Consider the following 57,671-nt stretch of genomic DNA (forward strand, 5'->3'; position numbering starts at 1 on the left):
TGAAGATTTCTACTTCGGAGAAATCACAAACTCGACTGAAACGCTACCAGCGTTAGGGATAGAAGTGAAAAGCCCACAGAAAAATGGAATGAAATGGAATTTTTCGAGGACTTGCAGCGGATAGCCCGACCCCATTATAACAAAAGAGGCAACTACCTATAATGATAATTGCCTCTTTTTTCATAATGGGAAACGCCCAAATGATACATTAATCGAAACGTATTGCTTTGACTGGTGAAATTTTTGTTATTATATAGGAAGGAATTAGCAATACCAAGAAACAAATAGTGACTGTGAGTAAATTCAGCAACAATATATATCCCCAATTTAGGTAGACTGGGGCTTGATTGACGTAGTAATTTTCGGGATTCAATTGGATTATCCCGAATTGTTGTTGAATTAACAATAATGAGATTCCGATAAGATTACCCCAAAACAATCCTCTTACGATAAGATAAAAAGCATTGTATAGAAATATTTTTCGAACTGACCAATTATTAGCTCCTAATGCTTTTAGTATTCCTATCATTTGGGTTCGCTCGAGTATTAATACTAGTAGTGCAACGACCATATTAATCGTAGCGACAAGTATCATGACTACTAATATGACGATGATATTAAAATCAAATAGTTGAAGCCACTCGAATATATAGCTGTATTTTTCAATTATGGTTTTAGTATCGAGTGTTGACGACGTTTGTTCATAGACTTGCTCCCCTATTGACTTGATATCATTAAAATCATTTACAAAAACTTCAAAAGCACCTACTTGATCTGGCGCCCATTTATTGATACGCTGCATGTGGCGAATATCACCTATTACATATGTAGCATCGAATTCTTGAAAACCAGAATTGAAAATCCCAGTTATTTTAAATCTTCGGATGTTAGGTAATTGATTTTGGTTTTCTTTTATAAAGAATGTATTGAAAGAATCTCCCACTTTTAGATTCAATCTATTGGCAAGGAATTGCGATATCAATACTTCTTGATTGATGTTTTTTGAGAAATCAGGCAACTTTCCAGAAACCAGATACTCCTTTATATTATCCCATCTATAATCACTGCCTACTCCCTTGAAGATGATTCCCTCAAAAGCTGATTCGGTTCTGATAATTCCGGCTTTACTGGCGATGGCTTGAATATGACTCACTCCAGGAACAGCCGTGAATTTTGGATAAAAATCCTGTTTTTTAGAAATTGGAACTAATGTAACTTCGGATTGATTGTTATCGTAATTCGAAATAATGATATGTCCATTGAAAGCTGAAACCTTTTCTCGGATTTTTTGTTGCAACCCGATTCCCGTTGCTACCGAAACAATCATCATAATCATACCAATGGCAATTGCTGAAATTGCAATTTTTATAATTGGCGCAGATATGCTACTTTTATAATCTTTAGCAGTTATGAGTCGTTTGGCTATGAAATATTCTAAATTCAATTTGATTCGATTTCTAATTTGGATTTGCTTCACCAGTTTGCGTCGCTTGTGCCAAAAATACAGCTAAAACACGAATTACACTAATTGGCATTAATTTTATTTGAACCTATATATGACACCATTTTTCAAATTATCACTTTGCTTTATATTTTTAATAATCATTTCGACATCCTGTTCGGCTAGAAAAAAAGATTTAAAAGGAACTGTAAAATCGGATTTAGAAAACAGTAAAAACAAATCATCTAAAGAAATAAAAACTGGAGCCGACAATTATGAAAACTATCTCCCATTATTAAAGAACAAGAAAATTGGAATTGTAACCAACCAGACCGGAATCCTCTCCAATAAAACTCATTTGGTAGATTTCATATTAGAAAAAAATATTGCAATCCAAAAAATATTTGCACCTGAGCATGGTTTTCGCGGAACTGCAGATGCTGGCGAACATATAGTTGACGGTAAAGATTCTAAAACTGAGCTACCGATTATTTCTCTTTATGGCGATAATAAAAAACCGAAATCAGAACAACTAGCCGATATAGATATTATGATTTTTGATTTGCAAGACGTAGGCGCACGATTTTACACTTATATTTCTTCGTTACATTATATTATGGAAGCTTGTGCTGAAAATAATATTCCGCTTTTAGTTCTTGACAGACCGAATCCTAACGGAAGTATTGTAGATGGACCCATTTTAGAAAAAGCATTCACCAGTTTTGTGGGTATGCACCCCATTCCTTTGCTTCACGGAATGACAATTGGCGAGTATGCAAAAATGGTAAATGGCGAAAAATGGCTAAAGAGTGGTGTGCAATGCAAGCTGACCGTAATTCCATGTATTAATTACAACCGAAAAATGAATTATAGTCTACCTGTAAAACCTTCGCCAAATCTTCCAAATGATCAAGCCGTAAATCTTTATGCGAGTTTATGTCTTTTTGAAGGCACAAATGTGAGTGTGGGTCGTGGCACTGAAAAACAGTTTCAAATTTATGGCTCTCCTTATTTACCGAAAAGTGGTTTTAGTTTTATTCCTAAACCAAATTTTGGTGCTCAAAATCCAATTTACAATGGTATAGAATGTTACGGAGAAGATTTATCAACACATCCAAAAGTAAATCGATTGGAATTAAAATGGTTAATTAAAGCTTATCAAACCACGACAGACAAATCGAAATTTTTCAATCCCTTTTTTACAAAACTTGCAGGAACTAAAAAACTGCAACAACAAATAGAAAATGGAACTCCGGAAGAGGAAATCAGAGAAAGCTGGAAGAAAGGGTTAATTGAGTTTAAAAAAATGAGAACGAAATATTTGATTTATTAATCCTCACCCCTCCCGAAGCCTCGGGACTCTCCAAAGGAGAGGAAACGATACGGAAAATTTTTAAAGAGGCATTTTTTTCTTCATTTCCTCTACAATATTAAAAGCGGCTGGACATATTGCTACGTTTTTCAACGTTAGATCTGTAATTTGCTGGAACTTTTTCCTATCCGTATGCGGAAATTCTCTGCATGCTTTTGGGCGAACATCATAAATCATGCATGCATTTTCATTGTCCAGAAAAGTACACGGAACACTTTGCAACACATAATCCCTGTCTTCATCGATTCTCAAATGCTGTTCAATAAACTGCTGTGGCTTTTGTCTAAGATATTTTGAAACACGCTCAATATCCGCATCTGTAAATAATGGCCCAGTAGTTTTACAACAATTGGCACACTTCAAACAATCCGTTTTCTTAAATTCGGCGTCATGCAAATCCTGCATCACGTAATCCAAATTCTTAGGCGTCTTCTTTTTCAGCTTATCGAAATACTTTTTATTTTCGATATGCTTATCTTTGGCTTCTTTAGGAAGATTGTTTAAAATATGTTTCAAGTTTAAAATTTAAAGTTGGAACCACAAAAGTAACAAACTTGAATCCTGAAACCTTAAACTTTAAACAAAAAAGATGAAAGACCTTTTTGGCAAAGCCATACTTGATTTTCAAACTAATAATTCCCCAGAAGATTTAATCACGGAAACCTCCATTTCTGAAGACGACGAAATGAGTGTTGCCTATTTATTTCGTTCTTATAATGAAATGCCTAAATTGGAACAAAAAGCCTTACAACTTGCTAAGGGGAAGATTTTAGATGTTGGATGTGGTGCTGGAAGTCATAGTTTGTTTTTACAAAACGAAAGAAATTTTGATGTCCGTTCGATTGATATTTCTAAAAATGCAGTTGAAGCCTGCCAACTACGAGGTTTGAAAAATGTTCAAGTTCAAAATATTCTTGAAATGGACACTGACAATCCTAGAAATAAATTTGACACTATTTTATTATTAATGAATGGGACCGGTATTTTTGGAACACTAAAAGAGACGACTACATTTTTAGAGAAACTAAGAAGCTTACTTAATCCAAACGGACAAATTCTTATTGATTCTTCGGATATTATTTATATGTTTGATAATGATGAAGATGGCGGAAAATGGATTCCCAGCAAAGGGTATTATGGCGAATTGACTTTTACAATACGCTATAAAAATGAAAAAGAAGAAGAATTTCCTTGGCTTTACCTAGATTATAATACCTTACAGAATGCGGCTTTCGCCAATGGATTACAATGCGAATTAGTTCTTGAAGGGGAGCATTATGACTATTTAGCTAAACTTTCGATTTAAAAAAATAAATTACAATATGAAAAATTCATCATTAGAAAAATTACGTTATCCTATCGGAAAATTTATCGCCCCAGAAATCTATTCCAGCGATTATCTAACTAATAAAATAGCAGAAATCGCAAATTTCCCAGAGCGATTAAGAAAAGAAGTAATTCATTTAACCGATGAACAACTTGAAACACCATATCGTCAGGATGGATGGACAATTCGTCAAGTCATTCACCATTGCGCCGATAGTCACATGAATTGCTTCATTAGAATCAAGTGGACACTGACTGAAGACAAACCCGTAATAAAATTTTATCACGAAGATCGTTGGGCAGAATTGCATGATAATTTAACAATGCCTATTCAGCCTACTCTTTCCTTTCTGGAAGGCTTACATTTTCGTTTGGCATATCTAATGAATAGTCTTTCTGAAGCTGATTTAGAAAAATCCTTTATACATCCGGAGCATAACGCTGCATTTCAATTGAAGGAAATAATAGGAACTTATGCTTGGCATGGAAACCACCACTTAGCACATATTACGGAATTAAAAAAACAAAAAGGTTGGTAGTTTTAGGAGCTATGTTCGCTAGGTAATCGGATTGCAAAAAGTAAGTATTCCGAAAACTAGTTATAGATGATATTTAATTTAAAACCCCAAACTACAATTTGTAGTTTGGGGTTTTAAATTTTTAAGGAATATTCAAATATTTATGCGTTTGTAAAGAAACACGCCATTTCGGATTGTTCATCACATAATCTACAATCAACGGAGTCATTTCTTCTTTTTTACTCCATTCTGGTTGCAGGAATAAAATAGCATTATTATTCACTTTTTCAGCTTGCTCTTCAGCAAAAATAAAATCATGTTTATTATAAATGATTACTTTCAACTCATGTGCATTATCATAAACTGTCTGAGTAGGTAATTTATTTTTCTTTGGCGACAAACAAATCCAATCCCAAATTCCCGTTAATGGATATGCCCCTGAAGTTTCTATATGGACTTTTCTATTATTATCTTTTAGCTTTTGCGTAAGCAAAGACATATCCCACATTAGAGGTTCACCACCAGTAACTACAACCGTTTCTGAATACTTACTTGCATTTGTAACAATTAAGTCTACACCAGTAGGAGGATGCAATTCGGCATTCCAGCTTTCTTTAACATCACACCAATGACAACCCACATCGCACCCGCCAATTCTAATAAAGTATGCGGCTGTTCCTGTATGAAATCCTTCCCCTTGAATAGTATAAAATTCTTCCATCAACGGAAGCATCGCGCCTTTATTAACTTCTAATTGTATTTCTTTTGATAACATTATTTAATTTTAAAGTGCAAAGATAGTTAATTAGAAAATGAGTTAATTTGATATTTATAAAATGCTTTCTAAAAATCACCTCTAAAAGTATCTAGCTAGATCACTTCACCTAATTCAGAGCGAAAACTCCACTAATCTTAAGTAATTAACAGTCACGATTACGCACAAAAAAACCGATAACTTTAAAAAGTTATCGGTTTCAATTATTTAAAAAACAATTATTTTAACGTTTTCAATGATTCAGTTGCATAATTATTTGTAGGATCTAATGCAAGAGTTTTATTAAAATATTCTTTTGCTTTTACTTTATCCGTATTAGCGAAACTAGCTGCCATGTTATTATAACATTCAATCAATTTAGTTTTTACTGCTGGTTTAGCTAATTCTTCAGCACCTTTTTCAGTAACAACTGCGATATAAGCTTCATAATACTTAACCATCATGTCATCTTTTTCAAGCAATCTATTAGTTCTAGCTCTAAAGATATAAGCATCTTGAGTAGATGGTGAAGCTTCAATAACATTTCCAAAAGCTACATCCGCTTTTTGAAGTGCAATAGGATCTGGCTTAACAACATCCTTTTTAGTATTGTCATAATACAATGAGTTACCTAAATAGAAATTATCAAGCAAGTAATTTCTAGATTCTTTATTCGTAGTTGCTATTTCATAAATCGCAGCTGCTTCTTTGAATAATTTTTGTTCGTATAATTTTTTACCAATATCAGCAAGATTATTAGTGATGGAAATTTCCATTTCAACCGCTTTCTTAACATCTGAAACACCATTATTAAAAAGAGTAGGGTCAACAGTTTTACCATCAGCACTTATTGCTTTTTTAATTTTAGAAAAACCTAAATATTGATAATCTAAAGCAAGTACTTTATTAGCAGGATTTGCAATAAAACTTTCTAAAGATTGAATTGCAACATCAACATTCCCATTTTCATATGCAGCAAAACCTAAATAACGTAAAATTCTAGGATTTACTTTATCTAATTCTTTCATTTTATTAGCTTCAACTTCTAACGCTTTATAGTCACCCGCTAAGATTAAAAAGTCAGCATGACGCATACGAGAAGCTAACGAATAATCCGTTAAAGTCATGTATTTTTCATAATAACCTAACGCTTTTTGCAAGTACTCTTTACCTTTAGACGGCTCATTTCTTCCCCACAAATAATACGTTTCTGCCAATTCACGGTAAACAGGTCCGTAACTTGCATTTGTAGCAATTACGTTATCATATGCTTTTACTGCTTCAGTATAAGCTTTTGCCCCTTTAAGTAAAACACCTAATTGCATTTTAGCTCTAATTAAAGTAGGATCCGCTTGATAAGCATCACGATAAGCAACATATGCCTCATTTTGATTCTTATCTCCGTAAAAAGCATTCCCAAGTTCAAGTAAAACTTGTGCATCTTGAGGATTGTTAATTTTTGCTCTTGTCAAAATAGACAATGCACTTTTATAATCAGGCTTATTAGCCGCCATATATGCTTTACCAATGTAGATATATTCTTCTACATCTTTCTTTTTCATGTCTTTCGCAGCCAATGCAAAATTTGCTTGAGCAGCAGCTACATTTCCATTATCTAAGTCTAATTGACCTAACCCAATATAATTAAGTTTCGCTCCATCAGAACCAGTTAATCCTTTTTGAAAATAAATTTTAGCACTATCTGCTATGTTTTGAGTAAGATATACATTCCCTAAAAGGAAAGCAGCTCTCCCGTTAGATGGTTTAGAATTCACGATTGATTTTAAAATCGATTTTGCACTATCAAACTGTTCTGCGTCAATTGCTTTTTTGGCCGGATTCAAATCTTGCGCTTGACTTACGGTTACCGAAGCCAATAAAGCAACACTAAAAATTTTAAATTTATTCATCTTTATTGTAGTTAATTTATTTTTTATCATTTTCAATTTTATTCCTTATTGTAATATTCCTGCCAGGAATACGAACAGGAAGCAAACCAGATTTTAAAATTACTCTTTGTCCAATATCTCCGGCTACAAATGAAGCAAAGCCCATTCCTAAACCTGAATATCCTTGACAATTGATTATATACAAATCGCGTGCCAAAGGGTATTTCCCTTCTGCTATATTATTTTGGGAAGGAGAAAATGAATTATCAGTATTAAGTCCTTTAACACTTAACGTATTTACGTTATCAACATATTTTTGCATCGCAGGCATTGGTTGAGAAAGCCAATTAACTCCTACAATCCCAATCATCCCATCATTTTCAGAAACATATTTAATAACTTCATCATTGGTTTTAAATGAAAAAACACCTTTTTCTGGAATAGCATTTAAACCTGCTAGAGAATTTATATATCGAACTGTACTTGAGTTTGGATTATCAAACACTAACCCTTTAATGGACGGGACAGATTTCCCTTGCATATAATCAATTACATCTTTTAACGCTATAATAGTATCCTTATTGTTCTTATTTGAAATCAACGCAATTGCATCTGTAGCAAATATTGTTACTTTAGGGATGATTTTTCTTTGATCAAAAATCTTCAATTCTTCTGTTGTCAAATTTCTAGCCAAAATAGCTATTGCCGCTCTCTCCTTAAACAATGAATTAACAGTTTCAGATTCAGATTTTGAAATAAGTTTTATTTTAGCATCATATTTACTTTCAAATACAGCAACTTGATCCTCAATAATAGGCGTCAAAGTTTCATCCACAAAAATTGAAACAGAACCTTTCAGTATGGTTTCATTATCCTTTGAACTTTTAGACTGGTTACAAGCTAAGAAGACTACAATTACTGCAAGAAAAACAAAATACGAAATTTTAGCATAATTTTTCATAATCTAGTTTTTGTTATCATTAATAATTCGGAAGAATCTAATAGAAGCATATACAATAAGTAATACGCCAAACGCAATCCTATAATTAGGTTGAATTGCTAAAGGAAAATTCTTCATAAAGATAATAAATAAACCTAAAATAAGGTAAACTAGAAAAAACAAAATTCCTAAAACAAGAAGAAATCGCTCTTTAAGCGATTTCTTCTTAATATTATTTACTATGTTATTTAACATTATTCAGCAGATTGAATAGTAATTGGAAGAGAATAAAGTACCCTTACTTTTTTACCATTTTGCTCTCCTGGATTCCATTTAGGGCATTTGTTCAAAACACGTATTGCTTCTTTTCCTGTACCGTAACCAATATCTCTGATTACTTTGATATCAGTTAATGAACCATCTTTTTCTACAACAAAAGTAACATAAACTTTACCTTTTAAACCTTCTTCTTCAGGAGTTTGGTAATTATTACCAACATACTTATAGAATTTCTCCATACCTCCTGGAAAATCAGGTTTTACTTCGATACCTGCAGTGTTGTAAATTTGGTTATCTTCTTCAACTACAGCACTAGGTCCGTTTCCAACTGGTTCTACAGATAATTCAGCATCTGGATCCCCTTTAATAGTTTCTGCACCTAATTTTTTGTCTTTAATTTCAACAATTTTTGGTGGTTCTTCTGTAACCTCATCTGCTTTAGCCACAACTGGCTTAACAAATTTCACTTGGTCCACTTTTGGTGGAGGTGGTGGAGGTGGTGGAAGATCTTTTTTTACTTCTTCTTTCTTAGGCGGCAACTTTACAGTTGTAATCTTAGTATCTAAAGTATCAGAATCATCTGAAGAATTAGGAATAAGACTCATTATAAGTGGCGCACTAACAGCAAGAGCGAAAACAATTGCGCCAAGCACAAGAGCTTTAACCGTAGTCTTCGTATTTGTTTTTCTAAGCTCATAAGCACCATAGGCCTTATTGCGACCTTCGAATACAATATCAAGCCATTGGTTTGTGAATATATCTAATTTCATTTTTCTTAGTTATTAGGTTATTGAGTAATAAGATAAATCTTATTTACCTTCTAACAATTTTTGTTCCTCAGGAGTAAAATCATTTACGATTGCATATGTTGGAACATCAACAATTGCCATTTCGTCTAGAATATCTACTAAATTACGGTAATTTGATTTTTTACTTGGCTTGATAATTACAATCATTCCTTTATCTTTCTTACCGGTATATTCTAATACTGATTTTTTTCTCTTCAATAATTCTTTACGAATACCTTCTTTACCATAAGAGATTTCCTTAGGACCAGCAATAGGAGTAGCCAATAAACCCATGTAATATGTCATTTTGTTATTAGCACCTAATAACACAGTCATTGTACGGTTTTCGTCAACTTTAATTGGTTTATCCTTAGTTTTATCGTCTTCTTTATCTGGCAAACCCAAAGGCATCGATTGCGGTTTAGACAACGTAGTAGTAAGCATAAAAAATGTAATCAATAAGAATGCCAAATCCACCATAGCAGTTAAATCTACTTTTGAATTTGCCTTTTTACTTCTTACTTTTCCACCTTTTTTGCCTCCACCGTCGCCGGTATTTAATTCAGCCATTTTAGTGTATTTTTTTTAGTTATTTATCTTTTGCTCTCAAACCAGTAACTAGATTGAAGCTATTGATTTTTTGGTCTTGTAAAATATCCATTACCTTTTTAATAGACGGATATTCTTCCTTTGCATCACCTTTTATAGCAAATTGCAATTCTTTATCATCGACCTCAATATTTGCAATACGAGCATTGTAAATCCACTCTTTCAATTGATTATCAAGTGAATCTTTAGGAACTCCCGGCTGAACACCTTCTTTACTTCGCTCTGCAGTTTTCATAGAGATAAGTTGCTTTAAGTTTGAAATCGGCACTCCAATTCCTTCCATTAAAGCAAATTTTGATGATTCATCCTCTGTAAATGCAACACCATATTTTTGTCCCATTAATTCTAAAGTTCTTTTACGAACTTCTCTTCCTTTTAGGTCAAAAAACACTTTCCCTTTTCCAACAGTAATCGTTGCTAAATCCGAATCCGGCAACTTAGACTGAACTGTTGAAGCTGGCGTATCTACCGGCAATGCTTCTGGAATCTTAGCTGTAGCGGTCAAAATAAAGAACGTAAGCAAAAGAAAAGCCACATCACACATAGCAGTCATGTCAATAGACGCTGCTTTTTTGGACATTTTTATAGCCATTAATATATTTTTTAATATTTATAAGAAAATAGCTCTTTTACAAGATTACTATTTTCTTATAAACTAAATTATTAATTATTTTTGTGTACTTCTGTAGTGTCTGTAAGTATTTACAATTGTATTACCTGCCTCATCAATAGAATAAGTCAAAGTATCAATTTTAGAAGTAAAAAAGTTGTAAGCAACGATTGCTAATGCAGAAGTAGAGATACCTGTTGCAGTGTTAATCAAGGCTTCAGAGATACCATTTGCAAGTGCAGCTTGATCTGGAGTTCCAGCAGAAGCCAAAGCACCAAACGCTTTAATCATCCCTGTTACTGTTCCTAACAAACCTGCAAGAGTTCCTAATGAAACTAATGTAGAAAGAATAGTCATATGTTTTTCTAACATTGGCATTTCTAATGAAGTCGCTTCTTCAATTTCTTTGTGAATTGTTTCAGCAGCAGCTTCGCTATCTAATCCTTCTTTTTTAACATCTTGGTATTTCAATAAAGCAGATTTAATTGCATTTGCAACTGATCCTTTTTGTTTGTCACATAAAGCGATAGCACCGTCAATATCACCTGTAGTAATATTTCCTTGAACACTTTTCATGAATTGATCAAGATTTCCTTTACCAGCTGCTTTTGAAATAACTGCAAAACGCTCGAATGAAAACACAATAACCATTAATAAACAACCTAATAAAATAGGTACAATAGGACCTCCTTTATAAACCATTGCCAAGTAATTTCCTGGTAGTGGGTGACCTGTATTAATTCCACCCTCGAAATTAGCACCATTACCCATTATAAAATTCCATACTATCCATCCAACAAAAACACATGCTACAATAATGATTCCTGAAATCATTCCTCCACCTTTTGAACCGTTTTCTTTTTTAACGTTTGCCATTTTTTTTAATTTTAATAGTTTTAAATAATTTATTCTTTAGTTATAATAAACTTGTAGTGGAGCAAATTTATATTTTTAGTTTAAATAAAAAAACTTTTTTTAATTTTATTCTAATTAATTTTATTCCGAAAAATAATTTGTTAATTTAAAATTTGCATTTATATCAGAATTCACAAGTAAATCAGTTGTTTTACAAAAAAAAACATATTGTTTTATGACATATTAAGATAATTTTTCAATAACCAGATTGAAATAGCTAAAAATATTTTTTTTTATTATTAACAATAAAAAAGCAGGAAAACTGCAGTTAACGCTTTATTTATACAAATTACAATAATTAATACCTTGCAAATCATTTAAATTAGACCCCCATTATGAGCAGAAAAGAAGATTTCACACAACACATTACAAACGGTTATATTTCGAAAGGAGAAAGCATTATTTTAGGTGGAGCAATATTAGACGGCGAGGCTTTGGCGGATGCACATGTAAAAATACCATTAAAAACAATGAACCGACATGGCTTAATTGCCGGTGCTACCGGAACAGGAAAAACTAAAACTATCCAGGTCCTTTCAGAACAGTTGTCCTCTTTTGGAATTCCAGTATTAATGATGGATATAAAAGGGGATTTTAGTGGTATTGCAAAAGAAGGGGAGGAAAAACCTTTTATTACCGAACGTCATGCTAAAATCAACATCCCATACAGTGTATCCAGCTTTCCGGTTGAATTACTGACTTTGTCTGAACAAAATGGAGTACGCCTTCGTGCAACAGTATCAGAATTTGGTCCTGTACTATTCTCAAGAATATTAGGATTAAACGATACTCAAGCTGGCGTTATTGCTGTTATATTCAAATACTGTGATGACAATAAAATGCCTTTATTAGATCTTAAAGACATCAAAAAAGTAATCAATTATATAACCGAAGAAGGAAAAGACGAGATTACGGCAGATTATGGTAAAATTTCAACTTCAACCACTGGAATTATTCTTAGAAAAATAATTGAATTAGAGCAACAAGGTGCTGACTTATTTTTTGGAGAAATGTCTTTTGATATTGAGGATTTGATGCGAATTGATGAAAATGGTAAAGGATATGTCAACATCCTTCGTTTGACTGATATTCAAGATAAGCCAAAATTATTTTCGACATTCATGCTTAGTTTATTGGCTGAAATATACCAACAAATGCCTGAAAAAGGAGATGCCGATCAACCTGAATTAGTAATTTTTATTGATGAAGCCCATTTAATATTTAATGAAGCAAGCAAAGCATTATTAGAACAAATAGAAACTATCATAAAATTAATCCGTTCAAAAGGAATTGGGATTTACTTTATTACTCAAAATCCTATGGATATTCCAAGTGGCGTTTTGGCACAATTAGGTTTAAAAATACAACATGCTTTAAGGGCTTTTACTGCCAATGATCGACAGGCAATAAAACAAACAGCCGATAATTATCCAACATCAGAATATTACAAAACCGATGAAGTGCTGACTAGCCTTGGAATTGGAGAAGCTTTGGTTACTGCACTCAACGAAAAAGGAATTCCTACTCCGCTTGCTGCGACCATGATGCGTGCACCGATGAGCAGAATGGATATTTTAACAGAAAGTGAAATTCAAGAAATCAACACTAAATCAAAACTGGTAAAGAAATACAGTGAACTTATTGATCGTGAAAGTGCTTACGAAATGCTCAATAAAAAAATTGTTATTGTCGAACAGGAAGTTGCAGCACAAGAACAAGAAAAAACAATTAAAAAAGAAGAAAATAGTGGACCAAGCACGGCGAGTGTTGTTGGAAAATCCGTTTTAAAAGTATTGACTAGTGCAACTTTTATAAGAGGCGCTTTTGGTATTTTAACAAAAATGTTCAAAAAATAAGTTCTACAGCACCCTTTTAGAATCAAACTTCTTGAAGAGTATTTCAAAAATCAATTCAAAAAATGAAAAAATATTTTATTCAAAAAACACCATTTGTTGTTCCAACAACAGATGGTAAATTAATTGAAGAGCATCACGGAATCGCAACCACAAACAATCCTGATATTTCAATTGCACACATGATTGCACCGCCCAAGTGGAGCGAACCTTTTCAAACACCCGAATTTGAAGAATACACCTATATTATAAAAGGAAAAAAGCAATTTATCATTGAAGATGAAATTGTAATTCTTGAAACTGGTCAATCTATAAAAATTGAGAAAAACACTCGGGTACAATATTCTAATCCTTTTAATGAACCGTGTGAATATATTGCCATTTGCAAACCTGCTTTCGATTTCACAAAAGTACACCGTGAGGAATAAATAGTCTCGGAAGCCTCACCTGATTTTATTTCTAAGGAGTTTTATGCACTTCGTTTAAAGCGGAAATCCCATCTCGTTAAAAAAATGAGATGGGATTTCAGCTATTAACTAGAAGCGAACTGACCTTAAATAACTCCAAAAAAACTATTGCAATAATTCCAATATTTTGTTCTCTACAGTTTGGCTATTCCAAATATTTTCAATGTTTTCCATTTTTAAAATTTCCTCCATAATGGCATTTTGATAATCCCCAATTGCCAAAGCTTCGGCATAAGGACGATCACTAAACGTTACTCTACTATAAAGCGGAATCCATTTATCAGGATGTTTATCCGAGAAGGATTTTTCGATTTTCTTTTGTAATAAGAATTTTTCATCAGCTGTTTTAGAACTCATCTCCATAAAATTACGATAGGAAAGTTCTGCAATTGCATCTGCATTTGGTTTACGTGATTTTTGATATTCCGAAAAAATAGTTTTCCAATCATCACCATACTTTTCAATCATTTCATATAGCACTGAAATATCTTCAAAACCCGCATTCATTCCCTGCCCATAAAATGGCACAATTGCATGACAGGCATCACCAATTAAGGCAATTTTATCTTCATAAGTCCAAGGAAAGCATTTCATGGTTACCAACGTACTTGTTGGGTTATTGAAGAAATCTTCTGTCAATTTTGGAATTACATCAATCGTATCTGGTAAATTCTTTTCAAAAAAAGCTTCGACCTCTTTTTGATCTTTTAATGCTGCAAAAGAATTTTCTCCTTCAAAAGGCATAAACAAGGTACACGTAAAACTACCGTCTAAATTAGGCAATGCAATCAACATGTATTCGCCGCGTGGCCAAATATGAAAAGAATTCTTGTCTAATTTATGTGTGGCATCATTATTTGCAGGAATATTTAATTCTTTATATCCAATAGGCAGAAATTCTTGTGAATAATCAAACATGCTTTGACGTTGCATGCGGTGACGAATTCTAGAAAAAGCACCATCGGCACCAAAGACCATATCGTATTTTTTTTCTTGCCAAGCTCCTCTTTCAGTTTCTCCAATATGCAGGGTCGCATCATCTAAAGTTACATCCCAAATTTTATGATCAAAAAAGAATTGAGCACCTGCAGTTTCGGCCAAGTCAATCATTTTTCTATTTAAAGTTCCTCTCGAAATCGAATAAATAGATTCCCCTTCTTGTCCGTAATTTTGAAAATTAAGCTTATCCACAAGATGAATGGCACGTTTATCCATAGGAATTGCAATCTCACGTACCGCATCACCCACTCCTACTCCATCTAGCGCTTTCCAACCCCGGTTAGACATGGCTAAATTGATGGAACGTCCTGAAAACTGAATTTGTCTAATATCTGGACTTCTATCATAAACATGAACTATATGTCCTGCTTTGCGAAGGTAAATAGCTAATAAAGATCCTACTAATCCAGAACCTACAACCGCTATTTTTTTGGGAGTTTGCATTAATTTTTTATAAAAAGTTAGGCAAAATTACTGATTTTATTAGACTAAGGACTTTAAAACTATTAATTTTTATAGGGAACAAAGACCAATTTTGTTGAAGTTCTAACAATCTCATCCTTATTAAGTTTCATTTTTCTAAATTTTCCCGCATTGTAAAGTTCCGCTTGATCGCTGTAATGTGAACTCAATGGATTCCCTGATTGTCCTGTTGGCAGAATACTCCAACTGTTTTCTACATCCGAAAAATCAATAATTCTTCTCGTTGAAGGCCCTCCTTTTACAACATAATTTGCTTCATCTGTATAATCAAAAAACTGATTGTTGATTACCTCATTGGACCCTGGAACTTCAAAAGGCCCCACATTGAAAATTCTTCGTAATGCAGCCACTTTACCCAATGGATGCTGATGTTCTAAAACATGTACTTTATTCCAAGTCCAAGCTGGCACTGAATTCCCTAATTGTTTTTCTAATGAAACAATAGCTTCCTTAAACGATTGTGAAAGGATTTGAGATCTAGTTTCTTTTACACTTTTGCTAGTAATATTATCCCACCAAAGTGAATTTTCATTAGCCATTTGTTTAGCTACAATTTGCTTCATAATATGTGTTCCAAGAAATTGTTTGAAATTAGTTTCACCGAGTTCGTCTTCAAAGGTATTTTTCAAATAAAGATAAATCCATTTGTTGTAAATTGTTGGAGCGACGTCATTAAGATTATTAGATCCTTGCCAAGATTTTAAAATAGTAATGGCTTCTTTTTCATTTTTAGAAAGGGCATTATAATTGACACTCGAAAATAAATTTGACAGAACTTGTGGAGCTGCTAATGAAGTGTTATCGAAAATCATTTTACTAACAGACTCCTTATCCCAATTTGATTTTGGATTTAATAACTGGGTGATTCTTTTGGCTCTGTCTTCTGGGAGGTAATACCCCGGATATAAAAAACCGTCTATTGGTTCCGGTTGATTATTCGCAGAATACACATAATTCCAATCTGGATTCTCCGCCGAAGGATTTTTGGAGAAATCCAAATATTCGATAATATCATCTTTACCGCTGGCTCCATCCAAAATAAAATTAGTATTCACCCCCTCATTGTGTTTGTATAATTTTCCTGTCGCCCACCAAGCCACATTTCCTTTGGCATCGCCATACATTACATTCAATCCCGGCGCAGCAATTAAAGCTACTCCTTTGTGAAAATCTTCTTTACTTTTGGCATGCGAAAGTCTATAAACAGCATCTAGAATTTGTATGGGCTGCTGTGTATAAATCCAAGACATCGCAACGGGTTTCTTTTTATTTAAACCATCAATAAGATCATTCATAATAGGACCGTGACGCGTCACTTTTACATTTAAAACTACATCTGCGGTATCTTTTACTTTTATAGTTTTTTTTCTAATTTCATATGCACTGAAACCGTTTGGCGTTTTGTAAACATTCGCATCATTTGGATTATTTTCTTCTTGGTACAAATCAATATCATCATTTTCAAACATCGTCAAACCATACGCATATTCACGATTGTGACCTAACAAAGGATAGGGTGTTCCCGCCAAATAACAACCGTACAATTCAAAATCAGGCGTTACCAAATGTGCTTCGTACCAAGTTCCGGGTTGTGAAAAACCGATGTGAGGATCATTGGCAAAAATAACTTTACCGTTCTTAGTTTTCTTTGGTGCTATAACCCAACTATTACTTCCTACAAATGGAGGAATTGGCGACTGATCTAAAAGCGAAGCTATCGATTTTGCAATAGTGTTATATTCCTGTGGTTTTTCTTTGGCGTTTTTTATTCGAGTGGTATTAAAAGAGCCGTCAATTCCAAAATCCTTGAGATACTCCATTCCATATTTATTTCGTATATCTGTCAATAACGGATCTGATTTTTGAGCCATTGCAAAACTAAAAGACATATATCCAAAAATATTATAGACATCTTTTATCGTAAATTTCTCTTTCTTCACTCCAACTAAACTAAACTCTATTGGTGTTTTTCCTTCATCAATATATTGATTAATTCCATCCAAATATGCCATCGTCAATTGGTAACTTGGGCTATTTTTATCAAAAGTTGCAATCGCTTTTGCTGAAGCTTCTTCTATTCCCAGTCCTGCAAAAAATTTATCGTTTTTCAATGCGACCGAACCAAAAATTTCAGACAAGCGCCCAGGAGCAATGCGTCGCATCAATTCCATTTGCCATAACCGGTCCTGTGCATGCACATAACCCAAAGCTTCCATAGCATCCTTTGAATTATTGGCATAAATATGAGGCACTCCAAATTCATCAAAATATACCGTTGTTTCTTTCTGAATATTTTTCAGTTGCAATTCGCCTTCATATTTTGGTTTTAGATAAAACCCATAAACAATTAAAGCTATTGTTATAATCGCTACTAACGTAAGTAAAACCAGAAATATCTTTTTTATTTTTTTCATTTTTGGATAAATTGATAAACAAATATATAGGATTTGAAAGTTATTTTAAAGTATTTATTTTCTATAGCTTTTTGATTTTAAAATATTGAATACAATTATTTTGTTTAATTTATTTTAAATTTAATTAAACAAAAAGTATATTTGTTCTAAATTAAAAAAGACATGAAGCATATTACTAGAGACGATATTTCCCAAATGGAGAAAATCGAAAGATTAAATTTGATCAATTCTTGCACCGGATATAAATCCGCTAATTTACTTGCTACAAAATCCATTGATGGAAAATCTAATGTAGCCATTTTTAGCAGCATCACTCATTTAGGAAGTAATCCTGCCTTGATTGGATTTATAATGAGACCTACAACCGTTCCAAGAGACACGTACAAAAACATACGGGAAACAGGTTACTTTACCGTGAATCACATTACGGTGGATATGATTGAGGATGCGCATCACACCTCGGCAAACTATGAATTGGGAATTTCTGAATTTAACAAAACCAATCTTGAAGAAGAATATAAAAATAATATTGAAATCCCTTTCGTAAAAGGAAGTCCGGTTCAATTGTATTGCAAGTATGTAAATGAATATTTTATCAAGGAAAATGACACCATTCACATTATTGCTTCTATCGAAAATTTATTTTTTGAAGAAGAATTAGAACACAAAGATGGTTGGTTACAAATTGACAAAGGAAACGTTGTGGCATTAAATGGACTCGACGGGTATTGTTTACCCAAATTAGTGGATCGTTTTCAATATGCCCGAAAAGAAATCCCAACTACTTCATTTTTCAAAAAATAGAAAATGAAAAAACTGCGATTAATCCTTGGCGATCAGTTAAATTCACAGCATTCCTGGTTTCAGGAATGTGACAATAACACGATTTATGTCTTGGCAGAAATACGTCAGGAAACTGATTATGTAAAACATCACATCCAAAAAGTGGTAGCATTTTTTCTGTCGATGAGGAATTTTTATACAGCTATAAAAGCAGATGGACATCAAGCGGTATATTTTCAAATTACCGATGCCGAGAATCCACAGGATTTAGAAAAAATTATTGGCGTTTGTATCGAAAAGTATAAAATAGAAAAATTTGAATACCAGTTACCCGACGAATACCGACTGGATCAACAACTAAAAATGATTTGTTCCAATCTAAAAATCAAATCAGAAGCTTTTGACTCCGAACATTTTTACACCACGCGTCACGAACTCACCGTTTTTTTTGAAGGAAAGAAGTTATTGTTGATGGAAAATTTCTATCGCAACATGCGTAAAAAACATCATATCTTAATGAATGGGGCAACTCCTTTGGGAAACCAATGGAATTTTGATGCTGATAATCGTAAAAAATACAAAGGCGAAGTTCCAGTTCCGCCAGAAAAAAATTTTCATCTGAACGTTTCTGAAGTTATAACTCAAATAAAAGAAGCTGGTATAATCACTTTTGGAAACATTGACACGAATAATTTCAGTTGGCCTATTTCTCGTGAGCAATCTCTGGAGGTTTTAGATTATTTCTGTAGAAATCTGTTGAAACATTTTGGTGATTATGAAGATGCAATACATACCCAAGAAAAATTCCTTTTCCATTCTCGTTTGTCTTTTGCCATGAATAGTAAAATGCTTTCGCCAAAAGAGGTCATCGAGACCGTTATTTCTTTTTATCATGCAAATGAGGCCGAAATAACACTCTCGCAAGTAGAAGGATTTGTGCGTCAAATTCTGGGTTGGCGAGAATACATTCGGGGAATTTATTGGAAAGAAATGCCCAATTACGCCCAAATGAATGTTTTGAAAAACTACAACAAGTTACCAGATTTTTTCTGGACAGGTAAAACCAAAATGAATTGCATGAGTTACGCTATCAATCAAAGTTTAGATGAAGCCTATGCACATCATATTCAACGCCTCATGGTGATAGGGAATTTTACGCTACTGACACAAATTCATCCAGATGAAGTAGACCAATGGTATCTGGGCGTTTACATAGATGCTATTGAATGGGTCGAAATGCCAAATACCCGCGGTATGTCACAATATGCAGATGGGGGAATTATTGCTACAAAACCCTATGTCTCTTCCGGAAGTTACATCAATAAAATGAGTAATAATTGTGTCAAATGTCATTACAATGTCAAAGAGAAATTTGGAGATAAAGCATGTCCATTTAATACGTTATACTGGAATTTTCTGGATGAAAAAAAAGAGTATTTCAAAGGAAACCAACGCATGGGAATGATGTTGAATTTATTAAATAAAATAAATCCCGAAGAATTGTATAAAATCAAAATTAAGGCCAATGCTATTATTGGAGATATGGATTCCTATTAAACTTAAAGACTGCAACAAATAAAAAGAGTGTTTAAATTCGATTAGAACTTAAACACTCTTTTATATAAAAATTTATGTATTATTTTTTACTTCCGTCAATAATCGCACCAGTCCCAGCACCTACTCCTGCTCCTGCCAAACCACCAATTATTGCTCCCTGACCTTTTTTCTTACTGATGATTGCTCCTGTAACCGCTCCAACCCCAGCTCCAATAACTGCTCCTTTTGCAGCTCCACTCCAACCTTTCTTTTTCGTGGTCGTGGTAGTTGTGGTAGCTGCTGCCTGATGATTGACAACAACAACTTCTTTTTGGGTTTCTATCTTGGCATCTTTAACTTTAGTCATTTCAATTTGCATGGAATCTATGACTTTTTGTTTCTCAAATTCAACATTCATGGAATCTACAGTAACTTGTTTCATGGAATCCACAGTAGCCAGTTTCGCTTTTTGAAGCTCCATTTTTCCTTGATTTTGACAAGAAACAATAACTAATGACAGTACTGTAATGTATATTTTTTTCATGATTTTAAATTTTTCATAATTTCTAATCCTACAAAGGAACGTTCAAACTATCAAATAAAACTTATAGAATTTAAACTATTTCTTATATAATTACGGTACTATTACCCTAAAATTCCGGCTTTCAAGATTTGACCAAAGTCATACATATCCTCAAAAGAAGTATATAATGGAACTGGAGCCAAACGAATAACATTAGGTTCCCGCCAATCCGTTATAACACCATTTTCCATAAGATAGTCAAACAAACTGCGTCCTTCTCCATGAAGTAATACTGACAATTGTGACGCTCTTTCGGATGGATTTGATGGTGTAATGATTTCGAAGCTACTATCCACCTCCTTGTCTATCTCATGTAGAATAAACTCTAAATAGGAAGTAATTTTATCTCTTTTTTGGATTAAAGCGTCCATTCCTATTTCATCAAACATTTCAACTGATGCCAAATAGGGTGCTAAAGAAAGCACTGGTAAATTACTGATTTGCCAACCATCGGCACTATGAATGGGATCGAAAGTTTGTTCCATCTTGAAACGACGTTCTTTATTGTGCCCCCACCAACCGGCGAATCTTGGCAACTCCGAATTATTGTGGTGCTTTTCATGAATAAAACATCCTGAAGCATTTCCAGGACCTGAATTCATGTATTTATAACTGCACCAAGCGGCAAAATCCACATCCCAATCGTGCAATTCCAGTTTTATATTTCCTGCAGCATGAGCTAAATCCCAACCTACATAAGCTCCTGCTCTATGACCTGCGGCAGTTATCGTTTTCATGTCAAAAACTTGCCCCGTGTAATAATTGACACCGCCAATTAAAACCAAAGCCAATTCCTCACCTACTTCTTCAATTTTGGACAAAACGTCTTCTAAGCGAATATTGTGCTCGCCTTCGCGACGCTTGATTTCAACAATAGCATCTTCTGGTTTGTTCCCGTGAAAATGCACTTGACTTTGAAACATATATTGATCTGAAGGAAACGCTTTTTCCTCACAAATGATTTTATATCTGGTTGTTGTGGGTCGGTAAAAAGAAACCATCAACAAATGAAGATTAACCGTCAACGTATTCATTACAGTTACTTCACTTGGCAAGGCACCAACAATTTTACTCAACGGATTCGCAAATCGCTCTTGGTAATCCCACCACGGTTTTTGTGCATAAAAATGACCTTCAACGGCAAGGTTTCCCCAGTCATTCATAACCTCATCTACGTATGCTTTGGTGCGTTTAGGTTGTAATCCCAGTGAATTTCCTGTAAAATAAATTACTTTTTTTCCGTTTACCTGCGGAAAAATAAATTCATCTTGGTATTTATTTAACTGATCTTGTAAATCGAGTTGTTTTGCAAATTCAAGGGTATTTTCAAAAGTCATTGTTTGTGTTTTGTTTGGTAAAAGTAGTAAAAAAAGACCGATAGATAAAAGCCTTTTAAAAGGATAGACCTAAAGATAATAGTTAAAAAATAAACTTTGGAGAAGGAAAAAATAATTCATCTATAGCATACTGAATTAAAAACAAACTCGTTATTTGATTATATTTGATTGAATATAAAATCTTAGCTATGCTTAAAAACAATTTGAATGTTATTATTATTTCGCTGGCAGTTGTGATTTCAGCTTATTTATTTTCGAATGCTTTTCAGAATCGAAATAAGAACAATGATACTATAAGCGTGACTGGTCTAGGGAAGAAAGATTTCGTTTCGGATTTAATAGTGTGGAGCGGTTCTTTCTCTAAAAAAAGCACCACTTTGAAAGAAGCTTATGCATCATTGGATACCGATAGAGAAAAAATAAAAAGCTATTTATCAAGTAAAGGAATTGCTCCGACTGAAATGGTATTTTCCGCGGTGAATTTTAATAAAGATTTCCAAACTGTTTTTAATGAAAATGGAACTACAAAACAACAAATTTTTACCGGATTCACATTGACTCAAAGTGTGAGTATACAATCTAAGGAAGTTAATAAAATTGAAGAAATATCAAGACAATCCAGCGAATTAATTAATTCGGGAGTAGAATTTTACTCTAATCCTCCTGAATATTATTACACCAAATTAGCGGAGTTGAAAATAAAAATGATTGCCGAAGCTACAAAAGACGCGAGTATCAGAGCTAAAAGTATTGCCGAAAATGCAGATGCAAACCTTGGGAATCTAAAAAAATCAGATATGGGTGTTTTCCAAATAACGGGTCAAAACTCATCGGAAGATTTTTCTTATGGCGGTTCATTTAATACGCAGTCCAAAAACAAAACGGCTAATATTACAGTAAAACTGGTTTATCAAGTGAATTAGGAATACAAATCATGAATCATCCCTAATTATTTTGTGTGAGGGATGGAAGCGGCATCCTTTATTTTCTTTCTTTAAGAAAATAAAGATACAGCGTACAGCCCGACCCGCTTTTTCAGCGGGACACACACCAAAAAAAAATCTCGCCATTGCTGACGAGATTTTATTATTTAGAATCTGAAATAAATTCAGATTATATGATCAACATGGCATCACCATAAGAATAGAATTTGTATCCTTCTTTGATTGCTTCTGCATAGGCTCTTTTCATTAAATCATGTCCGCAAAATGCTGAAACCATCATTAATAAAGTAGATTTTGGTGTGTGAAAATTTGTAATCATACACGTAGCAATACTGAAATCGTGAGGAGGAAATACAAATTTATTTGTCCAACCATCAAAAGGATTTAGCGTACTTTGTGATGAAACAGAACTTTCGACGGCACGCATAGAAGTAGTTCCTACTGCACAAATACGTTTCTTTTTCACTTTGGCATCGTTAACAATATCACAGGCTTCTTGAGTGATTTTTAATTCCTCAGAATCCATTTTGTGTTTTGATAAATCTTCAACCTCAACTGGATTGAAAGTTCCCAAACCTACGTGAAGCGTAACTTCGGCAAATTTTATCCCTTTAATTTCCAGTTTTTTCAACAAATGTTTCGAGAAGTGCAATCCTGCAGTTGGTGCCGCAACAGCTCCTTCTTCTTTAGCATAAATAGTTTGGTAACGTTCCGCATCTTCTGGAGTTACGTCTCTTGAAATGTATTTTGGGATTGGAGTTTCTCCAAGTTCCGTTAATTTATTTCTGAATTCTTCATAAGAACCATCGTAAAGGAAACGCAATGTTCTACCACGAGAAGTGGTATTGTCGATAACTTCGGCAACTAATGAGTCGTCATCTCCAAAGTATAATTTATTTCCAATTCTGATTTTACGCGCTGGATCAACTAAAACATCCCAAAGTCTTTGCTCAGAGTTTAATTCTCTAAGTAAAAAAACTTCGATTCTTGCTCCTGTTTTTTCCTTGTTTCCATACAAACGCGCTGGAAAAACTTTAGTATTATTCAGAATTAAAACATCTCCGTCATCAAAATAATCGATAACATCTTTGAACATTTTATGTTCTATAGTTTGCTTCTTACGATCAATAACCATTAGACGTGATTCGTCCCTGTTTTCAGCTGGATATTCGGCAAGAAGTTCTTTTGGTAAATCGAATTGAAAATGTGATAATTTCATTTAAAAAATTTATGAGTTATGACTTATAAATTAGGCCCATCAACATCGCTCAGGACAGCAAAATTCTAAATCGTTTGCAAATATACGATTGTGAGATAGGCGTTGTCAAGTGTTTTGCCTTTTATTTTCAAAAGCAGCTGATTCACTAGTGTTTACAACTCTTATTTTTCTGAAATTTCGAAGCCTAAAGTTTTTAAATCATTCCAAAAATCAGGATACGATTTTGAAACTACTTCTGCATTTTCGATGATTATTGGTACTTTTAAAGCTAATGGCGCAAATGCCATCGCCATTCTGTGATCGTTATAAGTAGCAATTGGCACATTCTGATTAATTGCGTTTGAAGCAACAAGTGTCAAGCTGTCATTGGTAACTGATATATTAGCACCGAGTTTTGTCATCTCAATTCGCAGTGCTTCCAGCCTGTCAGTTTCTTTAATTTTCAAAGTATGAAGTCCGGTAAGATGACAACCAATTCCTAGTCCAAGGCAAGTAACTACAATGGTTTGTGCAATATCAGGTGTATTGTTAAGCTCAAAAGTTACCGTTTGAGGAATAAAATCCACTTGTTTTGTAAGCGTCATTTTATTTTCTTCAAAATGCGTGTCAACTCCCATTTGCTTATAGATTTCAACCAAAGCGGAATCTCCTTGCAAACTAGTTTCTTTATAACTCGTCAATGAAATAGCTGCGTTATCTGCTAAAGCAGCCAAACTGAAAAAGTAAGAAGCTGAACTCCAATCGGATTCTACGGTCATTACTTTCGATTCCACTTCTTTTTTTGGATAAACAGTAATCACATTTCCTTCAAAACTAGTTTTGATGTCCAAATCATTCAACAAAGCCAAGGTCATTTTAATATATGGAACTGACGTGATTTCACCAACTAAAGTGATTTCAATTCCATTTTCTAGTTTTGGCGCCACTAGTGACAATGCAGATATGTATTGACTGCTTACATTTGCCGGAATGTTAACCTTAGAAGCGGTGATTTTTTGTCCTTTGATTCGAATAGGTGGATAACCTACTTCATTTTCATAAGAAATTTGTGCACCCAATTGTTGCAATGCTTCCACCAAAACTTTTATTGGACGCTCAGTCATTCGCTGAGAACCAGTCAACACTACTTCACGACCTTCGTTTACAGCAAAATAAGCTGTTAGAAAACGCATCGCTGTTCCCGCATGATGAATATCTACTATTTCCTCGTTTCCTTTCAATGCTTTTTGCATTACTTCACTATCATCTGAGTTTGAAGTATTGGCCAAAGTAATATTGGGGAACAAGGCTTGCAACAATAATAGTCTGTTGGTTTCACTTTTTGAGCCGGTAACTGCAATTTGAGCTTGTAAATTAGAATGGGAAGTTTGTAACAGTAAATTCATCTTAGGTTGATTGTTTGGTACGTTTTGGCAAATTTATTTTAAAAAAAGCATACACCAAAGCTTTACCTCTACTTATAACATTATTTTAGTTTCTCGTTGTTTTTGTGACGGTCTTTGTCACGGATCGATTTCAGATCCATTTTCTTATCGAAAGCAGCTTGTAAATCGATTCCCGTTTGGTTTGCCAAACATAAAACCACGAAAACCACATCGGCTAATTCTTCGCCAAGGTCTTTGTTTTTATCCGATTCTTTTTCGGATTGTTCTCCGTAACGACGAGCAATGATTCGGGCTACTTCTCCTACTTCTTCAGTAAGTTGTGCCATATTGGTCAATTCATTAAAATAACGAACGCCGTGTTCTTTTATCCAAGTGTCAACGTCTAGTTGGGAGTTTTTTAGGTTCATTATTATAGTTTTTTAAGTACTATTTTTTCGTTTTGTTTATCAATAATTTTTTGAAAGAATTCTTTTAAATCATAATAATAATCCGCAGGCAAAATGGCAGCATTAATTTCTCTCGTAATTATGATTTGAATTCTATTTCCTTCAACCTGTGTATTAATTGTAAATAATACTATTTTATCTTCCGTTGCAATTTTCATTGCTTTCGGAATAGATTCCACTGCATATCCCTCCGGAATTTCTATATTTATATTATATTTATCTTGCTTTGGATAACCAAAATAAATTGGCATCTTCCTTTTTTCCTGAAGAAATGGATTTTTCGTTAAAGCAAAAAACAACATGGGATTAATAAACATTTTATTGCCTATTCTTTCACAATGATTATCTGATGTAAAAGTAAAAGTTTCCAAGACAGGTTTTGAAAAATCTGTGTCTTTATTTTCTATCTCATAGTTACTAATTTGGATTCCATCCAAATCATTTTCTAATTTTTCCAGATAATTTTCTTTATTGATTTGAGCATTTTTTTCTCTAAAACTATACGCCTCATAATCTTTCTTTTGAGCCCTAAACTTTCCAGACACAGTTCCTCTATCATCAATTTTTACCATTAAATTATAGTTTTTATTCGATACTAAATTTGGTACCATATTAACTTCTTGTGATGTTCCATCGGATTTAATAAGTCGTCCTGTCCAGTTTAAGGTATTCAAAGGCAAAATATTCTGTGTAGTATATTTATGTGTTGCATCTAATAGAATTTGCTTTCCTTCTATTTCAGCAGCAGCAATTACATAATTAAAAACTGTCCTGTTAGGAAATGCAGGAACTCCATGTTCTATCGTACTTATCAAAACCGGATTGGCATTTATCCCAGCAAATTTTAGCATTGCTATTAAAATAAAATTTATTTCGGCTACATTTCCTGTTTTATCAGCGTATGCCTTTTTCACTCCTTTTTGGGTATAAAAACCATATTCCCCATCCCAGTTCATTTTTGATTTTACAAATTTAAAAATGATATCTAATTTTTCCTCTTCAGAAACAGCGCTTTTGAGTATCATTTTAATATCCTGAATAAGATACATGCGTTCATTCAGCTCTTTACCAAAACTTTCGTTTTCAAAAATAGTTTTAGCAACTCCCTCCCAAGTTATCGAATAATCTTTAACCGGTTGATCAGGAAAGCGCGTTCTTTCTAATTCATTATAAATAGACGATCTGTAATTTTCAATATTATCAATATATTCCTCTTCTTTGAGTGCAGGAATATTTTCAGCAAGATAAACACTGTTAATTTGCTTATAACTAATAGATGCCGATTGGTTGTATTTATTTTCGAAACTCTGAGATCCATTTACATATTTTGCTTCTGCCTTAATCTTCACATAGCCCGTCAAAATTGGTTTGTAAATAAAATATTCTGGAATTTCTGTTTCATATTCGGCATAATTCACCGGAATATCATATTGCATTTTAAATTTAGGAAACTTAACGATTGCTTCTGATTTCAAAATATATTTAAACTCTATTACAGAACCCACTTTAACATTGGGCATAGTTATGGAAGCTTCGTTCCAATATTCATTCACATTTTTTTTGAAAGTGCCTTCATTGTTTAATTTCGTTTTAACAATATTCCCATTTTCAAGATTATAAGTTACACAATTTGAAAATTTAACCGATTCATCTTTCATCTCTTCATAACCAACATAATACGGAACCTCAAAATTTGCCCAACTAAGTCCTTCTTTTTTATAAATTTTGATTCTGTAGATATATTCATGATTTACTGTGAATCCACTTGTTGAATTATAACTAAAAAAAGTTCTTGCCTTTTTAAATAAAATGGCTGCAACTGCAGTAGAATCTTCAGCATGAAATTTTTCTAAGAGCTCTTTAGTAGAAACTTTTCCTAACTCAAAATTTTGCGCACTACTTTTTGTAACACAGGAAACAAAAAATAAAACAATTACAAGTTTAACAATTTTCATTTAATTATACTTTTTTAAGCACTATTTTTTCATTTTGCTTGTCAATCATTTTCTGAAAGAATTCTTTTAAAGCAGTATAATAATCCGCTGGAACTATTGCTGAGGTAATATCTGAGGTAATTGAAATTTGGATTTTATTTCCAGTAGCACCAATAACATATTTATATGTTCCAATGTTGTCTGGCGTAGCAATATTCATTGAAACAGGCAAAGATTCTACAGCATAACCTTCTGGTATTTCTATCATAATATTATACTTATTCTCTATAGGATAGCCAAAATCAACTGGATATGCTCTTACTTCCTGTTTAAAAGGATTTACTTTAGTTGACAAAAACAATAATGGAGCTATATAGATTTTTCCATTTATACTTTCAAAATCTTTAGAGTCTTTAAAAGTATATGTTTCAAGAATTGGCTTTGCCAAGTTCAAATCATTTTCTCTAACATAATCTGTTATTTCAATAGCATTGTTTTTGTTTTCTAATTCTTCCAAGTAATTATCTTTACTTGTTATTAAGTTTTTTTGTCTAAAATAAAGTGCTTCATGATCGGTAAGTTGTTTTCTTACTTTGCCGGTAATTACACCATTGCTATTGACAACAAAACTGGTATTTATAATTTCTTTCGAAAGTATTTTTGGTGTCAAGTCCACTTCTACAGATGTTCTATCTTTTCTAATTAGCCTTCCAAACCAGTTCAGGTCTCTTAATGGCAAAACATTAGGTAACGAATATTTCTCCGTTGCATCCAATAAAACTAAGCCATCTTGTATTTCTACAGCTGCAATTACATAATCAAAAGCTGTTCTATTAGGAAATAATGCTACTCCGTTAGCGCGTGTACTTAACAATACTGGATTAGCATTGATTCCAGCATAACGCAGCATAGCAGTTAGCATAAGGTTAATTTCGGCCACATTTCCTGTTTTATCTTTGTATGCTTTTTTCACACCGTCGTTACAAGAATAACCATAATAATCATTCCATTTCACACTAGATTTAACGTAATTAAAAATAGCCGCTACTTTTTCTTCTTGGGTATTCAACCCTTTGATTAAAGCATTTATATCATCTTCAAAATAACCTGTTTTATCCAATTCAGGTCCAAAATCATCGTACTCATAAATTGTCTTTACTACTGATTTCCAATCGGTCGAATACGGCTTCAAAGGCTGATTAGGATATTGTGTCATAGATAATTCCTGTACCAAACTTGATGTGTAATTATCAATATTATTCACAAAAGATTCTTCATTCATCGCAGGTAAATTCTCTACTAAATAAGTGGTTCTAGTTTCTTCATATTCTAGTGTACTTTCATAAAATGATGTATTTACATTACTAGAGGCTATTCCCGCTTGTTTGCTTTCCATATCCAAAAATTTAATTGTTTTTGGTTTTTTCTCTACCGTTACTTTTGGAAAAATAAATCCTTTTTGATTGGCATTATAAATAAAATATTGTGGAATAAAAGTTCTGTACTCTGAATAATTTACTGGGATTGTGGTCTGGAAACTATACTCTCTCGGCATTCCGATACTCAGTGATCGAATTGTATACTGAAATTCTATTACAGAACCTTCTTTTACATTTGGCATTGTTATCTTTTTCTGCCCCCAAAATCTATTGATAGTCTCATCAAATGTTCCGTCACTTTTCAGTTTCGTTTTCTCAATTTTCCCATCCAGTAAATTGTATGTTATAGCATCCGTAAAAGAAACATTTTCTTTAGAATTATTCCCTAGATAGTAACGCACTTTTTGATTTGCCCAATCATACCCTTCTTTTTTATAAATCTTAATTCTGGTTTTCACTTCAGTTATCATTACAAAACCTTCGCTTTTAGTATATTCAAGACTCATCTTTCCTTTTTTGAATAATATCGCCGCTACTGCCGAAGGGTCTTTAGGATGTTCTTTTTCTTCTAATTCCGCAATCGAAACTTTACCCAATTCAAAAATTTGTGCTTTGGTATTTAAAAAGGAAACCAAAAACAATACTATAAACAGTGTTTTTTTGAATGACATATGCTATTATATTTTTGTTAGAATTATTTTTTCATTTTCTTTTGTTATCATACCTTGATAATATTCTTTTAACATTGAATAATATTCAGATGAAATAATCGGTGTGTTGATTTGATGTGTTAATACTACTTGAATAGTATTCTCAGACAAATTAGTCATGAACTTAAAACTTCCCAAATTATCCTGCATATTAAGAACCGCAGGCGCTGGAAGTGTTTCTACTTTATATCCGTCCGGAATTTGAATATTAATACTGTATTTATCCAAAAACGGAAACCCATAATCTATAGGATATTCTCTATTTTCCTGTTTGAAGGGGTTTCGTTCATCTGTAAGAAATAGCAGTGGATTTATATAAATTTTACCTCCAATTCCCTCACAAAGATTGGAACCCGAAAAAGAGAAAGTTTCTGTCACAGGCAATTTCAACTCTTTTTCGTTTGCTCTTAAATATTCTTTTATCTCTATCTTTTCATTGTCATTTTCCAACTTTTCCAGATAAGCATCCTCTTTAATATTATCAACATTTTTTCTAAAAATCATAGCATTGTGATCCGTTCTCTGCCTTCTCAATTTCCCTGAAACTAACCCATTAGCATCAACTGTATAATTCATCATTACTGTATTATTTGATGCGATTTTCGGCATTAAATCTACCTCTTCGGATGTTCCATCTTTTCGTATCAATCTTCCTTCCCAGTTTAATGCTCTAAAAGGCAATACATTTGGTGTCGAAAATGCATCCGATGCATCCAATAATATCAATCCATTTGGAGTTTCTACAGCAGCAATAACATAATTAAAAGCTGTTCTATTGGGAAAAACTGCAATCCCATTAGAACGTGTGCTAACTAAAACTGGATTCGCAGTCAATCCAGCATAACGCAACATAGCAGTTAACATTAAATTGATTTCGGCTACATTTCCAGTTTTATCTTTATAGGCTTTTTTAACTCCATCATTACAAGAATAACCATAGTAATCATTCCATTTTACAGTAGTTTTTACATAATTTAACAGTGCTGTTATTTTTTCTTCCGGAGTATCTAATCCCGCAATTATAGGTTTCAAATCCGCTTCAAAATAATTGGTTTTATTCAATTCAGGTCCAAAATCTTCATAGTCATAAATGGTCTTCACCACGGCATTCCAATCTGATGAAAAGGGTTTCATAGGCTCGTTCGGGTAATGTGTCATAGACAGCTCCTGCTCTAAACTAGCCGAATAATTATTTATATTATTAACAAACGCTTCTTCTTTGATTGCTGGTATATTTTCGATTAGATAGGTTGTTTTTGTTTCTTCATAATCTAATTTCCCTTGAGAAAAATTAGAGACTGTTGAAACAGATCCATCTTTAGTTACCAAACCATTTACCATTTTAGATTGTCTACGTTTATCAACAGATATTTTAGGTGATACAAATCCTTTTAGTTTTCTATTAAAAATAAAATATTCAGGTATATAGGTTATATATTCGACAAAATTGATTGGAATAATTGTCTGAAAACTCCAATCTCTAAGCATTCCGATACTATTGCTTTTTATTTTATATTTAAACTCTATAACAGAGCCTTCTTTTACATTAGGCATTGTAATTTTCTTTTTATTCCAATATCTATTTACTTTTTCTTCAAACTCTCCTTCGCTTTTCAGTTTTGTCTTTTCAATTTTACCACTTACTAAATTATAAGTAACCGCATCCGAAAAATCAATACTTTCCCTAGAAGAGCCTTCTGGTCTAAAGATTACTTCATGATTAGCCCAATCATACCCTTCCTTTTTGTAAATCTTGATTCTCATGGATATTTCAGTAACCAAATCAAAACCTGTGTCAGTTGAATATTCAAAACTAGTTTCGCCTTTTTTAAACAATATTGCTGCAACTGCTGCCGTGTCTTTCGGGTGAACTTTTTGTTGAAGTTCTTCTATTGAAACTTTCCCTAGTTTAAATTCCTGTGCATTAGCATTATAAAAAAACAGAGTAAAAAATAAAATAATGGTTAGTTGGTTACATTTCATGGCGCTTTATAAATTCTTGGTTAAAATAATTTTGGCATTGTCATTTCTGGAAACCTGTTCAATAAAAAGTCGGTATTCGTCGTACTCTTTGTTAGAATACAATCCTTTTTTCAAAAACAGGGTTCGCTTGTAAACAAGATTACCAGCATCTTTCTTGATGATTTCGGTTTTATATTCCCCAAACTTCGTTTTCAATTCAAAATTACTCGGTAGAAATTCAATAGAAAATCCTGAAGGCAAACTAATTTCAATTTCATCTCCATCTGCATATCCTCTTTGAATTTCAAATGGATTTTTTCGATTTCGGATTCGTTTTACATTACCTGTAATTTGGTTATACCCATTGACCACAAACATTATTTTATTTCCAGAAACACTACCATAATTAACAGCAGTAATTTCAGCATTTTCAGTAAAACTAACCTTTTCCTTATCGTTAGTAAATGTTATTTTATCAATTTTTAAATTATTGATATTATCCCAATATTTTTTATAATGTGCTTCTTTATCCGTAGGCTGAAAATTCTCTATAGCCGATTTTTGATTGTATTGTGAGCCTTCTGAAACAATAATTATTTCCCCTGAAAAATCTCCCGTTTGCGACAAAGAAAATTTTCCTTTACTGATTTGGGTATTGTCTTTGTCTTGATAAATTTTAGTTCGCACAATTTCTCCTCCTTCCGGCTTCATAATTAAAACATCTCTATCGTCAGTAAAGGTTCCTTGATAACCAAAAGGTGTGTCCTGACTAGTACATTCCAGCCAAATATAATTATCCCCATTAGGAATCGATAAAATCATATGATTGCCTTGCATGGATACAAAATCAGGCTCAATATTTCGTTTGCGAGGACTTCCGTATAAAATAGTATTGTATGATGGCACATCAACTGCACTAAGAAGTGCTTTTGTATAATTAGTCAATGCTTTACAATCACCATATCCTAATCGATCAACATCAGCAGCTAACATTGGTTTCCACCCTCCAATTCCAATACTGATATTTACATATCGCGATTTTTGCTGCACATAATTATAAATCAATTTTGCTTTTTTTATTGGATCTTTTTCGTCTCCAACAAGCGCTTTCATTTTTAATTTGGTTTCTTCAGATAATTCGGTTGTTCCTGACAAAATTTTATCAGAATACCATTGGCCAAATGTTGCCCAGGTTTTAGCGTTCCCATCTACATTTTCAAGATGAAAATTTTCTAAACCCATCATTACTTTTGGAAAAATAGTAGTAAACCCAGGACTATAATCTTCTTCTTTTTGAGCGGTAATATTAGTGGCGGTATAAGAAAGTTGCGTGGATGAATCTACCGTTTTATTAATTTTAAAATTAGAAAAATTAGATTCCATCTTTTTAAAACCAAGATTAGAAGGATAATTTACATTCAAAACAGTTTTTTCAACACTTACAAAATAATCACTTAAGGGATACCATTGTGGAATAAAAGCAGTGTTTGAACTTTCTACTTCGCTTTCATAAATTATGGTAAAGGGATATTGAATGGGTGTGTAATCCAAATAAATAATACGGTCATCTGAGAAAAGCGTACTTCCGCTCACGGCACTTTGATCTTTGAAATCTTTTCTTTTTATTTTTTTAATTTCAATACCTAAACCATCAAAGACTAATGCTTCTATATTTTTTACTGAGGACGTTTTGCTGTAATATTCTGTCGCTTCAATTTCGCTAAGTCCTTTTTCGTTTAGAACTGTAACTACTCTTTTTGTCTTGATATTCATATCCCTTTGAGACGAAATAATTATATCAATTTGATTCAAACGAACTACGGCATTCGCATTTTCTTTGAGACTATCAGCAATAGATAGCGCATTGTATTCGCTTTTTTGTGCAAGAAGTAATGTAGAAGAAAACAACAATAGAAAACAAGTAAATTTAAATTGCATAGATTACATTTTTCTCAAATTTATAAGAAAAATTCGGCAAAAAAAATTTATTCTCTATTTTTACTATCTATTTGTATCGTTACAGGCCCATCATTTAACAAAAGCACCTTCATATCCGCACCAAAAATACCTGTTTGAACTTTCTTACCCAACTCCATTTCTAGACATTTTACAAAATTCTCATACAATGGAATGGCAACTTCTGGTTTTGAAGCTTTAATATAGGAAGGACGATTTCCTTTTTTGGTGGAAGCATGAAGTGTAAACTGACTTACCACAATTATATCACCATCAATATCTTTTACGGATAAATTCATGACCTGATTTTCGTCTCCAAAAATACGAAGGTTTACAATTTTACCAACTAACCAATTACTGTCTTCTTGTGTATCGGTATCCTCAATTCCAACTAGGACCAATAAACCTTTTTGGATATCGGCTACAATTTTTTCATCAATGGTTACAGAGGCTGAGGAAACTCTTTGAATTACAACTTTCATTATTTTATATTCGATAAAAAACAGACGCGATAAATCGAGTCTCTACTATTCTCTTGTTTTATCACTAATTATTCGGTCTTCATTATGAATATCTGTACGGTAATTTTCATCGTCACCTTCAAGAATTTTAAGATAACTTCTATAACGGGACCACGCAATTTCATCTCTTTCCAAAGCTGCTTTAATGGCGCAATGCGGCTCCTCTTTGTGCAAACAATTATTAAATTTACATTGGTCTTTTAATTTGAAAAACTCAGGGAAATAACCACTCACTTCTTCTTTTTCCATATCCACAATTCCAAAACCTTTGATACCCGGCGTATCGATGATTCTGGCATCAAATGACAAATCATACATCTCTGCAAAAGTCGTCGTGTGTTGTCCTTGTTTGCTTGCTTCAGAAATCGTTTTTGTTTTTAAATGCAAAGAAGGTTCCATAGCATTTACTAAAGTTGATTTTCCTACACCAGAATGCCCCGAAAACATACTCACTTTACCAATCATCATTTCTTTCAACTCCTCTATTCCTTTCATTTCAGTAGAAGAAACGCGTAAACATTTATATCCAATTTCTTGATATACATGCTGCATATACAATTGCTCATCAAGGGTAGCATCGTCAAAAGTATCTATTTTATTAAAAACCAATATCGTTTCAATTCTATATGCTTCGGCAGTGACCAAAAAACGGTCTATAAAATTAAACGTCGTTGGTGGATTATTTATGGTAACTAACAAGAAAACCCTGTCGATATTTGAGGCAATAATATGCATCTGATGTGATAAATTCACTGATTTTCGAACGATGTAATTCTTCCTATCGTGAATTTTATGAATGGTTCCAGTAACAGTGTCTGAAGTTTCTTCGAGTTCATAATCCACAACATCGCCTACAGCAATAGGATTGGTACTTTTGATTCCTTTAATTCTGAATTTCCCTTTCATACGGCATTCAATAAAATCACCTTGTTCGGATTTTACGGTGTACCAACTTCCTGTAGATTTGTATACTAGTCCTGTCATAGTGCAAAGATAAAATTTTAAAGTTTATCCCGTTTATCGATAGGAGTTAAGTTTAATAAAAAAAGCTGCCTTCATTCAGGCAGCTTTTTTTTAATTTAAAATCATTCTTCCTAATTTGTCCTCGGACTTCCTTGAAGCATAAATTAAAAATTCTTTTTCATTTTTTCTATAAAAAATTCCAGGCCTCATAACCAATTCATTTTTTATAGCCTCTTCCGGATCCTTCCTTGTTATTATCCCTTTATCATCAAAAACAAAAAGTGTTGGTACCGAGTTATTATAATTCCCCAATGATTTGATTTCTTCGATATCAGTAATTCCCTTATTCTTTTTATTATCATTAAAAATGATATTCAATTGCCCATCTTTATAAATTGGAATTCCACTTAAATATTCTGGCCCCTTTCCCATAACAGTTAATGGAATAGAAACACCCGCACTTACATTAAAATTCCCGTTTCCACCAGTACCAAAAAAGCCTAAAGACAATACTGTAACCGCAGCCGATTGATCTTTTGCAACCACATTACTCCAATCTAGAGATCCATCAGGTTTTAGACATGTAACAATCATTTCGTTAGTAATATAAGTTATTGGAGTAAAACCTAGTGGTCCAAAACCTTGTGTTTGTCCCACAATAACCATTCTATATTCCGACAAAACAATAAGTCCACCGTCATTTTTTTCGATTATCGAATGAATCTCATACAAAGGTTTAACATCCTTTCCTTTTTTAGCTCTTCGCTCTCCAAGCAATTTAACTTTGGTTTCATAGTCAAATTCATTGAATTTAAGATTATCATTTACATTAGTAGCCAAATTTATAGTAGCATTATAGACCCCTTTCAACTCTTTATTCGCTTTACCATTCTCTCTCACACTGGAATAAAATCCAACTATTTGCAATGTGTTTTTATTGGTTGACAACATTTTACAATTGATAATCTCCTTGTCCTTTACATCAATATTTACAACCTCTTTCTTGTATTTATTTTGATTTTTAAAAATATGAAGTTCAAATTTTTCAATTTTTTCTTTCTTCTTGTTGTCTCTGTATCCTTCATTAACAATCAAAAAGACATCGTTTTTAAAATTTACATCAAAATCAGAAATTGTAAACTGATAGTCTTTTTTGGAATCATCATAAGACACTTTGTTTTCTGTAGCAAAATTTACATTCAAAGAATCGTCAAACAATTTAATTTCATATTTCATCGCATCTTCCTTTTCGAATAATGCAGTATGCATAACCAATAATTTATTTTCATCTGGAGATTGTTTAAAATAGAAACCACCTCTTCCTGAACTTTTTGCAACCTGAGATTCAAACATGGTCACCATTTTATTACTTAAAACACCATCTTCTGAAAACTCGATTCCAACTAGATTGAAAATTTTTTCTTTTCGTTTATAAACACTTCCAATAACATATATTCTATCATTTAAAATTGTTATTTCCTCAAAACCTATTTCTTTATCATCCAGCTCAGGTAAAACTATCGGTTTATTAGATAACAACTTCATTTCCTTTGACGAAAAAATTTTCAAGAAATATTCTTTTTTTCCTTTCAAACCTAATGCGTAAATCTTGTTATTGGCTTCTCCAATAATTTTAATAATTTTCCCCTTTTCTTCTGTGATTTCCTCACCATAAGAAATCCCAATGTTTTCAATTTTGTATTGAGAATAGCCCGTTAGGCAAAACATAAAAAATGCAAAAAAAAGTAGTAATTGTTTTTTCATAAAATTAAAGGTTAGATAGTTAAAACTTCACACAATAATACAAAAAAACCTACAAATAAATTGTAGGTTTTTAATAAAAAATAATTACTCTTATTTAGCCAATTAAGAGTTTAATATTTTTTCTTGGTGTCCAATACTTTCTTGGTGAATGTTTTTGAATAATTTAACTATAAATTCTTCTGTCAATCCTTTTTTCCCACCTTCCAAAATCATTTTCTCTTGGATTTCATTCCAACGATTGTTTTGCAATACTGCAACGTTAGCGTCTTTTTTCACTTGACCTATTTCGTCAGCAACTTTCATACGTTTTCCTAACAATTCCAATAAATTAGCATCCAAAACATCGATATTCGCTCTCAATTTTGTCATTTTATTCGTAAATTCATCCGATGCATCATCATGTTTTCTCACTTTCAAATCTTTGAAAATTTGTTTCAAAGCGTCTGGTGTTACTTGTTGTGCAGCATCACTCCAAGCATTGTCAGGATCAGTATGCGTTTCGATGATCATACCGTCGTAGTTCAAGTCCAATGCTTCTTGAGTCACTTCAAGAATCATATCACGGTTTCCAGTAATATGAGATGGATCAATGATTAATGGTAAATCAGGGAATTTGTTTTGCAATTCGATAGCAATCTGCCATTCTGGAATGTTTCTGTATTTTGTTTTTTCGTATGTAGAAAAACCTCTATGAATAACTCCTAAATTTTTGATTCCAGCAGCATATAAACGCTCTACTCCACCTAACCATAAAGCCATATCTGGATTTACAGGGTTTTTAATCAATACAATTTTATCAGTACCTTTTAATGTGTCAGCAATCTCTTGAACCGCAAATGGATTTGCAGTTGTACGAGCACCAACCCATAAAACATCAATATCATGTTCCAAAGCCAATTTACAATGCGCAGCAGTTGCTACTTCAGTTCCCATTAGTAAACCAGTTTCCGCTTTTGCTTTTTGCAACCATTTCAATCCTATTTCTCCAACACCTTCAAATCCTCCCGGACGCGTTCTTGGTTTCCAAATTCCTGCTCTAAAAACACTTACATCTGAATCTTTCAATTCATGTGCAATTTTCAATACTTGTTCTTCTGTTTCAGCACTACAAGGTCCTGCAATCACAAATGGATGAGTCAAATTGAATTCATTCAACCAATTTCTCATTTCTTTCTTGTTTTCCATCTTTTCTAATTTTTACTTTTTTTTTATTTTATTCTGTGTTGTTCTCTTTAACTGCAACCTGCTCCCGAAACTTAGGGATAAATGCTGATTACTTTTTTACATGTATTCCGTTTAATATTTCTTTTATTTTATTCACACTTTGCATTTCATTGTAAATCGCATCGTAATCTTCCTTTTCTAATAATTCCTTAAACTTTGATAAATTAGAAATATATTCATCCAATGTTTTCACTACTTGCTTCCTGTTTTGTTTAAAAATCGGCGTCCACATTGCCGGTGAACTTTTGGCCAAACGAACCGTACTTTCAAAACCGGAACCTGCCATATCAAAAATATCCTGTTCGTCTTTCTCTTTATTGATTACCGTTTTTCCAAGCATAAATGCACTGATATGGGATAAATGCGATACATAAGCAATGTGTTTGTCATGTGATTTCGGATCCATATAACGAATTCTCATTCCCATAGCGGTAAAAAGTTGTAACGCTTTTTCCTGTAATTTGAAAGTCGTTTTCTCCACCTCACAAATAATATTCGTCTTCCCTTGAAACAATCCTTTTATCGCCGCCGAAGGTCCTGAAAACTCCGTTCCTGCAATAGGATGCGTTGCAATAAAATTTCTTCTCTTAGGATGATTGGCAACCGCTTCGCAAATAGGCGTTTTTGTCGAACCTACTTCAAAAACAATCGTAGTATCACCAATAACATCCAATACTTTTGGCAAAACAGTCAATGCAACATCAACCGGAACAGAAACGATTACAAAATCTGCGTGTTTTAAATCATCAAAAGTCGCACCAGCATCAACAACTCCTAAAGCAATTGCTTCCTGCAAATGATTTTCGTCAGTGTCGATTCCATAAATTTTGGCTTCCGGATGCAGCGTTTTAATGTCCAATACCATCGAACCACCAATCAATCCTATTCCTATTACAAATACTTTCATCGTTTTATTTTTATACCTACAATGTTTTAAAAACCTTGCAGGAAAATCTGAAATTTAGAATCGTTAATCAACAATCTAAAATCTATTTATAGCCTCTTGTACTTTTTCTTCTTTTACACAAAGTGCAAATCGTATGTAACCTTCACCATTACTCCCAAAAATTGTTCCCGGAGTAATGAAAATAGATTTGTCATATAAAATTTCATCAATAAATTTCTCCGCTGATGTTATTCCGTCAGGTAATTTTGCCCAAACAAATAATCCAACACCATCTTTATATACTTTACATCCTAATTTTTCAGCCAGTTGTTCAGTAAGAATTCTGCGTTTTCTATAAATCGCATTCATCGATTCAAACCAAGTCTTGTCACTTTTCAAAGCTTCAATTGCCCCTTTTTGAATCCCGTAAAACATTCCGCTATCCATGTTGCTTTTTACTTTTAGTACCGCATCAATACAAGCTGCATTTCCTAAAACCATTCCAACTCTCCAGCCTGCCATGTTAAAAGTCTTGCTCAACGAATTCAATTCTAATGCCACGTCTTTTGCGCCTTCCACTTGCAACAAACTCATCGGATTTTCATTCAAAACAAAACTATACGGATTGTCGTTGACTAATAATATCTGATGTTTTTTGGCGAAAGCCACCAATTTTTCAAATAACTGCAAACTTCCTCTTGCTCCTGTTGGCATGTGCGGATAACCAATCCACATGATTTTTACTTTTGATAGATCTAATTCTTCCAAAGCTTCAAAATCCGGTTCCCAGTTATTGACTTCTTTTAAATCATAATAAACTGGAACTGCTCCTACTAAATTCGTCACCGAAGTGTACGTTGGATATCCTGGATTTGGAATCAACACCTGATCTCCTTCATTCAAGAAAGCCAAAGAAATATGCATAATCCCTTCCTTGGAACCCATCAAAGGCAAAATTTCAGTATTTGGATTCAACGCTACTTGAAAGTTGTTCTGATAAAAATCAGCCATTCCGTTTCTCAATTCCGGTAACCCTTGGTAACTTTGGTACTGATGTGCACTTTCTTCTTGCATCGCCAAAACTACTGCATCAACAACTGCTTGCGAAGGTTGTAAATCCGGACTTCCAATTCCCATATTGATAATTGGTTTCCCTTCAGAAGCCAGTTGTCTTACTTCCCTCAATTTTGAGGAGAAATAGTATTCTTCAATTATATCCAGACGTTTCGCTGTAGTAATCATGGTTTTGTATTTTTATATTCGCCTAAAACTTTAAAGTATTCTGCCATAATGGTCAGTAATGCTTTTGCCTTAGCATAATCTTCGTATTTTTCGAAAGTAACATCCACAAAAAATGAATATTTCCAAGGAGTTTCTATTTTTGGCAACGATTGTATTTTAGTTAAATTCAATTTACAATCACTCATTACATTCAAAACTGCCGCTAAACTTCCGCGTTTGTGATCCAATTCAAATTTGATAGAAGCTCTGTTTATTTCGTTTTCTTCAACAAATGAATTCTCCTTTTTAATAATAACAAATCGCGTCATGTTATTATTTATCGTCTGAATTTCCGGAGCTAAAATTTCTAATTCATACATTTCAGAAGCCGTTTTACTCGCAATTGCCGCAATCCCTTTCAACTGATTTTGATGTATTCTTCTTGCCGTTTCAGCGGTATCTTTATCTTCAACTAATTTTATGTTTGGATATTTTTTCAAAAACTCCATACATTGCAATAAGGCCATTGGATGAGAATGTACTTCCAAAATATCTTCAATTTTTTGACCTTTCAACGCCATTAAATTTTGATGAATATCCAAATAATGTTCCCCTATGATGTGCAAATTATTTTTGTCAATCAGAGCGTAATTAGGAATAATTGGTCCCGCAATAGAATTTTCTATAGCCATAACTGCTTGATCTGATTTTCCGGACAATAAACTATCCACCAATTCTTCAAAAGACAAACACTCATCTACCTCAACATTCTGATAGTAATATTCTTGTGCTACCTGATGATGGAAACAGCCTTTTATACCTTGTATTGCAATCTTTGTTCTCATTCGAAGTACCTATTTGTTTTAATTTTAAAATGAAATTTGAATAAATTTTGATTCGTGTTTACCGATTTTTTGTTATGCTTATTTTCATTTATATTCAAAAAAAAATCCTGATTTTCATCAGGATTGTATATTAGTTTTATTTGTTTGTTGTTTTTCAAATAACCATAGCACAATCCCTTACTTCCTAAAGAAGAAATAATAAGTGTTGCTAAAATAAAAACGGTTATTAGACATTATATGTTGTGTTATTTTCAATAATTACACTGCAAATGTAGGACTTATTTCAAACCGACCAAAAAAAAAATATTATTTTATGTAACAAAAAAAGAATTCTTTGTGAAACAACCTTTTTATTACCAAATACTTAAACAAATGATTTTTAAATTACAGTTTATTACAGATTTCAAAATGACTTTTGCTTTAATTTTGATTCAAAATAACATTTAAGCAGCTATTTTCACCGAAAGCCATTTTTTTCCTTCTGCAATTCGGGTCACTAACATCGCCGAAACCAAGTCGCCATTAGCATTCAATAAGGTCGCCATAGGATCTACCAAAGTTCCCACAATCATCGCCGCCGGTAAAGCCTGTTCCATTGGAAATCCATAAACGGTTATCGCCAAAATTTCCCCTATATAACCACCATTCGGAATTCCGCCTTCGACAACCGAAACAATTACTGTAATCCCAATAGCGGTGAGCAAGGTATAAGGATCCGTGAAATCTTTCCCGAACATGGCAAAAACAACAGCAATCTTTATGATAGATGACATACTTGAACCGTCTTTATGTAAAGGTGCTCCCAAGGGAATAACTACATTTCTAATATGACTTGGAATATTCATGTGTTCTGCACCTTCAAGATTTGCAGGAATTGTTGCAATACTGCTGCAAGTTCCCAATGCAGTTAATGATGGAGTGATATTGTTTTTCCAAAACACATTCAATCCCTTTCTTCCTCCAGCGATAAAAGCATACAAACTAAAAAATACGACAAAGTAAAAAGCACAAACTGCATAATAAAGACCCAAAGGTTTTGCATAAGCACCAAATAATTGTGGTCCAAAAATCCCAACCTGATAGGCAAAATAAGCTCCCAAACCTATTGGAGCCGTTTTCATAATCATATGCAGCAATTGTTTCATCACTTCGTTTCCTGAATTCAAAAACCGCCTGAAATCTTTCCCTTTTTCACCCGAATGCAAACTGGCAAATCCTATTAAAAAAGAAAATATGATAAGTGCTAACATATTCTTACGAGATAATAATTCGAAGAAATCATTAGCCGTAAGCAATTGTGTAATTTGTGAACCTGCTGAACTTGCTTGAATAGATTCTAAAGGAATTTTTGAAATGATGATATCCTGCTGAATAGGAAATAATAATACGCCAATAATCATCAAAATAGCCGAAATCAATACGGTACTTAAAAATACACCAATTACAATCACAAATAACCTCCCCAATTTCTCTGACTTTTCTAAACTGGCTATCGAGGATGAAATGGTAAAAAATATCAAAGGAATGATTGCAGTAAACAATAAATTCAGAAATATATCTCCCAAAGGTTTAATCACTTCTACTCCTTTTCCAAAAACTAAACCCAATATACTTCCTACCAGAATCCCTCCAAGTAGCAATAAAATACTTTTGTAGTTTTTTAAGAAACTGCCCGATTGTGTATTTTTTAAATTCATATCTATATAGTTTATGGTAAATATATAAATCTAAAAGAGAATATCATCTTGCTTAGCAAACTTTGACAAAGGTCTTTTTACAAAAAACAATAAATCAATGATTATTCTGTTTACTTTTGCAACAAATAAAATTCCATGTCAATAGAAGTAAATAACATATCCAAAAGTTATGGTGCCCAAAAAGCACTGGATAACATTTCATTTTCTGTAAATAAAGGAGAAATCGTTGGTTTTTTAGGTCCAAATGGTGCCGGAAAATCGACTTTGATGAAAATATTGACAACATACATCAATGCTGATGAAGGTTCAGCATTAGTAAATGGGCATTATGTAAACACTCAACAAAAAGCAGTTCAGCTTTCTATTGGCTATTTACCGGAACACAATCCGTTGTATTTGGATTTGTATGTGCGAGAATATTTAGCTTTTAATGCCGATGTCTATAAAGTGGATAAATCCCGAATTGAAGAAGTAATTCAATTGACCGGTTTAGGTACCGAAAGTCATAAAAAGATAGAACAATTATCTAAAGGATACCGCCAACGTGTGGGTCTGGCCAATGCTTTATTACACAATCCCGACGTTTTAATTCTAGATGAACCAACAACTGGTTTAGACCCAAACCAATTAATCGAAATACGTAACGTCATTAAAAACGTAGGGAAAGACAAAACCGTTTTTCTATCTACGCACATCATGCAGGAAGTCGAAGCCATTTGCGACCGCGTAATCATCATCAATAACGGAAAAATTGCAGCCGATAAAAAACTGGACAACTTAATTTCCGAAGATAAGGAGCAAGTTATTGAAGTAGAATTTGATTATAAAATAGAAGAACAAGCTATTGCCAAAATCAAAAATCTTACTTCCTATAAAAATACCCACGACATGATTTGGGAATTAACCTTCACAACCGATAAAGACATGCGCCCAGCCGTTTTTGATTTTGCGAATGCGAACGGTTTGAAAACCTTACAACTCAATCAGAAGAACAAAAATCTAGAAACTGTTTTTAGGGAGATTACGAAGTAACTATATGTTAAAGGGATAACAACTAAAATTAAAAAAATGAACGAAATAATTCCAATAATTCCTCTATTAGTCTTATGCTTATTTACTTTCTTAATTTCAAAATATTGGTTAGAAAAAGATGCTTTAAAAAACAAAATAAAACCATATAACGACCCAAAAATGGATTTCAGAAAATTAGTTACGATACACATAAAAGGGATTAAAATTGGGTCTCAAATTTTAATTTTTGTTATAATTTTGAAAATAATTTACATTCTTTTATAAAGACATCTATCATTCCTAAATTAAATCGACCCTATCCCTAACTCCAAAACACTCGTTTTCAATTCCTTTATCGCTATCTGGATATCCTTTTCACTAGTTCTCCAATTAACAAACGAAGCCCGAATTCCTTTTCGGTTTTCGTAAACCGTTGGCGTCATAAACACTTTGCCTTTGTCATTAAGATGCGTCAAAAACAAATTGACTTTTTCTTGATTGTGGTCTCCCGCCAAAGTAAAACAAACATTGTTCAAGCGAGTTGGAGCCAATAATTCGAAGTTCTCATTTTGAGTAATTAACTCGTCAAACTGCAATGCCATAGCAACGCTGTTTTCTATAATATCCTGAAAACCTTGTTTACCATACGCCAATAATGAAAACCAAACTGGCAAAGCTTTTAGGCGTCTTGAATTTTCTGGTAAAAAGTTAAGGTAACTAAAATTATCTAACGGATTTCCTAAATATGGCGCATTAGAGTTTTGAAAGGTTTCAATTTGAATATTTTTATGTTGTTCTTTTACCAAATAAAAAGCGCTTTCATAAGGCACATTCAACCATTTATGACAATCTATTGTAATACTGTCCGCGTTTTCCCAACCGTTAACAAGGTGTTTGTATTTTGGAGAACAAGCAGTAAAACCTCCAAAAGCAACATCGATATGCCACCAAAAATTATATTTTTCTTTCAGTCTAGCTATTGCATTGAAATCATCAAAATCGGCAGTGTTGACTGTTCCCGCACTTGATATTAAAATGAATGGTTTTCCGTTTAGACTTTCAATATTTTTTTCTAAATCGGTAATATCTATCGCTTCACGGTTTCCTTTGACAGTTTTTATCTTGGTGAAATTCTGGCTTCCAATCCCTAACATCGCCAAACATTTTACAGACGAAGAATGTGGCGTAGCCGTAAGAATGTTTATAGGTTCTGAAATTCCATTTTTGGCAAAATCTTTTCCTAATTGATTTCCGAACCATTGTCTCGCCACCGCCAAACATGTAAAATTAGACATCGTAGCTCCAGTCACAAATCCACCTAAAAATGATTTTGGCAAATCTAACAATTGCAACAACAGATTAATCGTTTCAATTTCTATTAAAGCCGATACGCCACCTTGTGCTTTTGTAGATTGAGCGTTTGGATCGTAAATAGTAGTCAACCAATCACCAACAATAGATGCTGGAGTTACGCCACCAGTTACAAAACCCCAATACCTCGGTCCTGCTTGCGAAACCATCAAAGGAGCTAAGCGTTGGTTAAATTCTTCCAAAGCGGACAATGCTCCCAAACCAGAATCGTTTAGATTTCTGTTGGTAGTTATATAATTTTTGGTAGAAGTGGGAACGTTATCCATTGAATGTAGAAAATCAATTCCTTGTTGTTTTACTATTTCAAGGATTTTTTCAATATCGTTTAAGTCTTGTTGGAGGATTGAATTCATTTGGTTTCGATTTTATATATAAAAAAAGGGCTGAAAAATCAGCCCTTTTAAATTGTATCAATTAAAAAACTTGACTCGCTATTTGTCGAATATTTTCTGATTTTCCCATAGAATAATAGTGCAACACGGGAACACCGGCTGCTTTTAATTCTAAAGATTGTTGAATCGCCCATTCGATTCCTACTTGTCTGATGTCAGCATTATTTTTGCATTGATCAACCGCATGAATCAAATCTTCCGGTAAATCGATTCTGAAAATTTGTGGCAATACTTGTAAGTGTCTTTCCACAGCAATGGGTTTGATACCCGGAATAATAGGAACCGTAATTCCCATTTCTCTGGCTTTGGCAACAAACTCAAAATATTTTGCATTGTCAAAAAACATTTGGGTAACTACATAATCAGCACCTGCTTCTACCTTTTCTTTCAGTCTTTTTAAATCTGAAATTAAGGAAGGAGATTCCAAATGCTTTTCAGGATACCCTGCCACTCCGATACAAAAATTAGCTTTGTTGTCAATATCCATCACATCATGCAAATACTTTCCGCAATTCAATTCGTTGATTTGTTTGACCAAATCTACGGCGAAATTATTCCCTCCTTCTTTCGGAACAAAAGACTGCTCGTGTTTCATCGCATCACCACGCAATGCCATCACATTATCAATTCCCAAATAATGACAATCCACTAACATATACTCGGTTTCTTCTTTGGTAAAGCCACCGCAAAGTAAGTGAGGAACAGTATCTACAGTATATTTGTGTTTTATGGAAGCACAAATTCCCAATGTCCCAGGTCGCATTCTGGTTAGTTTTTTGTCTAATAAACCGTTGCCTTTATCTATGTAAATATACTCTTCGCGAGAAGTGGTTACGTCTATAAAAGGCGGCTTAAACTCCATCAACGGATCAATATTATCGTATAATTCCTGAATGCTTTTGCCTTTTTGAGGCGGAATAATTTCAAATGAGAATAAGGTGTTACCTTTTGCGTCTTCTATATGTTGTGTTACTTTCATCTTAAGTCTTAAAGTTTGAATGTCGAAAGTCGAAAGTCACGTCCTTTGGACTTTATGACTTTTGACTTTATGACTACATTTTTAATCTGCTATATTCGGGTTCAACCATTTCATTGCTACTTCTGTCGAAACACTTCTACGTTTTGCGTAATCAATAACTTGATCTTCTTTTATTTTTCCAAGTCCGAAGTACTTACTTTCCGGGTTTCCAAAATAATATCCTGAAACTGAAGAAGCCGGCCACATCGCCATACTTTCGGTTAGCGTCACCCCTATTTCTTTTTCTACATTTAGCAATTTCCAAATCGTTGGTTTTTCTAAATGGTCTGGACAAGCCGGATACCCTGGTGCCGGACGAATTCCTTTGTAATCTTCAGCAATCATTGCCTCAGTACTCAAAGCTTCATCGGATGAATAACCCCAAATTTCTTTACGGATTTTTTCGTGCAAATATTCCGCGAAAGCTTCTGCAAAACGGTCCGCCAATGCTTTTACCATAATTGAATTGTAATCGTCTAAATCTCTTTCGAATTCAGCCGCCCATTCATCCACACCAAAACCTGTAGTTACGCAAAAGGCACCCATATAATCGATTTTACCGCTGTCTTTTGGAGCAATAAAATCTGATAAGGCAATATTTGGAGCTCCTTTAGTTTTTTGTGATTGCTGACGTAAAGTCAAGAATGTCTGCAATGGTTTTCCGTTTTCATCACTCAATTCAATATCATCATCGTTCACTTGATTGGCAGGAAAAATTCCGTAAATTCCTTTAGCGGTTAGTTTCTTTTCTCTCAAAATAACTTCCAACATTTCTTGTGCATCTGCAAAAACAGACGTTGCTTGTTCTCCTACTACCTCGTCCGTTAAAATCGCCGGGTATTTTCCGAACAATTCCCATGTTCTAAAAAATGGAGTCCAGTCAATATACGGAACCAAAACATCTAAATCAACTTCGATAGTTTGTTCTCCGATTACATTTGGTTTTACAGGAGTAAAATTCTCCCAATCCAACAGCAATTTATTTTTACGAGCTTGCTCAATAGTCAAGAAATTTTTGTCGCGCGAACGATTCAAAAACGTCTCTCTAAAAGCATCATATTCCGCTCTAATGTCACTTGCGTATATCTTTCTATCCTTGTTTAATAAACTTCCAGCCACCGTCACGGCTCTCGAAGCATCGTTAACGTGAATTACCGTTTCTCTATATTGAGGTGCAATTTTCACGGCAGTATGGGCTCTAGAAGTCGTTGCTCCACCAATCATTACTGGAATTTTCATCCCTCGCTTATCTAATTCTTTAGCCAGATATACCATTTCGTCCAGTGACGGCGTGATTAATCCGCTCAATCCAATGATATCTACGTTGTGTTCGATAGCAGCTGCAATAATTTTTTCAGGTGGCACCATTACGCCCAAATCTACTATTTCATAATTATTACACGCCAACACCACGCTAACAATATTTTTTCCAATATCGTGTACATCTCCTTTTACGGTTGCCATCAGGATTTTTCCATTTCCTTGCTTGTCACCCGCTTGTTTACTAGCTTCAATGTAAGGCAACAAATAGGCCACGGCTTTTTTCATTACCCGCGCCGATTTTACCACTTGTGGCAAAAACATTTTACCGGAACCAAACAAATCACCCACAACATTCATTCCTGTCATCAAGTTGATTTCGATAACTTCAATAGGTTTTGTAGCTGCCAATCTTGCTTCTTCAACATCAATTTCTATAAAGGCATCGACCCCTTTTACAAGTGAGTGCGTAATTCGTTCTTGAACGGTTCCCGAACGCCATTCTTGAACTGCTTTTTCATTACTCTTTACATCTCCTTTTACATTCTCTGCAAAATCCAATAATCTTTCAGTGGCATCATCACGACGGTTTAGAATAACATCTTCAACGTGTTCTAATAAATCCTTTGGAATTTCGTCGTAAATAGAAAGCATCTCTGGGTTTACAATTCCCATCGTCATTCCGTTTTGAATAGCGTGGTACAAGAAAACGGAGTGCATCGCTTCCCGAACCGTATCATTTCCTCTAAACGAAAACGAAACATTACTCACGCCACCACTAATGTGTGCATGTGGAAGATTCTCTCGAACCCATTTCGTTCCTCTGAAGAAATCCAATGCATTCAAGCGGTGTTCTTCCATTCCTGTCGCTACGGGGAATATATTCAAATCGAAAATAATATCCTGTGGAGGAAAGCCAACTTTATTGACCAAAATATCATACGAACGTTGGCAAATCTCAACTCTTCGCTCGTAATTATCCGCTTGTCCCACCTCATCAAAAGCCATTATAATTGCTGCAGCACCGTAACGCTTAATCAATTTAGCATGATGAATGAATTGCTCTTCCCCTTCTTTTAAAGAAATTGAGTTTACGACACTCTTTCCTTGTACCACTTTTAGACCCGCTTCGATAATATCCCATTTCGAGCTATCAATCATGATTGGCACTCTGGAAATATCAGGTTCGGCAGCGATTAGATTCAGGAATTTTGTCATGGCATATTCGCCATCGAGCATCCCTTCATCCATATTAATATCGATGATTTGTGCACCACCTTCCACTTGTTCTTTAGCAATACTGAGTGCTTCTTCGTATTTTTCTTCCTTAATTAATCGAAGGAATTTTCTAGAACCTGTAACATTGGTTCGTTCACCAATATTCACAAAAACGCTTTCCGGCGTAATGATTAAAGGCTCTAATCCCGATAATACAAGGTTTCTTCTCTTTTCTGCGTGTGCCATTTTTGTTTTATTTTTACCGCTAATTCACTAATTTTTTCAAATCAAGTGTTCAATTTGTGAATTGTTGGTTATAATTTAGACGCGATAAATCGCATCTGTTACATTGTCGCTGTTGATACTCTAGGTTTATACTCCTTTGCGATATCAGCAATCAACTTGATGTGTTCTGGCGTTGTTCCGCAACAACCGCCTATGATATTTACTAAATTATCGTCTAAATATTCTTTGATGAATGCTTGCATCTGTTCTGGTGTTTCATCGTACTCGCCAAATGCGTTTGGTAATCCTGCATTAGGATGTGCCGATACATTGAATGAAGTATTATGCGCTAACGTTTGTAGATACGGTTTAAGCAAATCAGCCCCTAAAGCACAATTGAAACCAACACTCAACAATGGAATATGCGAAACAGAAACTAAAAAAGCTTCAACGGTTTGACCAGAAAGTGTTCGTCCTGATGCATCCGTAATTGTTCCGGAAACCATGATAGGAATGTCGATATTACGCTCGTCTTTTACTTCTTCAATGGCAAAAAGTGCTGCTTTGGCATTTAAAGTGTCGAAAATAGTTTCCACCAACAATAAATCACTTCCTCCGTCAATCAAGGCTTCCACTTGTTGTTTGTAAGCAATGCGCAAATCATCAAAAGTTACGGCTCGGTAACCCGGATCATTTACATCTGGTGACATACTTGCTGTTCTGTTTGTTGGTCCTATTGAACCTGCTACAAAACGAGGTTTATCTGGATTTTTGGCAGTAAACTCATCGGCTACTTCACGGGCGATTCTTGCTGATTCATAGTTTAATTCGTAAACAATATCTTCGAGATGATAATCTGCCATTCCAATGGTTGTACTTGAAAACGTATTGGTTTCAACGATATCAGCTCCCGCTTCAAAATAAGCTGCGTGTACCGCACGAATAGCTTGCGGCTGCGTGATTGACAATAAATCGTTGTTCCCTTTTAAGGAATGTGGAAAATCTTTGAAACGTTCTCCACGAAAATCTTCTTCGGAAAAATTGTAACGTTGCAACATCGTTCCCATAGCTCCATCGAGTATGAGTATGTTTTTTTTAATGGCTTCTTGAATACTCCCCCTAACCCCCGAAGGGGGAACTCCAATACTGTCTTTTAAATCTTTTGACATTTTATTTTTTTATTTACTGCTTTTTTTGGCATTTTGAAACCGAAAAATCACAATTATTTACTCTTTAGCCCCGATTGCAGCGGTATACTTTTTTTATTTTACTCTGTCAGGGTTTTGAACCCTGACAGAGTAAAATAAAAAAAGATATAGCATAAAGCGGGAACAATGACGGCAAAAATTGCGCCAATCATTCGCTCCTGATACTGAAATAAATTCAGTAAATAAATATCGATATGTTTGTCAAGAAAAGGTTTGAGAAATACTATGGAAGTATTCTTGTGTTATCTATCTTAAATGCTGAATAATTCAGTATAAAGTAGAATGTAGCACCTTCTTTAAAGATAAAGGGTTGCTAAGGTTTCATCGGGTCTTTCCCTCCGCCTTTCGTGATAACTTTCAATAAAAATAGGAACACTGCAAAGTAAAGACATAGCGTTAATAATTGCAAGTATTAACGCTATATTTTTTTACTAGTTTTATACTATGGCTTTTACCACAGCTTTTGGAGCCTCTTTACGGGTTCCGTCAAATCCGTCAACACCAGAAACTGTAGTATATTTTAATACATATTTCTTACCTGGATTGATGATTTGGTATGCTGCCTGACACATTAAAGTCGCTTCGTGGAATCCACAAAGAATCAATTTTAATTTCCCTGGGTATGTATTTACGTCACCAATGGCAAAAATTCCAGGAATATTCGTTTGGTAATCCAATGCATTATTTACTTTAATTGCATTTTTTTCAATGTCTAATCCCCAGTCTCCGATAGGACCTAATTTTGGAGTCAATCCAAAAAGTGGTATAAAATAATCCGTTTCTATAGTACGGTGCGCTCCATTTTCCTCAATATCAATTGATTCTAAATGTTCCGCTCCGTTCAAACCAATTACTTCAGCAGGCGTAATCATTCTTATTTTTCCTAAATCTTTCAATTCTTGGACTTTTTCAACAGAATCTAATGCGCCTCTAAATTCATTTCTTCTGTGAATCAAAGTCACCTCAGAAGCTACATTAGACAAGAAAATACTCCAGTCCAAAGCAGAATCACCACCTCCGGCAATTACAACCCTTTTGTCTCTGAATTTCTCTGGATTTTTGATGAAATATTTTATCCCTTTATCTTCGTAAAATTCAATGTCTTCGATAAGTGGTTTTCTTGGTTCAAAACTCCCCAATCCTCCAGCAATCGCAACAACTGAAGCATGAAATTTCTTTCCTTTATTAGAAGTTACAATAAAACTTCCGTCTTCTTGTTTTGCTATCGTTTCTGCACGTTCACCCAGCGTAAAACCAGGCTCGAATTGTTTGATTTGTTCCATCAAATTATCAACTAAATCACCTGCTAATACTTCAGGAAATCCTGGAATATCATAAATAGGTTTTTTTGGATACAATTCTGAAAGCTGACCGCCCGCTTGTGGCAGTGCATCTAAAATATGACATTTTAGTTTTAACAATCCTGCTTCAAAAACTGCAAATAAACCTGTTGGTCCGGCTCCTATAATTAATATGTCTGTTTTAACCATTTTTTTATTCTTTATATGTGTAATTATGCTAAACTATTTTACTGCAAATTAACGATTGATTTTTACTGTTTTAAATGATAAATATCATTCGTTACTTAGTGGCTCTTTTATTCTTTATTTTTTAACGCTTCGGTAATTTCATTCATTTTTTGAACTTTTTCCTCGAAATTTCCTTTCAGCGTTTTACGATATTCATTTAGGTTTTCGACCATTTTATTGATATCGTCCGGAATTATTTCTTCAAAAAACTCCCGTAATCTTTTGGCAGTTGTCGGTGATTTACCGTTTGTTGAAATGGCTATTTTGACATTTCCTTTGGTTACAATTCCTCCTAAATAATAATCACATAATGGCGGCGTATCGGCAATGTTGCAAATCAAATATCTTTTTCGTGACAGGTCGAATACTCGTTTATTGACTTTTACATCATCGGTACAAGCAATAACCATGTGACGTTTCTTCAACATCTTTTTCTTGAACTTGGCTTTAGTCAATTTCACCGAAGGATGTTTTTCCACCAATGCTTCCAGTTCCGGTGAAAATTTTGGAGCTACTACCTCAACATTTGCATTGGGACTGGATTTTAGCATAAACGATAACTTTTCTAAACCCACATTTCCTCCGCCTACAATAAGTATATTGAGGTTGTGTAATTTTAAAAATATTGGATATAATTCGTTCCTCTCTCCAGAAGAGGCAGCCGAGTCCTGATTGTTGGGATATGATTCTTTTTGTTTCATTATAATTTTATTTCAGCAGATATAAATTCTTCGTAAAAACCTTTTAACTTGCTGCTTTCTTTTACCACTTCTCCAATAACAATTATCGCTGGCGAACTTAATTTATTCTCCACCACAACTTGTTGGATAGTATCAATCGTTCCAACTCCCACTTTTTCTTGTGGAGTAGTCCCGTTTTGAATTATCGCAACTGGAGTTTCTCCTTTAGATTCTTTTTGGAATAAAGAAACAATTTGCGATAGCTTACTCATTCCCATCAAAATTACTACTGTTGCAGATGATTGCGCTGCAAGAGCTACATCATCTGATAAATTCCTGTCGGAAGTTGTGCCTGTAATTACCCAAAAACTTTCGGAAGTTCCTCTTTTTGTCAAAGAAATTCCTTGATAAGCGGGAACTGCAATTGCAGATGAAATTCCGGGAACCACAAATGTAGGGATTCCAAAACTTTCTGCGTATTCTATTTCTTCGCTTCCACGACCAAAAATAAATGGATCTCCACCTTTTAACCGAACCACATTTCCATGAGTAAGCGCATTATCTACAATCAACTGATTGATTTGGTCTTGCGAATATTCATGTGCTCCAATTCTTTTACCCACAAATATTTTTATGGAATTTTTTGGGGTGTGATTCATTATTTCTTCATTGGCCAGCGCATCATACAAAACCACGTTCGCTTCAGCAAGTGCTTTTACTCCTTTCAGAGTAAGCAAATCTGGATCACCGGGACCAGCACCTACTAAAGTTACTTTTGGTTTTATTGTATTATGCATCAGCTAAATCTTTTGCTCTGTATTTTTCTATTTTATCAAAAAACGCAACTCCATCTTGAATGTATTTTTGTGCAAATTCCGCAGAAGGCTCATTCGCTTTGATTTGATAAACCAAATCTTTGAAGCTTGAATCCAATTCGATTTTTTTGCTTTCGATAAAAACAGTATCAAACAAATCGATAATTCCAGCGTGGTGATTTGTTTTTTGATTTTCGGCCAATAATATTGCTTTAGCTCCATTTACAAAACCTGCGTATGCTAAATAAATCGCATCTGCCCATTTTTTATCTTCAAAAGCTTCGTGTGCGAAAGTCAATTTGTCTTTGGCTTCCAATAGTAAAGTAGCCACTAAGTCAATAACTACACCCGCACATTCTCCTACTCCAACTGCTTTTACGTAGTTATCGGCATTTCCCCAATCCACAAAATCAGCTTCGGTAAGATTAGTCAAATCGGCTAATGGTTTCAAAAATTCATAGAAATATTTCTCTCCTTTGGCATCATAATAATTCAAGAATGATTGTCCGTTTCCATTAGCATCAAAATCATTTAAGATAAAACGCAATGCATCTGGTCCTCTTCTGCTTGGAATTTTGATTACTTTATCAGAAAAACGTCCTACTCCGTTTCCTAAATTTCCTCCACCTAATAATACCTGAAGTGCTGGAGCAACTAGTTTTCCTGCATTAATTGACATTCCTTGGAAACCAATTTCGGACATATTGTGTTGTCCGCAAGCATTCATACAACCGCTAATTTTAATTGCAATTTCTTGATTGTTGCTGTATTGTGGGTATTCTGTTTTTAATACTCTTTCTAATTCATCCGCAATACCAGTACTACTTGCGATACCTAAATTACAAGTATCTGTACCCGGACAAGCCGTGATATCTCCGATAGTATCATATCCTAAAGCAACAAAATCCAATTTGGCTAATTCTTGATAAAAGAACGCTAGATTTTCTTCTTTAATATTACGTAAAACGATGTTTTGTCTTAATGAAAAACGCAATTCATTAGCTCCATAATTTTTAATCAAATCGGCTAATAATCTTGCTTTATCTGTATAAAAATCTCCTAAAAGCACTTTAATACCAATAGCAACATATCCTGCCTGTTTTTGCGCAATCACATTTGATTTTTTCCAAGCTTCAAAAGCTTCAACATCATCAATCGTTACTGATGGCACTGCTAACAAAGGTCCTGTAATTGGCCCTTCAAAAGCGATAGTATCTATTTCGTAAGTATGAAAAGGCAAGGCTTTTTTCTCTTCGTCAACCAAACGTAAAAACTCGTCACGACCTAAGTCTTTGATTAAAAATTTCATACGTGCTTTCAAACGTTTTGCTCTTTCTCCGTGACGGTCAAAAACTCTAATTATACCTTCGGCAGTTGGGATAATTTGGTTAACCGGTACAAATTCTGAAAGCAATTCAGCGTGACTTGGTTGAGAACCTAAACCACCCCCAAACATTATTTTGAAACCTTTTTCGCCATTTACAATTTTTGGAATAAATCCTAAATCGTGTAAATAACTCAACGCAGTATCTTTATCAGAAGAGGAGAATGAAATTTTGAACTTACGTCCCATTTCTTGACAAATTGGGTTACGCAATAAATATTGAAATAAACCGTGTGCATAAGGCGATACGTCAAAAGGTTCATCAACATCTACACCAGCTAATTCGCTTCCAGTAATATTACGCACTGTGTTTCCACAAGCTTCTCTCAAAGTGATATCGTCTTTGGCTAATTCTGACCAAAGCTCAGGTGTTCTGTCTAAACTTACATAGTGAATTTGAATATCCTGACGAGTAGTAATGTGTAAACGTCCCGTAGAATATTTATCTGACACTTCAGTAATTCTCTTCAATTGCTCGCTAGTCACTTTTCCGTATGGTAATTTAATACGAATCATTTGCACGCCTTCTTGACGTTGACCGTAAATACCACGAGCCAAACGAAGACTGCGAAAACGCTCATCGTCAATTTGTCCACTTCGGAATGAATGAATTTTTTTCTCTAAATCGATAATCTCTTTTTGGACAATCGGATCTTCTATTTCGGTTCTAAAACTTTGCATATCTTTTTTAGCTATAGGCTTCAGGCTATAAGCTGTAAGCTCGTTCACCTTTACCTTAATTAATCATTACTTCCCGCTTAAAGCCTACTGCTTAAAGCTTATTGCCTTTTATTTTATAAATCCAACTCCTGCTGTTGTGTTGGTTGCAGCATCAATTAAAATAAAAGCTCCGTTGGATTTATTATCAGTGTAAGCATCAAAATAAATGGCTTTGCTCAATTTAATAGTTACTTCTCCAATTTCATTTATAGCTAATTGAGTCGCTGGAGTTGTTCCAGAATAATCGGTTGCGATTACGTTTTTTACACTATCAATCTTTGCTAAAACTCTATTGCTATTGTGCTGCACATAATATTTCGCACCTGCAACTAATTTTTTACTGTCCATCCAACAAACAGTTGTTGTGATATCTTTTTCAATTTTAGGAAGTTCATTTGATTTTACAATCATATCACCTCTTGTTACATTGATGTCATTATCTAATTCAATAGTGATAGAAGAACCAGCCGTAGCTTCATCAAATTGCTTGTCAAAAAAGTGAATATTCGTTACTGTAGATTCTGTTAAAGAAGGAAGTACCGTTACGGCATCCCCAACTTTAATATTGTTCCCATATAATTTTCCGGCATACCCTCTAAAATCGTGATACTCTTCGGTTTTTGGTCGGATTACTGTTTGGACAGGGAAACGTGCAATTCCGTTTTCGTAGATATCATTTGGCTCTAAAGATTCTAAATGTTCCAAAACCGTCTGTCCTGTGTACCAAGGCATATTCTCCGATTTATCGGCAACATTACCCCCATTGATTGCACTTAGCGGAATGTAACTTACATTTTGTTCTTTGAAAGCACTTTTTGCATTTAATGCCTGAAAGTCTGCTTTGATTTTGTTGTATACTTCTTCAGAATAATCAACTAAATCCATTTTGTTTACCGCAACAATCACATCTTTTACTCTCAATAAATTATTGATGAAAAAGTGACGATAGGTTTGCTCAATAACTCCTTTACGAGCATCAATCAAAATAATTGAAACTTGTGAAGTTGAAGCTCCGGTAACCATGTTACGTGTATATTCTACGTGACCCGGAGTATCGGCAATGATGTAACTTTTCTTTGCAGTCGAAAAATAAATGTGAGCCACATCAATCGTGATTCCTTGTTCTCTTTCGGCAACCAAACCATCGGTAGCCAATGAGAAATCTAAATAATCGTATCCTTTTTGTTTACTGCTTTTTTCTATTGCTTCAATCTTATCTGTAGTCAACGATTTTGTATCGTATAATAATCTCCCGATTAATGTACTTTTCCCGTCATCTACACTTCCTGCTGTTGCTATTTTTAAAACTTCCATTCTTAATTTTTTGTTTAAAGTTTAAAAGTTTAAAGGCTTAATGTTTTTCTAACTACCTATTTATAAACTTAAAAATTTGATTTTTTATTTTAAATGTTGAATTTTAAATTTTAAATGTTTTGAAACAATTCATAATTTATAATTCATAATTTATAATTGTTTTCTAAAAGTACCCTTGTTGTTTTCTTTTTTCCATTGCGGCTTCAGAACGTTTGTCATCAATTCTGGCTCCTCTTTCAGAAATAGTTGAAGATCTAATTTCACCAACCACTTCTTGAATAGTTGCTGCATAAGAATCAACGGCAGCAGTACAACTCATATCTCCAACAGTTCTAAAACGAACAATTCTTTCTTCGATTTCTTCATCTTCTTCTTGGTATACAAAAGGAGAATGTGACCAAATCATACCATCTCTTATAAATACTTTACGTTTGTGTGAAAAGTAAATAGATGGAATTTCGATTTGCTCTTGTTCGATATAACTCCAAACATCTAATTCAGTCCAGTTTGAAATTGGAAAAACACGTACGTTTTGACCATTTTCAATTTTTCCGTTCAATAAATCAAACAATTC

At 33.9% G+C, this 57,671-nt stretch carries 47 protein-coding genes and 1 riboswitch (1 of these 48 running past the window's edge); of the genes, 9 read left to right on the plus strand and 38 right to left on the minus strand.

The window, feature by feature from the left end; genetic code table 11:
- Nucleotides 1-208: 208 nt before the first annotated feature.
- Nucleotides 209-1,444, minus strand: coding sequence for an ABC transporter permease (locus ACM55H_RS14115; protein WP_416837118.1), 1,236 nt, complete (start codon nucleotides 1,442-1,444; stop codon nucleotides 209-211).
- 112 nt (nucleotides 1,445-1,556) lie between these two features.
- Between ACM55H_RS14115 and ACM55H_RS14120 the strand changes: the two genes are divergently transcribed.
- Nucleotides 1,557-2,774, plus strand: coding sequence for an exo-beta-N-acetylmuramidase NamZ family protein (locus ACM55H_RS14120; RefSeq protein WP_416837119.1), 1,218 nt, complete (start codon nucleotides 1,557-1,559; stop codon nucleotides 2,772-2,774).
- A 60-nt stretch (nucleotides 2,775-2,834) separates the two neighbouring features.
- Here ACM55H_RS14120 and ACM55H_RS14125 read toward each other — a convergent pair whose 3' ends face one another.
- On the minus strand, nucleotides 2,835-3,329 hold the full coding sequence (locus ACM55H_RS14125; RefSeq protein WP_416837120.1) for a YkgJ family cysteine cluster protein: 495 nt from the start codon (nucleotides 3,327-3,329) through the stop codon (nucleotides 2,835-2,837).
- Nucleotides 3,330-3,402: 73 nt separating this feature from the next.
- Here ACM55H_RS14125 and ACM55H_RS14130 point away from each other — a divergent pair, with 73 nt between their 5' ends.
- Both ACM55H_RS14130 and ACM55H_RS14135 read left to right on the plus strand, forming a co-directional pair.
- Entirely contained in the window at nucleotides 3,403-4,119 is a 717-nt protein-coding gene (locus ACM55H_RS14130; RefSeq protein WP_416837121.1) for a class I SAM-dependent methyltransferase, read from the plus strand.
- A 16-nt stretch (nucleotides 4,120-4,135) separates the two neighbouring features.
- Nucleotides 4,136-4,678 (plus strand): YfiT family bacillithiol transferase, encoded by a 543-nt coding sequence (locus ACM55H_RS14135; protein ID WP_416837122.1) that lies wholly within the window; start codon nucleotides 4,136-4,138, stop codon nucleotides 4,676-4,678.
- A gap of 121 nt (nucleotides 4,679-4,799) precedes the next feature.
- Here the strand turns inward: ACM55H_RS14135 and ACM55H_RS14140 are convergent, their stop codons facing one another.
- The 7 genes from ACM55H_RS14140 to ACM55H_RS14170 form a co-directional block, all read right to left on the minus strand.
- A complete protein-coding gene (locus tag ACM55H_RS14140) occupies nucleotides 4,800-5,432 on the minus strand; it encodes a 7-carboxy-7-deazaguanine synthase QueE (RefSeq protein ID WP_416837123.1) in 633 nt (210 codons plus the stop codon).
- Between the two features lie 218 nt (nucleotides 5,433-5,650).
- The gene (locus tag ACM55H_RS14145) at nucleotides 5,651-7,321 is read right to left on the minus strand and encodes a tetratricopeptide repeat protein (RefSeq protein WP_416837124.1); all 1,671 of its coding nucleotides are present in this window, start codon (nucleotides 7,319-7,321) and stop codon (nucleotides 5,651-5,653) included.
- Between the two features lie 16 nt (nucleotides 7,322-7,337).
- On the minus strand, nucleotides 7,338-8,261 hold the full coding sequence (locus tag ACM55H_RS14150) for a PstS family phosphate ABC transporter substrate-binding protein (RefSeq protein WP_416837126.1): 924 nt from the start codon (nucleotides 8,259-8,261) through the stop codon (nucleotides 7,338-7,340).
- 233 nt (nucleotides 8,262-8,494) lie between these two features.
- Complete coding sequence (locus ACM55H_RS14155) at nucleotides 8,495-9,289, minus strand: energy transducer TonB (RefSeq protein ID WP_039110853.1); 795 nt, start codon at nucleotides 9,287-9,289, stop codon at nucleotides 8,495-8,497.
- 39 nt (nucleotides 9,290-9,328) lie between these two features.
- A complete protein-coding gene (locus tag ACM55H_RS14160; RefSeq protein ID WP_416837127.1) occupies nucleotides 9,329-9,877 on the minus strand; it encodes an ExbD/TolR family protein in 549 nt (182 codons plus the stop codon).
- Nucleotides 9,878-9,896: 19 nt separating this feature from the next.
- Nucleotides 9,897-10,508: an ExbD/TolR family protein gene (locus ACM55H_RS14165; RefSeq protein WP_039110851.1), complete on the minus strand. Its 612-nt coding sequence runs from the start codon at nucleotides 10,506-10,508 to the stop codon at nucleotides 9,897-9,899.
- A 75-nt stretch (nucleotides 10,509-10,583) separates the two neighbouring features.
- Nucleotides 10,584-11,402: a MotA/TolQ/ExbB proton channel family protein gene (locus tag ACM55H_RS14170; RefSeq protein WP_039110850.1), complete on the minus strand. Its 819-nt coding sequence runs from the start codon at nucleotides 11,400-11,402 to the stop codon at nucleotides 10,584-10,586.
- A 374-nt stretch (nucleotides 11,403-11,776) separates the two neighbouring features.
- Between ACM55H_RS14170 and ACM55H_RS14175 the strand changes: the two genes are divergently transcribed.
- Entirely contained in the window at nucleotides 11,777-13,297 is a 1,521-nt protein-coding gene (locus ACM55H_RS14175) for a helicase HerA-like domain-containing protein (protein WP_416837128.1), read from the plus strand.
- Between the two features lie 62 nt (nucleotides 13,298-13,359).
- Complete coding sequence (locus tag ACM55H_RS14180; protein ID WP_416837129.1) at nucleotides 13,360-13,722, plus strand: cupin domain-containing protein; 363 nt, start codon at nucleotides 13,360-13,362, stop codon at nucleotides 13,720-13,722.
- A 144-nt stretch (nucleotides 13,723-13,866) separates the two neighbouring features.
- On the opposite strand, the gene ACM55H_RS14185 is transcribed toward ACM55H_RS14180, so the two are convergent.
- Both ACM55H_RS14185 and ACM55H_RS14190 read right to left on the minus strand, forming a co-directional pair.
- On the minus strand, nucleotides 13,867-15,204 hold the full coding sequence (locus ACM55H_RS14185; RefSeq protein WP_416837130.1) for an FAD-dependent oxidoreductase: 1,338 nt from the start codon (nucleotides 15,202-15,204) through the stop codon (nucleotides 13,867-13,869).
- Between the two features lie 62 nt (nucleotides 15,205-15,266).
- On the minus strand, nucleotides 15,267-17,657 hold the full coding sequence (locus ACM55H_RS14190; RefSeq protein WP_416837131.1) for a penicillin acylase family protein: 2,391 nt from the start codon (nucleotides 17,655-17,657) through the stop codon (nucleotides 15,267-15,269).
- Between the two features lie 162 nt (nucleotides 17,658-17,819).
- On the opposite strand from ACM55H_RS14190, the gene ACM55H_RS14195 reads away from it, so the two are divergent.
- Together ACM55H_RS14195 and ACM55H_RS14200 are read left to right on the plus strand one after the other, a co-directional pair.
- On the plus strand, nucleotides 17,820-18,461 hold the full coding sequence (locus ACM55H_RS14195; RefSeq protein WP_416837132.1) for a flavin reductase family protein: 642 nt from the start codon (nucleotides 17,820-17,822) through the stop codon (nucleotides 18,459-18,461).
- Nucleotides 18,462-18,464: 3 nt separating this feature from the next.
- Entirely contained in the window at nucleotides 18,465-19,997 is a 1,533-nt protein-coding gene (locus tag ACM55H_RS14200) for a cryptochrome/photolyase family protein (protein WP_416837133.1), read from the plus strand.
- A 79-nt stretch (nucleotides 19,998-20,076) separates the two neighbouring features.
- On the opposite strand, the gene ACM55H_RS14205 is transcribed toward ACM55H_RS14200, so the two are convergent.
- The gene (locus ACM55H_RS14205) at nucleotides 20,077-20,520 is read right to left on the minus strand and encodes a glycine zipper family protein (protein ID WP_416837134.1); all 444 of its coding nucleotides are present in this window, start codon (nucleotides 20,518-20,520) and stop codon (nucleotides 20,077-20,079) included.
- A 101-nt stretch (nucleotides 20,521-20,621) separates the two neighbouring features.
- Entirely contained in the window at nucleotides 20,622-21,896 is a 1,275-nt protein-coding gene (gene kynU / locus ACM55H_RS14210) for a kynureninase (RefSeq protein WP_416837135.1), read from the minus strand.
- A gap of 188 nt (nucleotides 21,897-22,084) precedes the next feature.
- Here kynU and ACM55H_RS14215 point away from each other — a divergent pair, with 188 nt between their 5' ends.
- Nucleotides 22,085-22,819, plus strand: coding sequence for an SIMPL domain-containing protein (locus ACM55H_RS14215; protein WP_416837136.1), 735 nt, complete (start codon nucleotides 22,085-22,087; stop codon nucleotides 22,817-22,819).
- Between the two features lie 190 nt (nucleotides 22,820-23,009).
- Here ACM55H_RS14215 and queA read toward each other — a convergent pair whose 3' ends face one another.
- The 15 genes from queA to ACM55H_RS14290 all read right to left on the minus strand — a co-directional run bounded on the left by queA (nucleotide 23,010) and on the right by ACM55H_RS14290 (nucleotide 42,952).
- Nucleotides 23,010-24,059 carry a tRNA preQ1(34) S-adenosylmethionine ribosyltransferase-isomerase QueA gene (queA, locus tag ACM55H_RS14220; RefSeq protein ID WP_416837137.1) on the minus strand — a complete coding sequence of 350 codons (1,050 nt, stop codon included), beginning with the start codon at nucleotides 24,057-24,059 and terminating at the stop codon, nucleotides 23,010-23,012.
- A gap of 161 nt (nucleotides 24,060-24,220) precedes the next feature.
- Nucleotides 24,221-25,444, minus strand: a complete 1,224-nt coding sequence (gene aroA, locus ACM55H_RS14225) for a 3-phosphoshikimate 1-carboxyvinyltransferase (protein ID WP_416837138.1) — start codon at nucleotides 25,442-25,444, stop codon at nucleotides 24,221-24,223.
- Between the two features lie 80 nt (nucleotides 25,445-25,524).
- Complete coding sequence (locus ACM55H_RS14230; RefSeq protein ID WP_035668323.1) at nucleotides 25,525-25,851, minus strand: nucleotide pyrophosphohydrolase; 327 nt, start codon at nucleotides 25,849-25,851, stop codon at nucleotides 25,525-25,527.
- Nucleotides 25,852-25,853: 2 nt separating this feature from the next.
- Nucleotides 25,854-27,845: a DUF3857 domain-containing protein gene (locus ACM55H_RS14235; protein WP_416837139.1), complete on the minus strand. Its 1,992-nt coding sequence runs from the start codon at nucleotides 27,843-27,845 to the stop codon at nucleotides 25,854-25,856.
- Nucleotides 27,846-27,849: 4 nt separating this feature from the next.
- Nucleotides 27,850-29,874, minus strand: a complete 2,025-nt coding sequence (locus ACM55H_RS14240; protein WP_416837140.1) for a DUF3857 domain-containing protein — start codon at nucleotides 29,872-29,874, stop codon at nucleotides 27,850-27,852.
- 6 nt (nucleotides 29,875-29,880) lie between these two features.
- Nucleotides 29,881-31,896 carry a DUF3857 domain-containing protein gene (locus tag ACM55H_RS14245; RefSeq protein ID WP_416837141.1) on the minus strand — a complete coding sequence of 672 codons (2,016 nt, stop codon included), beginning with the start codon at nucleotides 31,894-31,896 and terminating at the stop codon, nucleotides 29,881-29,883.
- Between the two features lie 6 nt (nucleotides 31,897-31,902).
- Nucleotides 31,903-33,813 carry a DUF3857 domain-containing protein gene (locus ACM55H_RS14250; protein ID WP_416837142.1) on the minus strand — a complete coding sequence of 637 codons (1,911 nt, stop codon included), beginning with the start codon at nucleotides 33,811-33,813 and terminating at the stop codon, nucleotides 31,903-31,905.
- Between the two features lie 47 nt (nucleotides 33,814-33,860).
- On the minus strand, nucleotides 33,861-34,313 hold the full coding sequence (dtd, locus tag ACM55H_RS14255) for a D-aminoacyl-tRNA deacylase (protein ID WP_416837143.1): 453 nt from the start codon (nucleotides 34,311-34,313) through the stop codon (nucleotides 33,861-33,863).
- A gap of 45 nt (nucleotides 34,314-34,358) precedes the next feature.
- Nucleotides 34,359-35,336, minus strand: a complete 978-nt coding sequence (rsgA, locus tag ACM55H_RS14260; protein ID WP_416837144.1) for a ribosome small subunit-dependent GTPase A — start codon at nucleotides 35,334-35,336, stop codon at nucleotides 34,359-34,361.
- Nucleotides 35,337-35,426: 90 nt separating this feature from the next.
- Nucleotides 35,427-37,079: a hypothetical protein gene (locus ACM55H_RS14265; protein ID WP_416837145.1), complete on the minus strand. Its 1,653-nt coding sequence runs from the start codon at nucleotides 37,077-37,079 to the stop codon at nucleotides 35,427-35,429.
- Nucleotides 37,080-37,181: 102 nt separating this feature from the next.
- Entirely contained in the window at nucleotides 37,182-38,264 is a 1,083-nt protein-coding gene (locus tag ACM55H_RS14270) for a bifunctional 3-deoxy-7-phosphoheptulonate synthase/chorismate mutase type II (RefSeq protein WP_039110831.1), read from the minus strand.
- An 88-nt stretch (nucleotides 38,265-38,352) separates the two neighbouring features.
- Nucleotides 38,353-39,210 (minus strand): prephenate dehydrogenase, encoded by an 858-nt coding sequence (locus ACM55H_RS14275; RefSeq protein WP_416837146.1) that lies wholly within the window; start codon nucleotides 39,208-39,210, stop codon nucleotides 38,353-38,355.
- 75 nt (nucleotides 39,211-39,285) lie between these two features.
- Nucleotides 39,286-40,431, minus strand: coding sequence for an aminotransferase class I/II-fold pyridoxal phosphate-dependent enzyme (locus ACM55H_RS14280; RefSeq protein ID WP_416837147.1), 1,146 nt, complete (start codon nucleotides 40,429-40,431; stop codon nucleotides 39,286-39,288).
- Entirely contained in the window at nucleotides 40,428-41,255 is an 828-nt protein-coding gene (locus tag ACM55H_RS14285; RefSeq protein WP_416837148.1) for a prephenate dehydratase, read from the minus strand. Before ACM55H_RS14285 ends, ACM55H_RS14280 begins: the two co-directional genes overlap by 4 nt.
- A gap of 443 nt (nucleotides 41,256-41,698) precedes the next feature.
- On the minus strand, nucleotides 41,699-42,952 hold the full coding sequence (locus tag ACM55H_RS14290) for a dicarboxylate/amino acid:cation symporter (RefSeq protein ID WP_416837149.1): 1,254 nt from the start codon (nucleotides 42,950-42,952) through the stop codon (nucleotides 41,699-41,701).
- A gap of 135 nt (nucleotides 42,953-43,087) precedes the next feature.
- On the opposite strand from ACM55H_RS14290, the gene gldA reads away from it, so the two are divergent.
- Complete coding sequence (gene gldA, locus ACM55H_RS14295) at nucleotides 43,088-43,984, plus strand: gliding motility-associated ABC transporter ATP-binding subunit GldA (protein WP_416837150.1); 897 nt, start codon at nucleotides 43,088-43,090, stop codon at nucleotides 43,982-43,984.
- A 284-nt stretch (nucleotides 43,985-44,268) separates the two neighbouring features.
- Here the strand turns inward: gldA and ACM55H_RS14300 are convergent, their stop codons facing one another.
- The 10 genes from ACM55H_RS14300 to cysD form a co-directional block, all read right to left on the minus strand.
- Nucleotides 44,269-45,687 (minus strand): pyridoxal phosphate-dependent decarboxylase family protein, encoded by a 1,419-nt coding sequence (locus tag ACM55H_RS14300; RefSeq protein WP_416837151.1) that lies wholly within the window; start codon nucleotides 45,685-45,687, stop codon nucleotides 44,269-44,271.
- Nucleotides 45,688-45,748: 61 nt separating this feature from the next.
- Complete coding sequence (metF, locus tag ACM55H_RS14305) at nucleotides 45,749-46,705, minus strand: methylenetetrahydrofolate reductase [NAD(P)H] (protein WP_416837152.1); 957 nt, start codon at nucleotides 46,703-46,705, stop codon at nucleotides 45,749-45,751.
- 81 nt (nucleotides 46,706-46,786) lie between these two features.
- Complete coding sequence (metH, locus tag ACM55H_RS14310) at nucleotides 46,787-49,468, minus strand: methionine synthase (protein WP_416837153.1); 2,682 nt, start codon at nucleotides 49,466-49,468, stop codon at nucleotides 46,787-46,789.
- Nucleotides 49,469-49,566: 98 nt separating this feature from the next.
- Nucleotides 49,567-50,616, minus strand: coding sequence for a homocysteine S-methyltransferase family protein (locus ACM55H_RS14315; RefSeq protein WP_416837154.1), 1,050 nt, complete (start codon nucleotides 50,614-50,616; stop codon nucleotides 49,567-49,569).
- A 278-nt stretch (nucleotides 50,617-50,894) separates the two neighbouring features.
- A riboswitch (SAM riboswitch) is annotated at nucleotides 50,895-51,012 on the minus strand.
- An 80-nt stretch (nucleotides 51,013-51,092) separates the two neighbouring features.
- Nucleotides 51,093-52,145 carry an NAD(P)/FAD-dependent oxidoreductase gene (locus ACM55H_RS14320; RefSeq protein ID WP_039110822.1) on the minus strand — a complete coding sequence of 351 codons (1,053 nt, stop codon included), beginning with the start codon at nucleotides 52,143-52,145 and terminating at the stop codon, nucleotides 51,093-51,095.
- Nucleotides 52,146-52,252: 107 nt separating this feature from the next.
- Entirely contained in the window at nucleotides 52,253-52,885 is a 633-nt protein-coding gene (locus ACM55H_RS14325) for a precorrin-2 dehydrogenase/sirohydrochlorin ferrochelatase family protein (protein ID WP_416837155.1), read from the minus strand.
- A complete protein-coding gene (gene cobA, locus ACM55H_RS14330) occupies nucleotides 52,885-53,661 on the minus strand; it encodes a uroporphyrinogen-III C-methyltransferase (RefSeq protein WP_416837156.1) in 777 nt (258 codons plus the stop codon). Before cobA ends, ACM55H_RS14325 begins: the two co-directional genes overlap by 1 nt.
- Nucleotides 53,654-55,744, minus strand: coding sequence for a nitrite reductase (locus ACM55H_RS14335; protein WP_416837281.1), 2,091 nt, complete (start codon nucleotides 55,742-55,744; stop codon nucleotides 53,654-53,656). Before ACM55H_RS14335 ends, cobA begins: the two co-directional genes overlap by 8 nt.
- A 108-nt stretch (nucleotides 55,745-55,852) precedes the next feature.
- A complete protein-coding gene (locus ACM55H_RS14340) occupies nucleotides 55,853-57,097 on the minus strand; it encodes a sulfate adenylyltransferase subunit 1 (protein ID WP_035668363.1) in 1,245 nt (414 codons plus the stop codon).
- A 163-nt stretch (nucleotides 57,098-57,260) separates the two neighbouring features.
- Nucleotides 57,261-57,671 carry the 3' portion of a sulfate adenylyltransferase subunit CysD gene (gene cysD, locus ACM55H_RS14345; protein ID WP_416837157.1) on the minus strand. The gene runs 489 nt beyond the window's last position, so 411 of the gene's 900 nt are visible here — the last part of the coding sequence; its start codon lies beyond the right edge, outside the window — the gene reads right to left on this strand; the stop codon is at nucleotides 57,261-57,263.

The sequence above is a fragment of the Flavobacterium cryoconiti genome (genome assembly GCF_048158645.1).
GTDB classification, from domain to species: domain Bacteria; phylum Bacteroidota; class Bacteroidia; order Flavobacteriales; family Flavobacteriaceae; genus Flavobacterium; species Flavobacterium cryoconiti.

What these genes read in the sequence shown, in the direction of transcription:
- ACM55H_RS14340 (WP_035668363.1), bottom strand. Translation starts at nt 57,097, where the DNA reads ATGGAAGTTTTAAAAATAGCAACAGCAGGAAGTGTAGATGACGGGAAA.
- ACM55H_RS14235 (WP_416837139.1), bottom strand. Translation starts at nt 27,845, where the DNA reads ATGAAAATTGTTAAACTTGTAATTGTTTTATTTTTTGTTTCCTGTGTT.
- ACM55H_RS14185 (WP_416837130.1), bottom strand. Translation starts at nt 15,204, where the DNA reads ATGCAAACTCCCAAAAAAATAGCGGTTGTAGGTTCTGGATTAGTAGGA.
- ACM55H_RS14280 (WP_416837147.1), bottom strand. Translation starts at nt 40,431, where the DNA reads ATGATTACTACAGCGAAACGTCTGGATATAATTGAAGAATACTATTTC.
- ACM55H_RS14200 (WP_416837133.1), top strand. Translation starts at nt 18,465, where the DNA reads ATGAAAAAACTGCGATTAATCCTTGGCGATCAGTTAAATTCACAGCAT.
- ACM55H_RS14270 (WP_039110831.1), bottom strand. Translation starts at nt 38,264, where the DNA reads ATGGAAAACAAGAAAGAAATGAGAAATTGGTTGAATGAATTCAATTTG.
- gldA (WP_416837150.1), top strand. Translation starts at nt 43,088, where the DNA reads ATGTCAATAGAAGTAAATAACATATCCAAAAGTTATGGTGCCCAAAAA.
- ACM55H_RS14130 (WP_416837121.1), top strand. Translation starts at nt 3,403, where the DNA reads ATGAAAGACCTTTTTGGCAAAGCCATACTTGATTTTCAAACTAATAAT.
- ACM55H_RS14320 (WP_039110822.1), bottom strand. Translation starts at nt 52,145, where the DNA reads ATGGTTAAAACAGACATATTAATTATAGGAGCCGGACCAACAGGTTTA.
- ACM55H_RS14175 (WP_416837128.1), top strand. Translation starts at nt 11,777, where the DNA reads ATGAGCAGAAAAGAAGATTTCACACAACACATTACAAACGGTTATATT.
- ACM55H_RS14335 (WP_416837281.1), bottom strand. Translation starts at nt 55,744, where the DNA reads ATGCAAAGTTTTAGAACCGAAATAGAAGATCCGATTGTCCAAAAAGAG.
- ACM55H_RS14215 (WP_416837136.1), top strand. Translation starts at nt 22,085, where the DNA reads ATGCTTAAAAACAATTTGAATGTTATTATTATTTCGCTGGCAGTTGTG.
- ACM55H_RS14315 (WP_416837154.1), bottom strand. Translation starts at nt 50,616, where the DNA reads ATGTCAAAAGATTTAAAAGACAGTATTGGAGTTCCCCCTTCGGGGGTT.
- ACM55H_RS14250 (WP_416837142.1), bottom strand. Translation starts at nt 33,813, where the DNA reads ATGCAATTTAAATTTACTTGTTTTCTATTGTTGTTTTCTTCTACATTA.
- dtd (WP_416837143.1), bottom strand. Translation starts at nt 34,313, where the DNA reads ATGAAAGTTGTAATTCAAAGAGTTTCCTCAGCCTCTGTAACCATTGAT.
- ACM55H_RS14170 (WP_039110850.1), bottom strand. Translation starts at nt 11,402, where the DNA reads ATGGCAAACGTTAAAAAAGAAAACGGTTCAAAAGGTGGAGGAATGATT.
- ACM55H_RS14135 (WP_416837122.1), top strand. Translation starts at nt 4,136, where the DNA reads ATGAAAAATTCATCATTAGAAAAATTACGTTATCCTATCGGAAAATTT.
- ACM55H_RS14290 (WP_416837149.1), bottom strand. Translation starts at nt 42,952, where the DNA reads ATGAATTTAAAAAATACACAATCGGGCAGTTTCTTAAAAAACTACAAA.
- ACM55H_RS14265 (WP_416837145.1), bottom strand. Translation starts at nt 37,079, where the DNA reads ATGAAAAAACAATTACTACTTTTTTTTGCATTTTTTATGTTTTGCCTA.
- ACM55H_RS14165 (WP_039110851.1), bottom strand. Translation starts at nt 10,508, where the DNA reads ATGGCTATAAAAATGTCCAAAAAAGCAGCGTCTATTGACATGACTGCT.
- ACM55H_RS14205 (WP_416837134.1), bottom strand. Translation starts at nt 20,520, where the DNA reads ATGAAAAAAATATACATTACAGTACTGTCATTAGTTATTGTTTCTTGT.
- ACM55H_RS14245 (WP_416837141.1), bottom strand. Translation starts at nt 31,896, where the DNA reads ATGAAATGTAACCAACTAACCATTATTTTATTTTTTACTCTGTTTTTT.
- metH (WP_416837153.1), bottom strand. Translation starts at nt 49,468, where the DNA reads ATGGCACACGCAGAAAAGAGAAGAAACCTTGTATTATCGGGATTAGAG.
- ACM55H_RS14195 (WP_416837132.1), top strand. Translation starts at nt 17,820, where the DNA reads ATGAAGCATATTACTAGAGACGATATTTCCCAAATGGAGAAAATCGAA.
- ACM55H_RS14120 (WP_416837119.1), top strand. Translation starts at nt 1,557, where the DNA reads ATGACACCATTTTTCAAATTATCACTTTGCTTTATATTTTTAATAATC.
- ACM55H_RS14300 (WP_416837151.1), bottom strand. Translation starts at nt 45,687, where the DNA reads ATGAATTCAATCCTCCAACAAGACTTAAACGATATTGAAAAAATCCTT.
- ACM55H_RS14325 (WP_416837155.1), bottom strand. Translation starts at nt 52,885, where the DNA reads ATGAAACAAAAAGAATCATATCCCAACAATCAGGACTCGGCTGCCTCT.
- ACM55H_RS14180 (WP_416837129.1), top strand. Translation starts at nt 13,360, where the DNA reads ATGAAAAAATATTTTATTCAAAAAACACCATTTGTTGTTCCAACAACA.
- ACM55H_RS14190 (WP_416837131.1), bottom strand. Translation starts at nt 17,657, where the DNA reads ATGAAAAAAATAAAAAAGATATTTCTGGTTTTACTTACGTTAGTAGCG.
- ACM55H_RS14150 (WP_416837126.1), bottom strand. Translation starts at nt 8,261, where the DNA reads ATGAAAAATTATGCTAAAATTTCGTATTTTGTTTTTCTTGCAGTAATT.
- cobA (WP_416837156.1), bottom strand. Translation starts at nt 53,661, where the DNA reads ATGCATAATACAATAAAACCAAAAGTAACTTTAGTAGGTGCTGGTCCC.
- aroA (WP_416837138.1), bottom strand. Translation starts at nt 25,444, where the DNA reads ATGAATTTACTGTTACAAACTTCCCATTCTAATTTACAAGCTCAAATT.
- ACM55H_RS14155 (WP_039110853.1), bottom strand. Translation starts at nt 9,289, where the DNA reads ATGAAATTAGATATATTCACAAACCAATGGCTTGATATTGTATTCGAA.
- ACM55H_RS14230 (WP_035668323.1), bottom strand. Translation starts at nt 25,851, where the DNA reads ATGAACCTAAAAAACTCCCAACTAGACGTTGACACTTGGATAAAAGAA.
- kynU (WP_416837135.1), bottom strand. Translation starts at nt 21,896, where the DNA reads ATGACTTTTGAAAATACCCTTGAATTTGCAAAACAACTCGATTTACAA.
- ACM55H_RS14275 (WP_416837146.1), bottom strand. Translation starts at nt 39,210, where the DNA reads ATGAAAGTATTTGTAATAGGAATAGGATTGATTGGTGGTTCGATGGTA.
- ACM55H_RS14140 (WP_416837123.1), bottom strand. Translation starts at nt 5,432, where the DNA reads ATGTTATCAAAAGAAATACAATTAGAAGTTAATAAAGGCGCGATGCTT.
- ACM55H_RS14240 (WP_416837140.1), bottom strand. Translation starts at nt 29,874, where the DNA reads ATGTCATTCAAAAAAACACTGTTTATAGTATTGTTTTTGGTTTCCTTT.
- ACM55H_RS14145 (WP_416837124.1), bottom strand. Translation starts at nt 7,321, where the DNA reads ATGAATAAATTTAAAATTTTTAGTGTTGCTTTATTGGCTTCGGTAACC.
- ACM55H_RS14160 (WP_416837127.1), bottom strand. Translation starts at nt 9,877, where the DNA reads ATGGCTGAATTAAATACCGGCGACGGTGGAGGCAAAAAAGGTGGAAAA.
- rsgA (WP_416837144.1), bottom strand. Translation starts at nt 35,336, where the DNA reads ATGACAGGACTAGTATACAAATCTACAGGAAGTTGGTACACCGTAAAA.
- queA (WP_416837137.1), bottom strand. Translation starts at nt 24,059, where the DNA reads ATGAAATTATCACATTTTCAATTCGATTTACCAAAAGAACTTCTTGCC.
- metF (WP_416837152.1), bottom strand. Translation starts at nt 46,705, where the DNA reads ATGAAAGTAACACAACATATAGAAGACGCAAAAGGTAACACCTTATTC.
- ACM55H_RS14285 (WP_416837148.1), bottom strand. Translation starts at nt 41,255, where the DNA reads ATGAGAACAAAGATTGCAATACAAGGTATAAAAGGCTGTTTCCATCAT.